Below are 56,476 nucleotides of genomic sequence, written 5' to 3'. Positions count from 1 at the left end.
GGCCGGTGCCGGTGCTGATGCTGACCGCGCGGGACGACGAGACGGACATGCTGGTCGGGCTCGGCGTCGGCGCCGACGACTACATGACCAAGCCGTTCTCGATGCGGGAGCTGGCGGCACGCGTGCACGTGCTGCTGCGCCGGGTGGAGCGCGCCGCGCTGGCCGCCGCCACGCCCCGCTCCGGCATCCTGCGCCTCGGCGAGCTGGAGATCGACCACGCGCAGCGCAGGGTGCGGGTGAAGTCCGAGGACGTCCACCTGACACCCACCGAGTTCGACCTGCTGGTGTGCCTGGCGAACACCCCGCGCGCGGTGCTCTCCCGGGAGCAGCTGCTGGCCGAGGTGTGGGACTGGGCGGACGCCTCCGGCACCCGCACGGTCGACAGCCACATCAAGGCGCTGCGGCGGAAGATCGGCGCCGAACGCATCCGTACCGTGCACGGTGTGGGCTACGCGCTGGAGACACCGACCCCGTGAGCGGCGACGGGCGCCGGACCGCACGGAGGAGCCCCGGGACCCTCGGCGAGGAGCCCTGGGGCGGTGTACGCCCGTTCTCGATCAAGACCAAGCTGGGCGCGCTGGTCGTCATCTCGGTGCTGATCACCACCGGTCTGTCGATCGTCGCGGTGCACACCAAGACCGAGCTGCGCTTCATCACGGTCTTCTCGATGATCGCCACCCTGCTGATCACGCAGTTCGTGGCGCACTCGCTCACCATGCCGCTGGACGAGATGAACGCGGTGGCCCGCTCCATCTCCCAGGGCGACTACACCCGCCGGGTGCGCGAGAACCGCCGGGACGAACTCGGCGACCTGGCCCAGACGATCAACGTCATGGCCGATGAGCTGGAGGCCCAGGACAACCAGCGCAAGGAGCTGGTCGCGAACGTCTCCCACGAGCTGCGCACGCCCATCGCCGGGCTGCGGGCGGTGCTGGAGAACATCGTGGACGGGGTCACCCAGGCCGACCCGGAGACCATGCGGACGGCCCTGAAGCAGACCGAGCGGCTCGGCCGCCTGGTGGAGACCCTGCTGGACCTGTCCCGGCTGGACAACGGCGTCGTCCCGCTGAAGCTGCGCCGGTTCGAGGTGTGGCCGTACCTCTCGGGCGTGCTGAAGGAGGCCAACATGGTGGCCTCCGCGCGCGCGGGCATGGCCACCGGTTCCGGCAGCCACACCCGCACGGACGTCCATCTGCACCTCGACGTCTCCCCGCCGGAGCTGACGGCGCACGCCGACCCCGAGCGCATCCACCAGGTCGTCGCCAACCTGATCGACAACGCGGTCAAGCACAGCCCGCCGCACGGCCGGGTGACCGTACGGGCGCGCCGGGGGCCGCAGCCGGAGTCGCTGGAGCTGGAGGTCCTGGACGAGGGCCCCGGCATCCCCCGGTCCGAGTGGCACCGGGTGTTCGAGCGGTTCAACCGGGGTGCCGTCACCCGGCCGCACGGCCCGGGCAGCGACGGCGGTACGGGGCTGGGGCTGGCGATCGCCCGCTGGGCGGTGGATCTCCACGGCGGCCGGATCGGTGTGGCCGAATCCGAGCGGGGCTGCAGGATCATCGTCACTCTCCCGGGCCTGACTTCCGTCTCAAGTTGACGTAAAGTCCGAACCGGAAGCGCAAGATCCACGACGGTCGCCGCCACTCCGCGCAGCTGGACACGTGTGATCAGAGACAGGCCCGCGCCACCCGTCCGACCAGGGTGCGCCGGGCCCGGGCCGACGCACCCTCGCACAGTGGAACCACGCTTGTTTCCCGCCATATCAAGCCCTGAAACAAGATTCTTGATGTGACTTACACGACGATGACCTTGCCCGGCCTGACCTTCCCGCCCAGGGAGGCGTAGCCTTTATTCCCGCTGTCCATCACCTTGTGAAGCGGAAGAGGGCGGTTGCCGCCGTGTCGCCACAGTCCCCCAGTAACTCGAGCATCTCCACCGACGACCAAGCCGGGAAGAACCCCGCTGCCGCGTTCGGTCCGAACGAGTGGCTCGTCGACGAGATCTATCAGCAGTACCTCCAGGACCCGAATTCGGTAGACCGCGCCTGGTGGGACTTCTTCGCCGATTACAAGCCGGGTGCTCCTGCCACCCCGGCTCCGGCAGGTACTGCGGCCACGGGGGCCGCAGAGACCACCACGGCCCCGAAGCCCCAGCCCGCGGCTCCGGCCCCGGCCCCCCAGGCCGCCCCCGCGGCTCCGGCCCCCGCCCCCGCGGCGAAGGCCCCGGCCCCCGCCCCGGCCAAGCCGGCGACGCCCGCACAGGCGCCCGCTCAGCCGAAGGCCAAGGCCGCCCCCGCCACGGAGGCACCCGACGGTCCCGAGTACGTGACGCTGCGTGGCCCGTCGGCCGCCGTCGCGAAGAACATGAACGCCTCGCTGGAGCTGCCGACCGCCACCTCGGTCCGCGCGGTCCCGGTGAAGCTGCTGTTCGACAACCGGATCGTCATCAACAACCACCTGAAGCGCGCCCGGGGCGGGAAGATCTCCTTCACGCACCTGATCGGCTTCGCGATGGTGCAGGCCATCAAGGCCATGCCGTCGATGAACTGGTCGTTCGGCGAGAAGGACGGCAAGCCGACCCTCGTCAAGCCGCCGCACGTCAACCTCGGCCTGGCCATCGACCTGGTCAAGCCGAACGGTGACCGCCAGCTCGTCGTGGCCGCCATCAAGAAGGCCGAGACGCTGAACTTCTTCGAGTTCTGGCAGGCCTACGAGGACATCGTCCGCCGCGCCCGCGAGGGCAAGCTGACGATGGACGACTTCACCGGTGTCACGGTCTCCCTGACCAACCCCGGCGGCCTCGGCACCGTCCACTCCGTGCCGCGTCTGATGCCCGGCCAGTCCGTGATCATGGGCGTCGGCTCCATGGACTACCCGGCGGAGTTCCAGGGCACCAGCCAGGACACCCTGAACAAGCTCGGCATCTCCAAGGTCATGACGCTCACGTCGACCTACGACCACCGGGTCATCCAGGGCGCCGCCTCCGGCGAGTTCCTGCGCACCGTCGCCAACCTGCTGCTCGGCGAGAACGGCTTCTACGACGACATCTTCGAGGCGCTGCGGATCCCGTACGAGCCGGTCCGCTGGCTGCGCGACATCGACGCCTCGCACGACGACGACGTCACCAAGGCCGCCCGCGTCTTCGAGCTGATCCACTCCTACCGGGTCCGCGGCCACGTCATGGCCGACACCGACCCGCTGGAGTACAAGCAGCGCAAGCACCCCGACCTGGACATCGTCGAGCACGGCCTCACCCTGTGGGACCTGGAGCGCGAGTTCGCCGTCGGCGGCTTCGCCGGCAAGTCGATGATGAAGCTGCGCGACATCCTCGGCGTGCTCCGCGACTCGTACTGCCGCACCACCGGCATCGAGTTCATGCACATCCAGGACCCCAAGCAGCGCAAGTGGATCCAGGACCGTGTCGAGCGCCCGCACGCCAAGATGGAGCGTGAGGAGCAGCTGCGGATCCTGCGCCGGCTGAACGCCGCGGAGGCCTTCGAGACGTTCCTGCAGACGAAGTACGTCGGCCAGAAGCGCTTCTCGCTGGAGGGCGGCGAGTCCGTCATCCCGCTGCTCGACGCGGTCATCGACTCCGCGGCCGAATCGCGGCTCGACGAGGTCGTCATCGGCATGGCCCACCGCGGCCGCCTGAACGTCCTCGCCAACATCGTCGGCAAGTCGTACGCGCAGATCTTCCGCGAGTTCGAGGGCAACCTCGACCCGAAGTCGATGCACGGCTCCGGCGACGTGAAGTACCACCTGGGCGCCGAAGGCACGTTCACCGGCCTGGACGGCGAGCAGATCAAGGTCTCCCTGGTGGCGAACCCCTCGCACCTGGAGGCGGTGGACCCGGTCCTGGAGGGCGTCGCCCGCGCCAAGCAGGACATCATCAACAAGGGCGGCACGGACTTCACGGTCCTGCCGGTGGCGATCCACGGCGACGCGGCCTTCGCGGGCCAGGGCGTGGTGGCCGAGACCCTGAACATGTCGCAGCTGCGCGGCTACCGCACCGGCGGCACGGTCCACATCGTCATCAACAACCAGGTCGGCTTCACCGCCGCGCCCGAGTCCTCGCGTTCCTCCATGTACGCGACGGACGTCGCGCGCATGATCGAGGCCCCGATCTTCCACGTGAACGGCGACGACCCCGAGGCCGTCGTGCGCGTCGCGCGGCTCGCCTTCGAGTTCCGCCAGGCGTTCAACAAGGACGTGGTGATCGACCTCATCTGCTACCGCCGCCGCGGTCACAACGAGTCGGACAACCCGGCCTTCACCCAGCCGCTGATGTACGACCTGATCGACAAGAAGCGCTCGGTGCGCAAGCTCTACACCGAGTCCCTCATCGGTCGCGGCGACATCACCCTGGAAGAGGCCGAGCAGGCCCTGCAGGACTACCAGGGCCAGCTCGAGAAGGTCTTCACCGAGGTCCGCGAGGCCACCTCGCAGCCGGCCGCCGGTGACGCCCAGGCCCCGCAGGACGGCTTCCCGGTCGCGGTCCCGACCGCGGTCTCCTCGGAGGTCGTCAAGCGGATCGCCGAGTCCCAGGTCAACATCCCCGACCACATCACCGTCCACCCGCGCCTCCAGCCGCAGCTGCAGCGCCGGGCGGCGATGGTCGAGGACGGCACGATCGACTGGGGCATGGGCGAGACCCTCGCCATCGGCTCCCTGCTGCTGGAGGGCACCCCGGTCCGCCTCGCGGGCCAGGACTCCCAGCGCGGCACCTTCGGCCAGCGGCACGCGGTGCTCATCGACCGGGAGACCGGCGAGGAGTACACCCCGCTGCAGTACCTCTCCGAGGACCAGGCCCGCCTGAACGTCTACAACTCGCTGCTCTCCGAGTACGCGGCGATGGGCTTCGAGTACGGCTACTCGCTGGCCCGCCCCGACGCGCTCGTGATGTGGGAGGCGCAGTTCGGCGACTTCGTCAACGGCGCGCAGACGGTCGTGGACGAGTTCATCTCGTCGGCGGAGCAGAAGTGGAGCCAGACCTCCGGCGTCGTCCTGCTCCTGCCGCACGGCTACGAGGGCCAGGGCCCGGACCACTCGTCCGCGCGTCCCGAGCGGTTCCTGCAGCTGTGCGCGCAGAACAACATGACGGTCGCCATGCCCACCTCGCCGTCGAACTACTTCCACCTCCTGCGGTGGCAGGTGCACAACCCGCACCACAAGCCGCTGGTCGTCTTCACCCCGAAGTCGATGCTGCGTCTGAAGGCCGCGGCCTCGAAGGCGGAGGAGTTCACGACGGGCGAGTTCCGCCCGGTCATCGGCGACAGCACGGTCGACCCGGCCGCGGTGCGCAAGGTCGTCTTCTGCGCCGGCAAGGTCTACTACGACCTGGAGGCCGAGCGGCAGAAGCGCGGTGCCACGGACACCGCGATCATCCGCATCGAGCGGCTGTACCCGCTGCCGGGTGCCGAGCTCCAGGCGGAGGTCAACAAGTACCCGAACGCCGAGAAGTACCTGTGGGCCCAGGAGGAGCCGGCGAACCAGGGTGCCTGGCCGTTCATCGCGCTCAACCTGATCGACCACCTGGACCTGGCGGTCGGCGCGGACATCCCGGCCGGCGAGCGCCTGCGCCGCATCTCGCGCCCGCACTCGTCGTCCCCGGCGGTGGGTTCCGCGAAGCGGCACCAGGCTGAGCAGGAGCAGCTGGTCCGCGAGGTCTTCGAGGCGTAGGGCCCCCGGCGGTCAGTCGAAGACACAGGGCCCGGTACCGAGTTCCGACTCGGTACCGGGCCTTTCGCCTGCTCATGGGGGGCGAGGGAGGACGGCGAGCGGCGCCCGCACTCCCGCCTCAGCCCAGGTACGCCTCGAAGTCCCAGTACGGCCGCACGCGTTGCCGGGCCGACAGCGTGTGCGGGTGCTGGGCGCCCAGGGTGCGGGTCAGGGCCAGCAAGGCGTCCTCCTCCAGCTTTCCGGCCTCCTCCTGTTCGTGCGCCGCCCTCAGATCCGCCGCCAGCGCGACCTGGCACGACAGGGTGAGCGGGTGCTCGTGGCCCAGGGTGTGGCGGGAGCGGCGCAGGGTGTCGCGGCTCAGGTCCACCGCGTCGTCGATCCGCCCGTTGAAGTTGCGCGCGCCGGCCGCGTTGAGGGCACAGCCCAGGACCCACGGATGGTCGGGGCCGAGCGTGGCGCCGAGGCCGGCGAGGGCGGACTCGAACACGGACAGGGCCTCGCCGCGCTCGCCGGCCGCCTGCATCACCAGCCCGGTGTTGGACAGCATCCCGGTGGCCACCGGGTGCGCGGGTCCGAGCAGGCTCCGGTAGCCGGCCTCCGCCTCGTCGATGAGGTCGCGGGCCTGGCTGAGATCGCCGTGTTCCCGCAGGTAGTTGCCGTAGTTGGTGAGGAACGCCAGCGTGCGGTAGTGCTCGCGGCCGTGCAGCTGGATCAGCTGGTCCAGCAGGCCGGCCATGCCCGGACCGACGTCCGCCGCGTGCCCGCCCTCACGGCGCCGGCACATGGCCAGCTGGGAGCGGGCTTCGAGGGTCTGCGGATGCTGCGGGCCGAGCACCTGCACGTGGAGCCGCACGACGGGTTCCTGACGGGCCAGCGCCTCCCGGTACCGGCCGAGCAGGCGCAGGCTGTGGGTGACCGCGTTGCCCGAGTGCAGGGTGTTGATGTGCCGGGCGCGCAGTACGTTCTCGCGCCGGGTCAGGGTCTCCAGGTCGAGGTCGAGCGCCTCGGCGTACCGGCCGAGCATGCGCAGGGTGACGCCGAGGTTGTGCCGGGCGACCAGGGTGGGCGGCTCGTCGGGGCCGAGGAGCCGTTCGTTGCCGTCGAGGACCTCGCGCTGGAGGTCGTAGGCCTCCTGGTAGCGGCCCAGGGAGCGCAGGCCGGAGGCGATGGCGCTCTTGCTGACCAGTTCGCCGATCTCGTTGCGCCGGGGCGCGGCCCGCAGCTGCCGCAGCACGCCCCGGTGCAGCTCGTACAGCTCGCGGAAGCGGCCGCTGTTGCGCAGCATGTTGCCCTCCTGGGTGGCCAGGTCGAGCATCGGCTGGTCGATGGGGTCCATGAAGCGGGACCAGTGCGCGCGCACCTGCTGGGCCAGCTCCAGGCCGTTGCTGTACTCGCCGCTGCGGGTGCAGTACCGCAGGCAGTTCAGCACCAGCTCCTGCACCCGCGGCTGCCGGCTCTCCAGCGCGCCGGAGGGTTCGAGGTGGGGCAGGAGTTCGGCGTAGCGCGGCCAGTTGCGGCTGTCGGCGGGGTTGCCGGGGTCGGCCTCGGCGAGCAGGGTGCGCACCGCCCGCCGGTGCAGTTCGTGGCTGCCGTCGCTGGTCAGCTTGGAGACGATGTCGTGGACCAGCCGGTGCATGTGCACCGACTCCTGGTGCGGGCCCATCTCGGCGGCGAGCGGGCCGCGGGTCTCGCGGGTGAGGACCGAGTAGTTCACCAGGGTGTCCAGGGCCCGGGTCCAGGCCGGCAGGTCGGTGGCCATCCAGCGCAGCTCCTCGGGCAGCTCGGCGCGCGGGTAGGCGCGGATGAGGCCGAGCGGGATGCGTCCGGGGGCGAAGGAGGTGCACAGGCCGAGGACCTCGACGGCCTGCGGCTGGGAGCGGCGCAGCCGGTTGAGCAGGATGGCCCAGGAGGTGAGGGAGGACTGCGGGAAGCCCTCGCCGGTGACGGGCTCGTCGACGGTGGACAGCCGGCGTTCGCGCACCATCCGAAGGTACTCGGCGGCCTCCATGCCGGACTCGCCGAGCCAGGAGGCGGCCTGCACCAGCGGCAGCGGCACGTCGCCGAACTCGGCGGCGACCTCGTCGGCCTCGTGCGCGGTGATGTGCGGCGCGCGGCGCATCAGGTAGGCGGTGGACTCGGGGCGCAGGAACGCGGGGATCTCCAGCACCTCGGTGTGCTCACTCCAGCCCCGGTTGCGGGAGGTGATCAGCACGTGCCCGGGGCCCTGCGGGAGCAGCGAGGTGACGCCGTCGATGTCGTCCCAGCCGTCGAAGACCAGCAGCCAGTTCGCGTACGGCTCCCCGCGCCGCAGCGCGTTGCGGACCGCGCGGATGCGTTCGCCGGGCTCGCCGCCGATGCGCAGGCCGAGTTCGACGGCGAGTTCGCCGAGGCGGTCGCGCTGGATGGTGCGGTCGTCGCTGTTGACCCACCACACCAGGTCGTAGTCGGTGCTGAAGCGGTGCGCGTACTCGGCGGCCAGCTGGGTCTTGCCGATGCCGGACATGCCGACGAGGGTGCAGGCGGAGGCGCCGCGTTCGGCGTCGGCGAGCCGCTGGTGGAGTTCGCCCAGCAGGTCGTCGCGGCCGGTGAAGCGCGGGTTGCGGCGCGGCACCTCGCCCCAGATCTCGCAGCGCTCGTCCGGGTAGCGGATCGGGCCGGGCAGCGCGCGGGGGCGGGCGAGCGGTTCCAGGCCGAGCCGGCGCAGCAGGCGTTCCTCGGCGGCCGCCTCGCTCAGGGCCCACAGGCTGGCCGGTTCGAGGACGGCCGTGGCGGGCAGCAGCGGCCGGTTGGTGAGGTTGACCGCGGCGAACCGGTCGGCGTGGGCGGCGACGAAGCCGCGCAGCGCGTCGTTCCACTCGCCCGGCGGGCGCGGGCCCAGCTCGAAGAACCAGTCGTTGAGGACCAGCAGCACCTGTCCGCTGGCCAGCAGCAGGTCGCCGAGGGAGTCCTCCAGCGGCACCTCGCGCGGCGGGTCCCAGCGCTGCAGGGTGGCCCGGTGTCCGTGCCGCTCCAGGCACTGCGCGATCCACGCCGCCCACGAGCGGTAGTACCCCGGGAAGACCACGAGCACGTGCTCGGGTGCCGTCGTACCGTTCCCGCCCGGCCGCCGCTGTTCCGCCATCGCCGCTCCCTGTTCCGCCGCGGCCGCCTTCTCTCGTGGGCGGCCGCACGCATAACGTAACGCAATACTCCCTCTACGGAGCGTCAGACCGGCGGGTGGGCGCCCACCTGGAGGCGTGCGTGGTGGCTGCCCATGCGCCGGACGAACTCCCTTCCGTACGGGGTCAGTTCATCGGAGTCGGCCAGTACGGACAAGGCCTCGGCGACCTGCTCCCGGCACACCTCGAACCGTTCGGCGGCGCGCCGCCGCCAGGACCGGGCGGGTCCGGTGCGGGCCCGCCACCACAGGTCCATGAGGGCCAGGTGGGCGTAGGCGCCCTGGAGCACGCCGGGGACGGGGCGGGGATCGCGCCGCCAGCCGACCCGGTGCAGGCTGCCGCCGGGCCGCCACAGCGGGACCAGTTCGTCCAGCACGGCCAGCTTCGTGTGGTGGGTCTCGTGCACCAGCAGCTCGGCCAGCTCCCGCCGGTCGGCCGGCAGCTGGGCCAGGACAGCGCCGGGCGCGGTCCGCACGGTGGCGCTGAGCACGGGTCCGGTGCCCTCGGGCGGCGCGAGCGGGACGACGGCGCGGACCAGCGCGAGGGTCTCGGCGGCCCGGGCCGGGTGCGTCGCGGCCAGCAGGGCCAGGGCGTCCCGCCAGCGGGCGGCCCACGCGGCGGGGTCGGCGTACGGGCGCTCGGCCGCGGGCAGCGCCGCCGGCCCGATGCCGCCCGCGGGCACCCGGTGGGGGTCGACGTCGTCGAGTACGGCGGTGCCGCCGGGCAGGGTGCGCAGCGCCGACCAGGCCGGGGCGGAGCCGGCGGTCCACGGGGTGCCGGGTCCGGCGGGCGCGGGGCCGGCGGTCCACCGGGTGCCCGGCCCGTCCGGGGCGGGGCCGGCGGTCCACCGGGTGCCGGGTCCGGCGGGGGCGGGGCCCGGGAGCAGCAGGGTGCGGCCGGCTCCGTCGGTGATCCGCAGCGTCCCGGCCCGGCCGGACAGGCCGACCGGACCCGGGGCGCAGCGCAGCAGCCCGATGCCGGGCAGCGCCAGGGTGCCGTCCGCCGGCGCCCGGGTGGTGGTGAACCGGCAGCCGGCGCGCAGCGCGGCGGCGACGGCCACCGCGCCCAGGCCGGCGAGGCCGTCCGCGAGGTCCGGGCCGTCGGGCGCGGCGAGCGCCGCGGCCAGCCAGGCGCCGGTCGTCGGATAATCGAGGACGGCGCGTACGGCCGTGGCGTCGGCCCGCTCGGCCCGCTCCAGCAGCGCCCAGTCGTCCTCGAAGCACCGCCGTACCGGCGCGGGCAGGGTGCCGCGGGCGCCGTCCACCCGGACCAGGAGGGACTTCAGCAGCAGCATCCGCCGGGTGTGCAGGGCGGCCCCCAGGGCGGCGGTGACCGCGGGCAGCGGGCGGGTGCGGGCCAGGGCGTCGAGGGTTCCGGGCGGGACCGGGCCGACGGGGCCGGCCGGCTCCACCGGCCCCACGGCTCCGGCGGTCATGCCACGGTGTCCTCGCCGTGCAAGGGCTGCCGCGCGGGACCGGCCGAAAACGCACGCCCGGGCCGGCCCGGCACCAGGTCGTCGTCCCCGGTGGTGTACCAGACCCGGCACAGCCCCTCCGGGTCGGCGAGCACCCCGGCGACGGCGGCGAGCACCGCCGGATCGTCCAGGGCGCGCAGTGTCCGCAGGTCGATGTCGGTGAGGTCGGGCGGCGACACGGCCCGCGAGACGTCCTCGCCGGGGCCGGCCACCCGTGTCCTGAACTCCCCCACCTCGGCTCCTCCCTGCCGTGCGCCCGCCCCGCACAGCGCAGTGGCTGCCGACTTCTTCCCGACAGGCCGGAAGCAGAAACCCCGGACGCTCAACTCCGGTCAAGTTCGGTCGCTTCGGACCAGTCCGGGGTCCACGGCCACCACGGCGGTGCGGTGTCCCGCCAGGCCGGCTCCGGCAGCGACCGCCGGTCCACCACCCCCGGGGGGACCGCCTCCGCCCGCCGGGCCAGCTCGACATCGGCCCAGTCGACCTCGCGCAGCGCGCCGACGAGCCGCTGCCACTGCTCCCGGGCCGCCCGGAACGCGCCACGGGCCGCGCCGGGCCGTCCCATCAGCGCCAGGACCGCCCCGCAGCCGTACCGGGCGCGGGCGGCGGTCACCGAACCGGGGTCGCCGCCGTGGGCGGCCGTCGCCTCCCGCTCGGCGTTCTCGTACGCCTGGAGCGCCTCCATCAGCACCGGGGCGCCCGCGTGGTACCAGCCCTCCAGCCGCACCCGGCCCAGCTGGAGCCAGACCTCGGCCCGTACGGCCGCGTCGGTCGCCGCGCGGACCGCCTGGCCCAGCAGGTGCCGGCTCTCGAACAGGTCGGGCAGGAAACCGAGGTGGCGGAAGCGTTGGGCGAGGGCGCTGCCGACCAGTCCCTGGAGCCGGCCGCGGTGGGCGGACCGGGCGGGCAGCGAGGTCAGCGCCTCGCGCAGCACGTACTCGGCCCGGTCCACCACTCCGGCGCCGTCCCCGGCGGAGGCCCGCCGCAGCAGCGACTCGCCCCAGGCGGTGAGCAGCCGGACGCGCAGGGACCCGTCGGCGGGCGCCAGCAGCGCGGCCCGCTCGTACGCCGCGTCGGCCTCCCCGGTCTCCCCGGCGGCGTCGTGGAACGCGGCCAGCGCGGCCAGGCACGGCAGCAGCAGCTCGGGGTCGTCCCCGGCGGCACGCAGCGCCTCGCCGAGCGCCCGCCGGGTCTGCGCGTCCTCGGCCCCGGCCCCGCGCAGCGCCCGCGCGAGATCGAGCAGCGCGGGCCCCCGTACGGCGTCGGACACCCGCTCCCGCTCCAGCACCGCGCAGCCCTCGCGCAGTTCGGGCACGGCGGCACCGGGCCGCCGCAGATCGAGCAGGATCCGCCCGCGCAGCAGCAGCCGGGACCGGTGGGCGGCCACTTCCCAGGGCACGGGCCGTGCCGCGGCGGCGCCGGAGCCGGTCACGCCACCGCGGCCGCCGGCCGGTCCGGCCGGGCCCCCGGGCACGCCGTCCGGCTCCCGGGCGTCGGCCGCCGACAGGGCGGTGTCCCCGCCGTCGGCGGGCACGCCGAGGCCCCCGCGCGGCCGTCGGACCATCCCGCCCGCACCGCCGCCCGGCGCTACGGCGCCCTCGTCGCCGGCCTCGCCCGGTTCCTCGGCGCCCTCCTCGGGCGCGGTCTGCCAGGCGCGGCCCAGGGCGGTGACGCGCGGCCAGGGCGGGGTGTCGGCGTCCAGGGTGCGCAGGGCCTTGGCCAGATGGTCCGTGTCGGCCGTCAGCTGCCACAACTCACGTCGGCAGGCGGCCAGTTCCAGCGCGGACTCGGCCCGCTCCCGGCCGTCGGCGGGGGCGGTCGCACAGGCGGTGGCGAGTTCGGCCTCGGCCTCCCGCAGCAGCCCGGCGCGCCGCCCCTCGGCGCGTGCGCCCGCCGTGCCGGCCTCGGCGCGCAGCACACGGCCGAGGACCAGGCGGGCACGGGCCGTGGAGTCGGGTACGGCGCCGGGGGCGGCCCCCGCCGTGGCGACGCGGGCCTGTTCCCGGGCCCGGCGCAGCAGCTCCGGGTCGGCCAGCTGGCGCCACCGGGCGAGCAGCCGTTCGGCCTCGGTCAGCGGGTCGGGGGTGACCAGGTCCGGCAGGTAGAAGCGCAGCACGCGCGCGGGGATGCGGGCGAACAGCTCGGCCTCCACGCTGCCGGTGCCGTCCCGCGCCGTACCGTCCTCGGCGGGCCGCCCCGTGCCGGCGGCCGGGTCGTGGTCGGCGAGCCGGGCCGCGGCCAGGGCGGCGAAGTTGCGGGTGCCCTTGCCGAAGTGCCGTTCCACATAGGCCGAGCAGTGTTTGAGGACGAGCCCGGCGGTGTCCTGGTCGAGGGAGGACAGCAGCAGGTCCTGCATCCGGGGCGAGTAGGCGAAGCACGGCTGGTCCCCGGTGCCGGGCAGTTGCCGCAGCAGTCCGCCGAGCAGCACCTCGGCCAGCTCCATGGGCCCCGTGTCGGGCAGCATGGCCCGCTGGACCAGCTGCATCACGGGCAGGGTGAGGGGCGCGGCGGCGAGGTAGACGGCCAGCCGCAGCGCGCCGGGCGAGGCGCCGGCGCGGAAGGCGCGCAGCAGGTCGTCGTCGCTGCGGGCCGGCGGTGCGAGGCCGGCGGCGGCCGGTGCGCCGGCGGGGTGGGCGTAGCCGGCCCAGGCGTGCTCGCGGGTCGGTCCGGTGCCGGCGAGCAGCCGGGCGAAGGCCTCGAACGCCTCCGGGGTGGGCTGGAGCACCGGCACGGGCCGGGCACCGGGCGGCGGCTCCTCCCACGGCTCGTCCTCGGGCACGAAGTCGAGGCGCCCGCCGGTCTCGCCGGTGCGGACCAGCAGCCCGGGCTCGGCGGGCAGCGCGGTACGGCCCCACAGCCGCGGCGGCAGCGGCTGGACCACGGCCAGCGGCGCGGTGCGCGGCCAGCGGTGCAGCAGGCGCTGCGCGGTGCCGTTCTGCCACAGGGGTCCCACGCAGTCGCTGATGACGAAGGTGAGCCGGCGCCCGCTGGGGTCGTGCAGCTCGTCGGCGGGGCGCAGCCGGGTGCGCCGGCCGGGACCGGCGGTCGTACCGACGAGCGGGGTGCCGGTGTCGTCGGCGTACAGGTGGTGGACCCGGACGGAGGCGAAGGCTCCGGACTGCTGGCAGGCCTGGCGGAGTTCCTCGACCATCTCGCCCCAGACGGCCATGGCGGGGCCGGTGTCCATGAGCAGCTGGACGTCGCAGCGCCGGCGGCGGCCGGGCCGGGTGACGGGGAGCAGGATGCCGCTGGCGGCGGCCCGGTCGGCGGTGGCGACCTCGTCGATGCGCTCGTCCTGGCCGCGTACGGAGGCGGTGCGGTAGCGGCCGAGGGCACGCAGCGCCTGCTGGAGGCCGAGCAGCCCGGGCAGGGCGCCCGCGGCCGGGGCGCGGACCGGGAAAGCGGCGGGGACGGCGCCGTCGGCCGGGGCGGGGCCGCCGCCGTCGCTCCCAGGACGCGGGGCGTACGCCGGGGTGTGCAGGGGGACGGCGGGGGCGGGCACGTCCCCGCGGGACGCCTGCGCGCCGGTGGGGCCGTCCGGCGCGCGGTCGTCCGTTGGGTGGCCGTCCGGCGTGTGCCGGCCCGGCGCCTGGCCGTCCGACGCCACGGCTTCCCGGCCCGGCACCCCTTCCTGGCCCGTGCCGGACGCGCCCGCGGGGTCCTGGTCCCCGTCCGGGGCCGCGCCGAGCCGCCGGGCCAGCCAGAGCGCGTCCGCCACGTCCTCGGCGGTCGGCTGGAGCCCGCCCTGGCGCAGCTTGCCGATCAGCTCGTCCAGGCGCATCCCCGGCATCCGCCCCTCACCTCGTACGGTCGAGCGGTTGCATCAGCATCTCGGCGATCCGCTCCCGGGTGAGGCCCTGTGCGTGCGGATCGTGCTGGGTGAGGAACAGGGCGTTGAGGAGCTGGTCGGCGGCGAGCACCTCGCCGGGCTCGCGCTCCAGGAACCGGCGGATCAGGTCCGCGCCGGCGGCGGCGCCGTCCGCGCCGAGGTGTGCCTCGACCATGGCGGTGAGCTGCTCCTCGCCGGGCGGGTCCAGCTCCAGCTGCACGCAGCGGCGCAGCAGCGGGGCGGGGAAGTCGCGTTCGCCGTTGGAGGTCAGCACGATCACCGGGAAGGCGGTGCAGGCGATGCGCCCGCCGTGCACGGCCACCCGGTCGCCGTCGTGCGTGAGCACCTCCACCACGGGCTCCCGGTCGGCCAGCCGCTCCAGCTCCGGGATCGCGAACTCGCCCTCCTCCAGGGTGTTCAGCAGGTCGTTGGGCAGGTCGAGATCGCTCTTGTCCAGCTCGTCGATGAGCAGGACGCGGGGCTCGTCGGCGGGCAGCAGCGCGGTGCCGAGCGGCCCGAGCCGGATGTAGGAGCCGATACCGGAGGCCGCGGCCCCCCGGTCGTCCCCCTGGTCGTCCCCGCGGGCGCGCTCCAGCTGGACGTCCTGGAGCCGGGCTATGGCGTCGTACCGGTACAGGCCGTCCTGGAGGGTGGTACGGCTGACGATGGGCCAGCGCAGCACCTTGCCGAGGCCGAGTTCGTGGGCGATCGCGTAGGCGAGGGTCGACTTGCCCGTCCCCGGGTTGCCGGTCACCAGCAGCGGCCGGCGCAGGTAGAGGGCCGCGTTGACCGCGTCGACCTCGGCGGGCCGCGGCGCGTAGTTCTCCACCAGACGGCGGCGCACCCCGAGCCGGCGGGCACTGCTCGGGTCCTCCGGGCCGCTCCCGGCGCCGTCCCGGGAGGCGGCGAAGTCGCGCCAGGGCGGCGGCGCCGGCAACCGCCGCATGCCGTCGTGCGGCTGACCCACACCGCGGTAGATCCGCCAGTCGTTCACCTTGGGCTCCTCCCGGCTCTGGTGATCATGCAGCGGGCCCGGCCGTCCGACGTACGAGGCTACCGCCCGCCGGCCGCGCCCGCCGGGGTTCGCGGGGCCCGGCGCCCCTTCCCGGCCTCCGGCGAACGTCCGTACGGCTCGGTCGAGTTGACGGAGTCGCCGGCGTGTCCACCGGGACGGCGGGGCACCGGCGGTCAGCCGCCGGGCGCGGCCAGCGGCGGCGGCCGCATGCTCTCCGTCCCGTACGGCGACCGGTCCGGCGGGTCGAACAGCACGGCGATCTTCCCGCACAGGCCGTGCGCCCGGGCGGTGTCCGGGTCGGCCAGGCGGATCCGCAGGTCACGGACGGGTCCGTGCAGCCCGTCCGCCCGCCCGGCGAGTCCCAGCAGCGCCGCGGCCTGCTGGTGGAAGTCCCCGCATTCGCCGTGATCATGCCGGTCGCGGCGCCACAGGACCACCGAGTGCCCGGAGCGCAGCGCGTCCTGCATCGCCGCGTAGCCCTCGCCGCTGCCGACGGGACCGCAGTAGACGGGGACGGACGTGTCGCTCATCGCCGACAGTGCGCCGTAGTACGGGTACTTGCCCCCGGACCCGGCCCCCGGCGGATGCCCCTCGGCGGCGGGCCGGCCGTGCAGCGTCCCGTGCGCCAGCGGCCCGCACCGGACCGCCTTCCAGCGCCGGCGCCACTCCGGGGAGGGCGGCAGGCCGTTGCGCCGGACCTCCCGGATGACGACGGTCCGCCGCATCCCGAGCGGCAGGGACCGCTCGTCCAGGAAGTCGTCGTCCTCGTCGTCCTCGTCGTCCTCGTCGTCCGCGTCGTCCGCGTCGTCCTCTCCGGCGAGGCGGGTGTCGGGCAGCAACTGCCAGTCGTCCACCGGGAGGTCGAACAGCCTGCGGGGCAGGAACACCTCGATCGCGGCGAGATGCTCCCCGTGGTCCCCCTGGCACAGCGCCTGCGCCAGCGGCTCCCGCAGCACCTGCGCCAACTCCTCGGCCCGCACGCCCAGATCGTCCCCGGCGACCGGGGTGACGTCCCGCCCGCCGTAGACCAGCTGCACGCTCCAGGGGTGCCGGCCGTAGGTGGCCGGGCCGACTCTGACGAGGACGTCGGTGCGGGTGTCGGGGAGTGGGACTTCCCCGGACACGGAGGGAGGAGCTTCACCGGATACGGGGAGAGGAGCTTCGTCGGGTACGGGCACAGGGGTGGCCACGGGAGGCGTCACGGTGGCGCCGGCGGCCTGGAGCGGCGCTCGGGCGGGCTCGGTGGGCAACGGCGTCCCCGCGACGCACTCGACGGGAGGGGGCACCTCGACGAGGCCGGCGGGGGCGGGTACGTCGACGGCGCCGTTCACCGCGGGCACGAGGGGCGGTGAGACCCCCGCCGTGCCCTCCAGCAGGGCGCGGATGGCCTCGCCGACGGCCCAGTGCCGGTGACCGGCGGCCTGTCCGGCGATCCAGTCGGCGAAGGCCCGCAGATGCCCCGCGTCCACGTCCGCGGCGGGCTCGCGGGCGGTCCGGCGGGCCACGCGGGCGGCGTAGAGCAGTACGGCGTCCAGGTCGACCAGCGTTCCGCCGCCGCCGGGATCCAGCGTGCGCAGGCCGTACAGCAGCGCGGCGCCCTCGCGCCAGGTCCGCACGTGCGGCAGCACCAGCGCCGGCAGGCGCTCGCCGCGCACCTGTGCCTTGACGTCCTCCACGAGATGGACGACCTCGCCGGCTCCGGCCGGTGGCGGCAGCTGGGCGAGATGGCCGTAGAGCCGGGTGCGCAGTTCGGCGGTGACCGCGGAGCCGGAGGGCGGGTGACCGGGCAGGGCGGCCTGGAAGGCGGTCCAGCCGGGGTACGGCGAGGAGGTGCCGAGGAGGCTCGCGTGATGGAGATCGTGGGCGCGCAGCACCTCGCGGACCGTGCGTCCCGCCTCGCGGGAGTCCAGCAGTTCGTAGAGCGCGGTGACCGGGACGGCGACGCCCTCCTCCCGCCGGCGGCCCTTGATCACGCCGATGACGGAGCCGTGCCGCAGGTCGAGCACCGGCCCGCCGGACAGCCCGCCGACCGGCAGGCTCCCGGCGAGCAGCAGGGCGCGTGCGTCGGATCCGGCCAGCTCGCCGGTGCCGTGCCGGACGCCCAGCTCGCCGGTCTGCACCGACCAGCCGTAGAGCCCGACGGGCGTGCGCGGGGTCGCTTCCCGGTCGCCGAGCCACAGGCAGCGCACGTCGTCGGCGCCGGTCACGCGGACGAGGGCGAGGTCGGGGAAGGGCCAGGGGTCACGCGCCGGCTGCGCGCCCGCGGGCCGGGGCGCGACGACGACGGCGGTCCCGGTGCCGGTGCGCGGCTCCGGGGCGCCGGCGGCGGTGCGCTCCTGCCAGGTCACGCTCAGGGCGCTGTCCCCTCGGCACACCGCGGCTCCCCCCTTTCCCACGACGTGGGCGCAGGTCAACAGCCAACCCGGGGCCACGAAGAACCCCGACCCCCAGTACGAGTCACGGTCCGTTGCATACCCGTCACCCGGCGCGCCGATGCGCGCGAGCGAGGGGCGCACCATCTCGTCGTAGGCGCTCATACGGCGCCGGGGGCAGCGGACCGCGGCGGTACGACACCGCCGCCGGGCTCCGCGGGATCCGTGCCGCCCGCCGCCGTGGCGGGCTCGGTCCAGGTCAGGGACACGGTGAGGGAGGACGTGCCGCCGCCCTCGGCGATGGCACTGACGATCTTGCCGGACTGCGCCGTCAGTTCGATTCCGAAGCTGACGGAGACCTCGACGGGGGCCGGTGTGTCCAGACCGGCGCGCAGGGAGCGCACGACGCCCCCGACCGTGCCGGCCAGTCCGCCCGCCATGTCGATGACCCGGTCGCCGAGTCCGGTGTCCCAGTAGCCGCCCTCGTCCAGCGCCTCCTCCTCGGCGGCACTGATCCTGGCCCAGACGACGGTCCCGTCGTCCAGACGCACCCGTTCGACTCCTCCAGCCATGACGCCCCCGTTCGCCGATGGGAGGAGAAGGCTAACTCCCGGGAAGGGGGAGAGGGAGGGGTCGATACGACAAGGCGACCATCCGCCCAGGACCTACTCGTCGTCCTCGTCGTCGAGCCGCGCGAGCCAGGTCGCCAGCCGCTCCACGGGCACCTCGAAGTCCGGGTTCAGGTCCACGAACGTCCGCAGCTGCTCGGCGAGCCACTCAAAGGTGACCTCTTCCTCGCCACGCCGCTTCTCCAACTCCTCGATACCGCGGTCGGTGAAGTACATAGGGCCACGTCTCCTGCATGAACAACAGCCTGCCAACAACTCCCCCCAGCGTATGCGCCCGCCACCGTGCCCCTGCCCACGGAGGGCAGCCACGCCGCCGGAGCCGCGGGCATTCGTGCCACCGGGACTTCCGGCCACCACCCCCGCGCACACCCCGCCCCACGCCGGCGCATCCCCGAACACCACCTCCCAGCGCCGCACGTCCGGAAGCAGCGCCCGCGCACGAAGCCCTCCCCGCCTCCTCCCCCTCCCCCTCCCCGAACGAGTGTCTTGACTTCACCCATCCGCGATATATCGTGTTTACAGCGGGACGCGATATGGCGTGTCCTCGAGCACCGTGACCGGCCGACCGAGGAGGCCCCATGTCCGAGTGGTCCGTCACCGAACCCCGGAAGCTGACCTTCGACAGCCCCGTCCAAGACCTCCACGTCCGCATCGTCAACGGCACGGTCAACGTGGTCGGCACGGACGACGGCCCCGCCCGCCTGGAGGTCTCGGACCTGGAGGGCCCACCCCTGGTGGTCACCCAACGCGACGGCACCCTCACCGTCGCCTACGAGGACCTCCCCTGGAAGGGCTTCCTCAAGTGGCTCGATCCCAACGGCTGGCGCCGCACCACCGTCGTCTCCCTGGCCGTCCCCACCGGCACCCGCGTGGAGGTGGGCGTCGTCGGCGCCACCGCGGTCCTCTCCGGCATCCGCGGCCCCGCCGCGGTGAAGGGCGTCACCGGCGACACCACCCTCGTCGGCCTCTCGGGCCCCGTCCGCGCGGACACCGTCTCGGGCAACGTGGAGGCCCAGGCGGTCACCGGCGACCTCCACTTCCACTCGATCTCGGGCGACCTCACCGTGGTCGAGGGCTCCGGCACCTCCGTACGCGCCGACTCCGTCAGCGGCTCCATGATCGTCGACCTCGACCCGGACGGCCCCACGGACATCGGCCTCACCAGCGTCTCCGGCGAGATCGCCATCCGCCTCCCGCACCCGGCGGACGCCGAGGTGGAGGCGAACACGGCGAGCGGCACGATCTCCAACGCCTTCGACGGACTGCGGGTACACGGCCGGTGGGGCGCCCACAAGATCACCGGACGCCTCGGCGCGGGCACCGGCAAGCTGCGCGCCACCACCGTCTCCGGCTCGATCGCCCTGCTGCGCCGCCCGCCCCGGGACGACGAGGAGAGCACCCCCGGGGAGACCGGGCACCCGAAGCCCCCGGCCCCCGGCGCACCCCACCCGCCCGGCCGCCCCTCGGCCGCCCCGGGAGACAATTCCGTCTCCGGCCGGAACCCCACCGCCTCCGACGCGACCGCTGCCACCGGCACCCCCGACGCCCCCGGTGCCGGCGGAGCCCCGGCCGACGGCACGACCGACACGAAGGTGCTCTGACATGCCTCCCGTCTTCGCCCACGGCCGCCTCCGCCTGTACCTGCTCAAGCTGCTCGACGAGGCCCCGCGTCACGGCTACGAGGTGATCCGGCTCCTGGAGGAGCGCTTCCAGGGGCTCTACGCCCCCTCGGCCGGCACGGTCTACCCCCGCCTGGCCAAGCTGGAGGCGGAGGGCCTGGTCCGGCACACCACCGAGGGCGGCCGCAAGGTGTACGCCATCACGGACGCCGGCCGCGCCGAACTGGCCGACCGCAGCGGCGAGCTGGCCGACCTGGAGCTGGAGATCCGGGAGTCGGTCGCGGAACTGGCCGCCGAGATAAGGGCCGACGTGCGCGGTGCGGCCGGCGACCTGCGCCGCGAGGTGCGCGCCGCCGCCTCCGAGGCCCGCCGGGGCACGAAGGACACCGGGGGCGAGCCCCCTCACGGGGAGTACGGCGAGCCGGACGACAAGGAGGCCTGGAAGGCCGCCAAGGAGGAGATGCGCCGGGTCAAGCAGGAGTGGAAGGAACAGGCACGGCGCGCGAAGGACGAGAGCCGCCGGGCCCGCGAGGAGGCCCAGCGGGCCCGCCGCCAGGCCCAGGAGGCGCAGGCTCGGGCGCGGGCGCAGGCGCAGGAGGAGATCCAGCGCATCGCCCGCCGCGTCCAGGACCGGGTCCAGGACCACTTCACCCGCGGCGACTGGCCGACCGGCCTCCGCGAGGGCCTGACGGAGCTGGCCAGGGAGTTCGGCGAGTTCGGCAAGGACTTCGGGAAGGATGCCGGGAACAACCTCGGCAAGGAGTCCGGCAGGGACCGGGACTTCGCCCGTCCCGCCGACGAGACCCCCGGCCCCGCCTCAGGCGTTCACTACACCTCGCCCCCGAAGGACTTCCCCGCCGGCTACGAGCCCTCCTGGGCCCACGAGGAGTCCACCGGCGACCCGGCCCGCGATCTGGACCGCCTCCTGGACCGCTTCCGCGACGGCATCCGCGACGCGGCCCGCGACCACGGCGTCACCCCCGCCCAGCTGAGCGAGGCCCGGCAGCACCTGTCCACAGCGGCCGCCCGCATCGCGGCCCTGCTCCACACCCCCGCCCGCTGACCCACCGCCCCCGCCGGCCCGGACCCCGCCCGCCCTCCAGCCGAGCGAGCCGACCGTCCGGACCAACCGCTCACCCCCGCCCACACCGGCTCCGCCCACACCGGCCCCGCCCGCTCACCGTCCTGCCGGGCGAGCCGCCTGGGCGGGTGGGCACACCCTCGTCACCGACTCGAACGTCACCCCGTGGTCGGCCAGCACCTCCCCCGCCACCCCCGGCACCACCGTCAACGCCAGCAGCAGGTGCTCGTCGCCGATACGCCGGTCGTGCCGGGCGAGGGCGACCCGCAGGGACCTCTCCAGCACCTCCTTGGCAGCCCGGCCGAAGGCAGGCCGGCGCCCCTGGAGCCGCCCTCGCCGCTCCAGGTCGCCGGACATCGCACCGGGCCCGTGCGCCTCCTCCACCCGTGCCACGATCTCCGACACATCGATCCCCAGCCCCGCCAGAGCCTCCGTGTCGGCCCGGGTCAGCCCGGCCCGCCGCCGCGCCTCGCGCACGGCCCGTCGTACCGGCTCCCGCTCCCCCGGCTCCGCGAGCCCGAGCGCGGCGAGCGCGAACGAGGCCCGGCTGCCCTCGCCGTCGAGGAGGGCCAGCAGCAGATGCTCGGCGTCGACCGTCCTCGCCCCACCGCTCCACGCCTTCTCGACCGCGCCCGTGACCACCGCCCGGGCGTCCTTGGTGAACCGCTCGAACATCAACGCCTCCCGTACTTCTTGTGCACGGCCTGCCTGCTGACACCCAGCTCCGCGGCGATCTCCTGCCACGACCAGCCCTGATGGCGCGCACTGCGCACCTGTACCGCCTCCAGCTGCTCCAGCAGCCGGCGCAGCGCGGCCACGGCCCGCAGTCCGACCCGCGGATCCCGGTCACCGGCGCGCTCGGCGAGATCGGTTGCCTCACTCATGATGTCAATCTAGGTTGACGCGCCGGATCCGTCAACCAAAGTTGACAGGCAGCGCAAGCGAAAGGCGGGCCCGTGTCCCGGACCCGCCTTTCGGCCCCACTCCCGGTCGAACTCCCGGCCCGGCTCCCGAGGAACCCGGGTCCGGATCGGGCAGGTCAGGAATGGGTGAGCACGATCTTCCCGAACTGCTCCCCGGACGCCAGCCGTTCGAAGCCCTCGCGGGCCCGGTCCAGCGGCAGTTCCTCGTCGATGACGGGCCGCACCCCGGTCGCGGCGCAGAAGGCCAGCAGGTCCTCCAGCTCGTCCTTGGTGCCCATGGTGGAGCCGACCACCTTCAGTTCGAGGAAGAAGATCCGGGTCAGCTCCGCGTGCGAGGGCCGGTCGCCGCTGGTGGCACCGGAGATGACGAGCGTTCCGCCCGGCCGCAGGGACTTCACCGAGTGGGACCAGGTGGCGGCGCCCACGGTCTCGATGACCGCGTCCACCCGCTGCGGCAGCCGCGCCCCGGGCTCCACGGCCTCCACCGCACCCAGCTCCAGGGCCCGCTTCCGCTTGGCCTCGTCCCGGCTGGTGGCGAAGACCCGGAGTCCGGCCGCCTTGCCGAGGATGATCGCGGCCGTCGCGACACCGCCGCCCGCGCCCTGCACGAGGACCGAGTCCCCGGGCCGTACACCGGCGTTGGTGAACAGCATCCGGTACGCGGTCAGCCAGGCGGTCGGCAGGCAGGCGGCCTCGGCGAAGGACAGTTCCTTCGGCTTGGGCAGGACGTTCCACGTCGGCACGGCGACCTGTTCGGCGAAGGTGCCCTGGTAGCGCTCGGTGAGGATGGAGCGCGGCTCGTCGGGGCCGACGCCGTGGCCGGTCTGGCCGATGACGGAGTGCAGGACGACCTCGTTGCCGTCCGCGTCGACCCCGGCGGCGTCGCAGCCGAGGATCATCGGCAGCCGGTCCTCCGGGAGGCCGACGCCCCGCAGGGACCAGAGGTCGTGGTGGTTGAGGGAAGCGGCCCGCACCGTGATGGTGCTCCAGCCGGGACGGGCCTCGGGAGCCGGACGCTCCCCCAACTCGAGGCCGGTGAGCGGCTGGTCGCGGTCGATTCGGGCGGCGTAGACAGCGAACATGGTGCCGACGATAGGTGCACGGTGCAGCCGGCGGAACCAGGGTCCCCTGTGACACATGCCCTCTTGCGCAACGGCACCCGTGCGGCGCAGCACCGCGCCGACGCGCCGGGGAGCGCCTCGCCCTCACCCGTTCGGAGGGCGGCCGGGCAGCAGAACGGCCCCGCCCACAGGGGCGGGGCCGTTCGGCGCGACGTCAGCGACGGGCGACGCCCTCGGCCCGGGCGGCGGCGGCAACCGCGGCGGTGACGGCCGGAGCGACCCGCTCGTCGAACGGCGACGGGATCACGTAGTCGGCGGCGAGGTCGTCGCCGACCACCGCGGCCAGCGCCTCCGCCGCGGCGATCTTCATGCCCTCCGTGATCCGCGTGGCCCTCACCTGGAGCGCGCCCGCGAAGATCCCGGGGAAGGCCAGCACGTTGTTGATCTGGTTCGGGAAGTCCGACCGTCCGGTGGCGACGACCGCCGCGTACTTGTGCGCGACGTCGGGGTGCACCTCCGGGTTCGGGTTGGCCATCGCGAACACGAAGGCGCCCTCGGCCATGGAGGCCACGGCCTCCTCCGGGACCGTACCGCCGGAGACGCCGATGAAGACGTCCGCGCCCGCGAGGGCGTCCTCCAGCGAGCCGGTGAGGCCGGCCTTGTTCGTGAAGCCGGCCAGTTCGCGCTTGACCGGGGTCAGGTCCTCCCGGTCGGCCGACACGACGCCCTTGCGGTCCGCGACCGCCACGTCCCCGATGCCGGCCTCGACCAGCATCTTGGCGATGGCGACACCGGCCGCGCCGGCGCCCGAGATGACGGCCCGCAGCTGCCCGATCTCGCGCCGGCTCAGCCGGGCCGCGTTCCGCAGCGCCGCGAGCGTCACGACGGCCGTGCCGTGCTGGTCGTCGTGGAAGACCGGGATGTCCAGCCGCTCCTGGAGCCGGCGCTCGATCTCGAAGCACCGGGGCGCCGAGATGTCCTCCAGGTTCACTCCGCCGAAGGAGGGAGCGAGCCGGACGACGGTCTCGACGATGTCGTCGACGTCGGTGCAGTCGAGCGCGATCGGCACCGCGTCGACACCGCCGAACTGCTTGAAGAGGATCGCCTTGCCCTCCATCACGGGGAGGGAGGCCTGGGGACCGATGTCCCCGAGTCCGAGCACGGCCGTACCGTCGGTGACGACGGCGACGACGCTCGACTTCCATGTGTAGTCGTTGACCAGCTCCGGCTGTTCCGCGATCGCGGTGCACACGCGAGCGACACCGGGCGTGTACGCGAGGGAAAGGTCGTCCTTGTCACGGACCGGCACGGTGGCCTGCACAGCCATTTTGCCGCCGCGGTGCAGGGCGAACACCGGATCGAAGGAATCGAGGGGCTCGGCCCCGCCGTCCTGGTCCGTCGTGCCGTCGCTGCGAGGATTGACGATCTCCGCTGCCACTTTGTTTTACCCCTTAGGTATGCATGGTTTGAGGGTCGACCACTCCTGGTGAGGGGTGGGCGGGCACCGCGTACGGCTCGATTGCGGATACGTACGAGCTCATACGCGACGGGCGCGCCGCACACGCGCCCTGAGCCCCGGATGAGGGGTGTAAAGAACCTTCTTACCGGACGGACGGTGCCCAGGACGAGTCCATTAGGTGCAAGGTCACATCCAGGAACCGGAAAGCGACACGCGGGTGACGCGCGGCCGACGGGCCGGAACGGCGCGAAAACGCCCAAGGACGACCGATGGGGCCCGGGGGGAAGAGTGACCACATAGTGAGACACGCCGAAGATTTTCCGGCTGGAACGCTGGATTCCCGTAGATGTTCGGCGGTGACGGACCAAGGATGTACCGACCTGATGCGGTTCGGGGGTCACCCGTTATCCGATTTTGACATAGCGACTCGCCTGAATGGCGTAGTCCGAATGGCAAGATGCCGTAAACCCACGAGGTCGCGACACCCGAAGGTGTGTGTTTCCGTCGACCCATCGGCAACTCTTCGCATCCGCCGGAGGAACCACGATGACCGCAAGCTCCACCCGTCGTACGACCGCTGCGCGCTCCCGTCTGGCCGCGGCCGGTGCGATCGCGGTCGCAGGGGCCCTGCTGCTCACCGGCTGCGGTGACCAGACCAAGGACAAGAACAACGACTCCGGCGGCGTGTCCACCAGCAGCGCGCCGCTCGCCGACAAGCTCCCGCAGGAGATCCGGAGCAAGGGCAAGATCCGGGTCGGTTCGGACATCGCCTACGCCCCCGTGGAGTACAAGGACTCCGCCGGCAAGGTCGTCGGCCTGGACCCGGACCTGGCGGAGGCGCTGGGCAAGCAGCTCGGGGTGACCTTCGAGTTCCAGAACGGCACCTTCGACGCCCTGCTCACCGGTCTGCGCTCGGACCGGTACGACATCGCGATGTCGGCGATGACGGACAACAAGAACCGTCAGGAGGGCGTCGACCCCGACACGGGCAAGAAGGTCGGCGAGGGCGTCGACTTCGTCGACTACCTGACCGCCGGTGTCTCGATCTACACCCGCAAGGGCGACACCAGGGGGATCACGACCTGGGACGACCTGTGCGGCAAGAAGCTCGCCGTGCAGCGCGGCACCACCTCGGAGGACCTGGCCAAGCAGCAGGCCAAGAAGTGTCCGAGCGGCAAGAAGCTCGCCATCGAGGCCTTCGACGACAACCAGCAGGCCCAGACCCGGCTGCGCTCGGGCGGCGCGGACGCCGTGTCCGCCGACTTCCCGGTGGCCGCGTACGCGGTGAAGACCTCCGGCGGCGGCAAGGACTTCGAGATCGTCGGCGACCAGGTCGAGGCGGCCCCGTACGGCATCGCGGTCTCCAAGACGGAGACGCAGCTGCGCGACGCCCTCCAGGCCGCGATGGACGCGATCATCAAGAACGGCGAGTACCAGAAGATCCTCGAGAAGTGGGGCGCCCAGGACGGCGCCGTCAAGCAGTCCGTGATCAACGGCGGCAAGTGACCCGCGGCAGCCAGCGGCCACCGAGAGGCAATACCCGTGACTGACATCGACAAGACGGCGGGGCCGAAGGACACGCCCCCGGCCGGCGCGGAGGCCATCAAGGCCATCCCGGTCCGGCACTACGGGCGGTACGTCTCCGCCGTCATCGCGATCGCGCTCTTCGTCGCGATCATCTACGCGTTCGGCCAGGGCAGGATCAACTGGCACGCGGTACCGGACTACTTCTTCGACGACCGGATCATGACCGGTGTGGGCAAGACCCTGCTGCTGACGGTGCTCTCGATGCTGATCGGCATCGTCGGCGGCATCGTGCTCGCGGTGATGCGGCTGTCGAAGAACCCGGTGACCTCGTCCATCTCCTGGTTCTACATCTGGTTCTTCCGCGGCACCCCGGTCCTGGTCCAGCTGTTCCTCTGGTTCAACCTGGGCCTGGTCTTCGAGTACATCAACCTGATGCCGTTCTACAAGGACTACTGGTCGAACTTCATGACGCCGCTGCTGACGGCGCTGCTCGGCCTGGGTCTGAACGAGGCGGCGTACATGGCCGAGATCTGCCGGGCGGGCCTGCTCGCGGTGGACGAGGGCCAGACCGAGGCCGCCCACGCGCTCGGCATGAGCCACGGCAAGACGCTGCGCCGGGTGGTCATCCCGCAGGCGATGCGGGTGATCGTGCCGCCGACGGGCAACGAAGTGATCAACATGCTGAAGACGACCTCGCTCGTGGCGGCCGTCCAGTACCCCGAGCTGTTCCGCTACGCCCAGGACATCGGCCAGAACTCCGGCGCCCCGGTGGAGATGTACTTCCTCGCCGCGGCCTGGTACCTGATCATGACCTCGGTGCTGAGCGTGGGCCAGTACTACATCGAGCGGTACTACGCGCGCGGCTCCAGCCGTCAGCTGCCGCCGACGCCGTGGCAGAAGGTGAAGACGAACATGCTCTCTCTGGGCCGTCCTAGTGGAGGCATGGCATGACCGACAAGCTGGACAAGACGCAGGACACCCCCCGGGGGAGCGGCGTCCCGATGGTCAAGGCGGAGGACGTCCACAAGTCCTTCGGCCACGTCGAGGTGCTCAAGGGCATCGACCTGGAGGTGAAGCCGGGCGAGGTGTTCTGCCTCATCGGCCCCTCCGGCTCCGGCAAGTCGACCTTCCTGCGGTGCATCAACCACCTGGAGAAGATCAACGCCGGACGGCTGTACGTCGACGGCGAACTGGTCGGCTACCGCCAGCAGGGCGAGAAGCTGTACGAGCTGCGCGACCGCGAGGTCGCCATGAAGCGCCGGGACATCGGCATGGTCTTCCAGCGCTTCAACCTGTTCCCGCACATGACGGCCGTGGAGAACGTCATGGAGGCGCCGGTGCAGGTCAAGGGCGTGAACCGGACGCAGGCCCGGGAGCACGCGATGCAGCTGCTGGAGCGCGTGGGCCTGGCCGACCGGGCCGGGCACTACCCCTCCCAGCTCTCCGGTGGCCAGCAGCAGCGCGTGGCGATCGCCCGGGCCCTGGCGATGGAGCCGAAGCTGATGCTGTTCGACGAGCCGACCTCGGCCCTGGACCCGGAGCTGGTCGGTGACGTGCTGGACGTCATGCGGGACCTCGCCGAGTCCGGCATGACCATGGTCGTCGTCACGCACGAGATGGGCTTCGCCCGCGAGGTGGGCGACAGCCTGGTGTTCATGGACGGCGGTGTGGTGGTGGAATCCGGCCACCCGCGGGACGTCCTGACGAACCCGCAGCACGAGCGGACGCAGTCCTTCCTGTCGAAGGTGCTCTGACCGAGCGCGCGCCGGCGCCACGACGACGAAGGGGCGGTACGGCTCTCCGTACCGCCCTTCGTCATGCCGCTTCCGTCATGCCGCGTCCGTCACGCCGCTGCGGTCATGCCGCTCCGGTCACGCCTCTCCCCTCGTGCCGCCAGGGCGGCAGCTGGGGCTCGGATTGCCGTTCTCCTCGCGCCTGCGGGGCTACTTGAGGGCGAGCAGCAGCGTGTCGGAGGGCGAGCACCACACCGGGCGGGCCTCGGCGAACCCCTTGTCGCGCAGGACGCGCGCGTGCCAGGCGGCCGGCGGCATGTCGCCCTCGGCGTGCTCGCCGTAGATCTCGAAGCGGCGGGCGGTCGGCTCGCCGAGGACCGGGTCCTGGGCGGCCAGCTGCCACCAGTCGGTCCAGTCGAGGGCGCCGTCGCGCTTGGCCTGATCCATGCGGGCGTGACGCTGGGCGCGCTCGGCCGCGTTGATCCGGGGCGTGGTGTCATCGATCATGTGGTCCGCGTTCATGAAGACACCACCGTCGCGGACCAGCTCCGCGACCTGACCGTAGAGGGTCGCGAGGGGTTCGCTGTGCAGCCAGTGGAGGGCCGTCGCGGTCAGTACGGCGTCGTACGAGTCGTACGGCAGCTTCGCCGGCCAGTCCGGGTCCTTGAGGTCGGCGGTGACGAGAACGACCCGGTCGTCGCCCTCGAAGGTGCCCTGGGCGATGGCGAGCAGCGCCGGGTCGAGGTCGACGCCGGTGCTGGTGGCCCCGGGGAAGCGGCTCAGCAGCCGGGCGGTGATGCTGCCGGTGCCGCAGGCCAGGTCGAGGACGCGCGGGGCCGTACCGACGAGCGCCTCGACCATGTCGAGCATGATCCGGAAGCGTTCCTCGCGGTCCGGCATGTACCACTCCTGCTGCCGGTCCCAGCTCTCCTGCCAGGCCGCCCAGTCGGTTCCGGCACTCGTGGTCATGGACGTCCGACTCCCCTCGATTCGAGTAATACCCTGGAAGCACGACCGGCTGTTACCCGACCGCAGACCCGACGATAATGCGCCCCCGTAAGGACTACAAGTGGAACTGGCCTATTACTCGGATTACGCCGTACGTCTCGTGAACAGCGAGGAACCGGCCCGGGGCAAGGACACCCTGACCACGGTCGAGGCCGTCCGCGACCTCTTCGGCGACAACGCGTCGGCGGCCCGCCGCGCCACCGACGCGGACGTCACGCGCTTCCGTTCCGTCCGGGCGCGGCTGCGCGGGGTCTTCGAGGCGGCGGACAAGGGCGACGAGACCCTGGCCGTGGACCTGCTGAACTCGCTCCTGCTGGAGTTCCCGGTCAGCCCGCAGATCTCCGGGCACGACTTCCGGGACGAGGACGGCCGCCCCCTGTGGCACATGCACCTGGCCGACCACCCGTCCAACGCCACCGCGGGCTACGCGGCGATCGCGGCGATGGGCCTGGCCTTCCACCTCACCGAGTACGGCGTCGACCGCCTCGGCCTGTGCGAGGCGGCCCCCTGCCGCAACGCCTACCTGGACACCTCCACCAACCGCTCCCGCCGCTACTGCTCGGACCGCTGTGCCACCCGCGCCAACGTCGCCGCCTACCGGGCCCGCAAGCGCCTGGAGGCCGACCGGTCGGGCAGCAGCGGCCTCGCCGCCGAGAGCGCCCAGCGCAGCAGCGTCAGCGGCGAGCGCTGACCGGCCCCGAGCGGCCGGAACCGCAGCCACGCCTTGCCCAGGATCAGCTCCTCGGGCACCACCCCGTAGTCCGTGCTGTCCCCGCCGGCGTACGGGTTGTCCCCGAGCACCCACCAGCCCCCCTCGCGCCGCTCCACGGCCCGCTTGACCACCAGCAGGTCCTGCTGGAACGGATGGCGCAGGACCACGACGTCACCGGGCCTGACCGCACCCCCGTACCGCACCAGCAGCTGGTCGCCGTGGTGCAGCGTGGGCACCATGGACGGCCCCGTCACCTCCGCGATCCCGAAGGGCGCCCCGGCCCTCCCCCGTTCGGTCTCCTGCGACAGCTCCGGCATCCCCGGCACCTCCCCGGTCCGTTCCTCCACCAGTCTCAGTCTCACCCTGGACTTTTGTCCTAAGCCCTAGGGGGCACCCGAGAAATCGCCTTCCTCAGGGAGTAATGTCGCACCTGAGAAGACGATCACGAGGAAGGAATGCTCCATGCTTTCCCGCCTGTTTGCCCCCAAGGTCAAGGTCAGCGCCCACTGCGACCTGCCCTGCGGCGTGTACGACCCGGCCCAGGCCCGCATCGAGGCGGAGTCGGTGAAGGCCGTCCAGGAGAAGATGGCCGGTAACGACGACCCCCACTTCCAGGCACGCGCCACCGTCATCAAGGAGCAGCGCGCGGAGCTGGCGAAGCACCACGTCTCCGTGCTCTGGAGCGACTACTTCAAGGCCCCGCACTTCGAGAAGTACCCGGAGCTGCACCAGCTGGTCAACGACGCCCTGAAGGCCCTGTCGGCCGCCAAGGCGTCCACCGACCCGGCGACGGGCCAGAAGGCCCTGGACTACATCGCCCAGATCGACAAGATCTTCTGGGAGACCAAGAAGGCCTGATCTTCCAGCCGCCTTCTGACCTGCAGGTCCTTTGACCGGCAGCGTCTCCTGCACCGCACCGCACCCGGTCCGCAGGCCGCCGAGCACGGCGTCCACGGCGGCCCGGGTGCGGTTTTTTCCTGTCCGGCCGCACCGGGCCGGCCGGCGCGTCAGCCCCCCGGCGGCAGCAGGGCCCTGAGCCGGGGGACCCTCTCGTCCCCGGGGTCGGCCGTGGTGAGCCAGGTGCGGGCGTGGGCCGCGTACGCCCGGGTCTGGGCGGGGCTCGGGTCGGGGCGGCTCAGGGCGGTCAGGAGGACGTCGCCGGCGTAGTAGTGGGTGTCTTGGGCGGCGAGCCAGTCCAGGGTGAGGGTGGCCGTCGTGGGGCCGGGGTGGCCGTCGGCCGGGTTCAGGTCGTGCCGGGCGAGGAGCGGTTGCAGGATGCGGCCGGCCTGGGAGGAGGTGATCCGGCCCGCCAGCCACGTCCGCGCCCGTGCCGCCGCCTGCGCGGCCCGGCCGGTGTCGAGGTCGGGCCGAGCCAGCAGGGCGCGCAGCAGGACCCGTCGCCGGTGCAGGGTGGGGTCGGCGGCGAGCAGCTCCAGGGCCCGGTCCACCAGCCGGTCGGCCTGGTCGCCGCGGATGTCCCGCCGCCACAGGGCGTACGGCAGCAGCGCCTGGGCCGCGCTCTCGTCCTCCAGGCGGGCCAGGACGTGGTCGGCGATGGCGGCGCCCTGCTCGGGGGGCAGCGGGCCCAGCTGGGCGAGCGACGCGAGGCGACGCTGGTCCAGTTCCTCCGGGCTCGCCGCCGCACGCAGCAGGGCGACTTCGGCGGCCAGGCGGCGCTGGTCGGCGTCGAGTCCGCGCTGGGCCAGCAGGGGCCAGACGACCAGCTTGGCCTCCCGGGTGTCGCGGTGGGTCTCCAGCCACCGCACCGCGAGCGCGACGAGCCGGCCCGCGCGGTCCGGATCCGGGTCCGGGTCCTTGCGGGCGAGCAGCGGGCCGAGGACGTACGCGGCATTGGCGGCGCCGCCGTGGTCACCGGCCGACCAGGCCAGGGCGAAGGCCGCGGCCCGGTCGTCCCCGTCCTCGCCCGCGTGCGGGAGGACGGCGCCGAGGACGAACCGCGCCACCTGCTCGGTGTGGCGCGGTTCGAGCCAGTCCAGGGCGACGCCGACGGCCTTCCTGGTCTGCTCCGCGGGGAGGTCTCTTTTGGTGAGCAGGGACTTGAGCACGAACGAGACGGCTTCGGACGCGGCGTCGTCCGTCGCGTGGCGGTCGAGCCAGTCCAGGGCGTACCGGGCGGCCTCCTCGGCCCGCTCCCCGCGGAGCACAATGTGGCTGAGCAGGGAGCTCAGGACGTAGGAGGCCTTCCTGGTGGTGTGGTGGTCCTCCAGCCAGTCGAGGGCGAACGCGCAGGCGAGCCGCGCGTGCTGGTACGGCTCCTCGCTGGGCAGGCCGAGCAGCGCCGAGAGCACCGGGCGGGCCTGCTCTCTCTCGCCGTGGACACCGAGCCAGGCGAGGGCCCATTCACTGACGTAGCCCCTCGTCCCCCGCGGGAGGGAGCGCTGGTCGAGCAGGGGCCAGACGACATAGGCGGCCCGCTCGGACGTGCCGTGGTCGTCCCGGTCCAGCCAGACGAGGGCGTGCTCCACCGCGCTGGTGGTCCAGGCGGTGTCCCAGGCGGGATGCCGGGTCTGCTCCCGGCCGCACAGCACCAGCAGCGGACCGAGCACGAAGGACGCGTCCGGGGCCGTGTCGTTGCTCCGCAGCCATCGCAGGGCGCAGTCCACCGCCCGGGCGGCGGCGTCGGCCGACAGGTCCGAGTGATCGAGCACCTGCCGCAGGACGAAGCTGGCGATCGGGTCCGTCCCACGGGCCCCGAGCCAGGTCAGCGCCCGTTCGATCGCGCGTGTGCGCCGTGGCGTGTCCACCTCCGTCCGTACGAGCAGGGACGGCAGGACGTACGACGCCATCCGCTCCTCCGGGTGGGCGGCGAGCCACTGGTGGGCCAGGTCGACGACGCGGAGGAGCCGGTCCCCGCCCAGGTGCGGCAGGTCCCGCAGGGTGAGGACGGTCCGCAGCACGTGGGCCGTGGCCGCCACGGGAAGGTACCGGCGGATGCCGGCCAGGCCCAGGTCGAGGACGCGTTCCCGCACGGCCGGGGCGAGGTCGTCCCGGTCGAGCAGCGCCGCGAAGACGGGCCGGTGGCGCGGCGCGACACCGTGGGTGGCGAGCCACTCGACCGCCTCGGCCACGGCCGCGGTGCGCACGGGGTCCGGCAGACCGTTCGCGCGGACCAGGGACTCGGCGACAGCGCGGGCGTCGGGCGCGTCGCGGTTGCGGCGCAGCCACGCCACGGCCGCGGTGGCCAGCGGCTCGGGGACGGCGTCGGCCGTGTTGCGGATCGCGGCGGCGAACAGGTTGCGTACGAGGTGCGGGGCCTCCCGTTCGGCGGCCCGCAGCCACGGCGCCACCAGCCGGTCCCACGCGGCGGCGGCACCGGACTGCCAGGGCGGACCGGTCAGCAGGGTCAGCAGGGTGGCGCCGGCCTCGACCCGTTCCGCGGCGGCGCTCAGCCGTTCGCCGAGGGTCGTGGCGTGCGCGTCGAGCCAGCCGTCGCAGACGGTCCGGACCTGGGCCCGCCGCCCCTCGTCGAGGTCGGTCACCCATCGGCGCAGGTGGCCCGCGGCCAGGTGCAGGGTGCGGGTGCTGACGAGGAAGGCCGAGAGCAGTTCCTGGACCGTCTCGGCCCGGAACCAGTCGTCCCGGAAGCAGGCCTGGCGCAGGTAGTCGTCGGTGACGACGTCGTGCATGACGTCGATCTCGCCGCTCTCGCCGTCGGGCAGAACCAGCCATCCCCGGTCCAGCAGGCCGTCGATCACTCCCTTGGCGCCCGTGGCGAGGGCGGGGCCGTCGTGGTGGTCCAGGAGGTACCGGACGGCGTCCTGCACGGCCTGGCGGTCCTGAGGGCAGGCCGCCGCCGCCACGGCCGAGGCGAGCCGCGTCGTCTCGGCCTCGCCGGGGAGGGTGGCGAGGTCCGCCTCCGCGCGCTGCCGGGTCCACACCGTCAGCGGGGCGTACTCGTGCCGCCCGGCGCCGTTCTGAAGCTGCTGCAGCGTGGCGCCCTCGCGCACGGCCGACTGGATCTCCTGGCCCCGCATCAGCACCACGGCCGGTACGGGCCGCCGCCCGCACAGCGCCGCGACGTTTCGTCTGCCGTACTGGTCCACCGCGCCGCCGGCGACTCTGTCCAGGATCCGCTCTGCGACGGCCTGCTGGTGGTCCGGGTCCTGGCACACCTCCTGCGGCGGGTCGAAGACGCGGTGCCACTCCGGATTCTGCCGCTCCACGGCGGGGAGCGCGCCCGGACGCACGGAGGCCACGCAGGCGACCCGCGTGCCCGGTGCCTCCCACTCCGCCAGGTACTCCAGGTCGTTGGCGAGGTGCGTCAGGTTCAGCTCCGCGTAGGTGTCGAGGTAGTCGAAGACGAACAGCACCTTCCTGCCGGGCACCCCGCGCACCACGTCGACGAGGTCCTCGGCCGTGACCGCGGCGCCCACGCCGGCGTGGAACACGGACCAGCCCTCCCCGTCGGCCCGGGCCGCGACCTCGAAGCAGGTGCGGGTCTTGCCGGTGCCCGCCTGGCCGACGAGCATGACACCGCGCACGGCCCGCGGGGTACCGCCCGACAGCCGGCTCCACAGCTGGTGCGGGTCGGCCGGGTGCCTCCCGCCCCGGGGCCGTACGAAGAGCAGCTGGTCGTCCGTCAGGTACTTCTTGCCGTGGACGCTGCGGGCGAGCACCTGGGCGTGCGGACGGACGCCGCGCGGGAGCCGCCGGGGACCTGCCGCCTGCGGCACCACGTCCGGCAGGTCGGCGTGGCGCAGGCTCTGGCGGAGCAGGGCCTCCAGGTCGCGGAGCAGGGCCTCGCCGCCCTCTGCCGCGCTGCCGTCCCCGCTGTCACGGCCGAGCAGTTCGGCCCACCGGCCGACGTGCCCGGCGTCCAGCCGCCCCGGCCCCTCCCAGGCGTGGTGCTGCCCGATGACACCGACGATCCGGCCACCGCTGAACACGGCGGCGCCGGACATGCCCTCCCAGGGCGACTGCGCGGAGCCGGGACCGGCCGGCGGGACCGGGACGTTCAGCTCCAGGGTCCCGCCGCGGCTGTTGGACAGCGGTGCGCAGGTCGTGTCGTGCAGGTGCGCGGCATCGCGGTACCTGCCGGCCGGGTCGTCGCGCATCTTGTAGAGCGGGTAGCCGACCGCGCTGCACGGCAGCGGCCGGTCGTGCTCGCCGACCCGGCCCAGCGGCGTGGGCGCCACCTCGATCCGCGCGCGGTCGGGCGCCACCAGGGTGAGCACGGCGATGTCGATGCCGTCGTGCCGCCACCTCACGTTGGCCGTGAACTCCCGCCCCTCGGGCCGGTCGGAGGGCAGCCGGACGCGTACCCGGGTCACGTCGCGCACGACGTGCGCCGCGGTCAGGACCGTGGCCGCCGCGACGAGGTAGCCCGAACCGCGGGAGGCGCTGCTCCGCTCACCGTCGCCCGGCCCGCCGTCCGGCGGCTCCACGATGATCTGGGCGACCCGTTCCTTCTGGAGCCCGACGCCGCCGGCCGCGCCGCCCGCCGAGACGCCCGTCAACGCTCACCGGGGAGCGCGGTGCCGGATATCAGCGTCCTGGTGGGAGTACCGTCCGCCGCGACGACCTTGGGGTGCAGGGTGAGCGTGATCCGCTGCGTCGTGGCCCCGGCGAGCCTGCCCTCGGTCTCCGCCGTGACGACCCAGAAGCGCACCTTGCCGCCCGCGCCCGCCTCGCGCTCCACGGCGACGGTCGTCTCTATCTCCACCGGCCCCAGCTCGAACCGGAGGGGATCGCCCTCGCCGTCCCTGATGGCGGCGTTCAACTCGTGCCGCAGCGTGCGGATCATGTCGGACAGGTCGATCATGCGTCCCCCTCGACGGCCCTGGACCCGGCGACAGCCCGTGACGGCCGGCCCTCTTCGAGGATACTGAGCATTCGGGCCGGAGGTGCCGAACTGTCGCACCCTGCCCGGTCCTTGCTCTCCGTCCGCCGCCCTCGCTGCCTCCCCGGGCGAGCGGGGCGGTCCGCGGCCCGGACATCCGGAGGCAACCGCTCCGTCGAACGCGGGGACCGTGGTGTGCGGTCCTGTGCGAGGCTGGGGGGATGACCGCACTGGAGGACCTGAGACGGCTGCGCCGGGTGCGCGACCGGATGGACCGTGAGTACGCCGAGCCGCTCGACATGACCGAGCTGGCCCGTGACGCGCTGATGTCGCCGGGGCACTTCCAGCGCAGCTTCCGCAAGGCGTTCGGGGAGACGCCGTACAGCCATCTGATGACCCGCCGGGTCGAGCGGGCCAAGACGCTGCTGCGCCGGGGCGATCTCACCGTGACCGAGGTGTGCCTCGCCGTCGGCTGCACCTCGCTCGGCTCCTTCAGCTCCCGGTTCACCGAGCTGGTCGGGGAGACGCCGAGCGCCTACCGCGCCCGCGACCACGAGGAGAGCGCCGCCATCCCGCCCTGCGTGGCCCGCCGGCTGACCCGGCCGCGCCGCCGCCCGTACTGAGGCGCGACGCGCCCGCCGGTCCTAGGGTGGGTCCATGGACGTGAAACTCGCGCAGTGTTTCCTCGCCGTGGACGACCACGACAAGGCCATCGCCTTCTACCGCGATGTACTGGGCCTGGAGGTGCGCAACGACGTGGGCTTCGAGGGGATGCGCTGGGTGACCATGGGCTCCCCCCTCCAGCCGGACGTGGAGATCGTCCTGGAGCCGCCGGACGCGAGCCCGGACGCCTCCCCCGCGGACAAGCAGGCGCTCAACGAACTCCTCGCCAAGGGCCTGCTGCGCGGGGTCATCTTCACCACGCCCGACTGCGACGCGCTCTACGAGCGGGTGCGGGAATCCGGCGCCGACGTCCTCCAGGAGCCGATGGACCAGCCGTACGGGGTCCGCGACTGCGCCTTCCGGGACCCGGCGGGCAACCAGCTCCGCTTCCTGGAGCGGCCGGCGGGCTGACATCACCTTCCTGGAGCGGCCGGCGGGCTGACATCCCTGCGGCCGCCGTGATGTGCCCAACTACACTCCCCGGATGAGGATCCGCTGGACCTACGCCTTCGCCGACCGCCCCGCCGCGCGTCTCGCCGACGCGTGCGCCTTCTGGACGGCCGCCACCGGCACCCGGCTGTCCGCGTTCCGCGGCGACGGCGGCGAGTTCGTGACGCTGCTGCCCGAGGGCGCGGACCCGGGCGTGAAGCTCCAGGGCGTCACCGGGGGCGAGGGCGGCGCCCACCTCGACCTGTGCACCGACGACGTACGGGAGTTGACCGCGCTCGCCCGGCACCTGGGCGCCGAACCGGTGGCCGACCACGGCGACTGGGCCGTACTGCGCTCCCCCGGCGGGCAGCTGTTCTGCTCCGTCCCCTGGCACGGGGAGGCGGTACGGCCGCCGGTGGTGTCCGGCAGCCGCCTGGACCAGGTGTGCCTCGACATCCCGCCGTCCCGGTACGACGCCGAGTCCGCGTTCTGGGCCCGGCTGACCGGGTGGGACCTGCGGGCGGGCTCCCGGCCGGAGTTCGCCGTGCTGCGACCGCCGGCGGGCCTGCCGCACCGGCTGCTGCTCCAGCGGCTGGACGAGGAGCGCCCGGCCTCGGCGCACCTGGACGTCGCCTGCGCGGACATCGCCGCGGTCCGCGCCCGGCACGAGGAACTGGGCGCCCTCGCCGTACGGGAGGGCGCGCACTGGACGGTGATGCGCGACCCGGCCGGCGGCACGTACTGCCTGACCGGCCGCGACCCGAAGACGGGCGGCCTGCCGGCCGGCGCCGGATAGGTCATCCCCGGGTCATCCCCAGCTCTCCACGTCCACCACGGCCTCGACCGGCACGGGCCCGTACACGTGCGGGAACTCCTCCCCGCCCGGCTCGGCGGACTCGTACTTCACCGGCACCCCGACCCGGGCCGGGTCCACGACCAGGACGACCAGCCGGTCCGGGCCGTCGTAACCGCCGTAGAGGAACTCGGCGATGCGCGGGAGCTGGTCGCGGGTGGAGAAGTGGATGAAGCCCTCCTCCTGGAGCGTGCGGCCCCGGGTGGACATCTCGTACACGCCGCGTTGGCGCGCCGCCTCCCACAGGGAGCGCTCGGTGATGTGGACGATGTACGGAAGCTTCGGCATGCGCCCACGCTACGGTGCTCCCGCCCCACCGTCCCACCGGTTTTCGGAGGGCTCCCGGGCGCCCGCCGCCGACGGATCCCCCGGCCGCCCGGACCCGGGCCGCCCGGACTCGGCGGACCGGCCCGACTCGGCCGACCGACCCGACTCCGCGGACCGGCCGGACTCGGCGGACCGGTCGGACTCGGCGGACGCCGGGCAGTCCGGGTTGCGGCACGGACCGGGGCCCCACACCGGCACCCAGGCCCCCAGGGTCTTGTGGCGCCTGACGACCGTCTCGACGGGCTGTCCGCAGACGCGGCAGACATGTTCCTCGCGGTCCATGCCCTCAGGGTAGGTCGGCGGGAACCTCAGCGCTTCCTGCCGTACGTCCGCACCAGCGCGCCGTTGTCGAAGGTGCGCAGGGACTCCAGGGTGAACTCCTTGAGGTCCAGACCGGTGCCGAACATCGGCATGCCCTTGCCGTAGACGAGGGGGTAGCTCTTGATGACGAGCTCGTCGATCTCCTCGAGCAGCGCTCCGGCGATCCGCGAGCCGCCGCACAGGAGGATGTCGAGCCCGCCGTCCTCCGCCTTCAGCGCGCGGACGCGGCCGGTCAGGTCGTCGGCGACGATCTCGACGTTCGGATGGGGCGAGGCGCCGAGGGTGCGGGAGGCGACGAGTTCGCGCAGGTGGCCGTAGGGGCTGGTGATGCCCTCCCGCAGGGCCACCTCATAGCTGGCCCGGCCCTGGACCACCGTGTCGAAACGCTTGTTCTCCAGGTCGTCGATGCCGAACGTCCTGCGGATGTGGGTGGGCAGGGCGTCCGGCAGCTCCGTCCTGAGGTAGGCCAGGAACTCCTCGTCCAGGAAGCGGTACATCGCGGAGCCGTCTCCGTGCTCGTCGCCGATGAATCCGTCGAGCGAGCAGGCGACGACGTACGAGAGCTTGCGCAAGCGGGTCTCTTTTCATTCGCTCCAGCTGTAGTGGTCCATTTGTAGTACTCCAACTGTCGTGGTGCAAGGGGTTTGCCGGGACAGGCCGGAGCCCCCGGTGACCGTGCGGGGTCAGGAGCCGCACGGGCCGGGGACTCCGGGGTCTTCTCGGCCGCCGGGACGGGCGGCCGTCAGCTGGTGCGCCGGGTCACGAACTCGGCGAGGGCCAGCAGACCGCCCGCCGCCTCGGGATCGGGAACCGCGCGGGCCAGTTCCTGCATGGCCCGGGCCATCCGGTCGGCCGCCTCGGCCTGCGCCCAGTCCCGGCCGCCGGCCCGCTCCACCGCGAGGGCGGTGCGCGCGATCTCCCCGGGCTCCGCCTCCTCCACGCGGTACGGCCTCGCGTACAGCGCGGCGAGTTCGGCCGCCGCCGGGGTGCCGGAGGTGAGCGCCGCCACCACCGGCAGGGACTTCTTGCGGGCGGCGAGATCCGCGCCGGCCGGCTTGCCCGTGTGCCGCGGGTCCCCCCATATCCCGATGACGTCGTCGATCAGCTGGAAGGCGAGCCCGGCCTGGCGGCCGAAGCCGTCCAGCGCGGCCACGTCCTCCTCGCGGGCGCCCGCGTACAGCGCGCCGAGCGCGCAGGCGCAGCCCAGCAGGGCACCGGTCTTGGCCTCGGCCATGGCGAGCACCTCGTCCAGGCCGACCGCGTCCGGGGCGCGCTGCTCCAGGTCGGAGTCGGCGTGCTGCCCCTCGCACAGCTCCACGACACAGGCCGCGAGCCGGGCCGCGGCCGGGACGGAGGCCGGGTGCGGGTCCTCGGCGAGCAGCCGCAGGGCCAGCGCCTGGAGGGCGTCCCCGGCGAGGATCGCGCCGGCGTCACCGAACACGGCCCAGGCCGTCGGCCGGTGCCGGCGGGTGGTGTCCCGGTCCATCACGTCGTCGTGCAGCAGTGTGAAGTTGTGGACCAGCTCGACCGCCGCCGCGGCACGGACCGCCGCCGTACGGGCCGCCGGTCCGCCGAGCGCCGCGGCGGCGGCCAGCACGAGTGCCGGCCTGATCGCCTTGCCCGCGTTGCCCGCCGCCGGGCTGCCGTCGGCGTGCTGCCAGCCGAAGTGGTACAGCCCGATCCGGCGCATGGCGCCGGGCAGCGACTCCACGGCCGCGCGCAGCTCCGGGTCGACCAGGGCCCGGGTGCGCTCCAGCAGTGCCGCCGCCTCCTGCGCGTCGGCCGGGCCGGCGCCTCCCCCGGCCCTCTTCCGCGCCTCCCCCGCCGTGCCGGGACGCGGCACAGCGGTGGAACGTCCTTCGGTCTCCGTCATGAACTCGGCCATGCCTCCCCCTCGCCAGGTCCGCGCAGGCCGGCGTCACCGGCCTTGCCGGACGCATACCCGAAGGGCCTACCCGCACCGGCGGGCGGGAACACGGCCGCGACGTGCGGAAACGTCACCTCCACCGGCCGATCTCGACGTTCTCCAGCACGCCGAGCGCGTCGGGCACCAGGACCGCGGCCGAGTAGTACGCCGTCACCAGGTACTTGATGATGGCCTGTTCGTTGATGCCCATGAACCGGACCGACAGGCTCGGCTCGATCTCGTCCGGGATGCCGGACTGCCTCAGGCCGATGACACCCTGCTCGGCCTCGCCGGTACGCATGGCGATGATGGAGGTCGTACGGGCCTCGCTGACCGGGATCTTGTTGCACGGGTAGATCGGCACCCCGCGCCAGGTGGGGATGCGGTTGCCGGCGATGTCGATGGTCTCCGGGACCAGCCCCCGCTTGTTCAGCTCGCGCCCGATCGCGGCGATCGCGCGCGGGTGGGCCAGCAGGAGCTTGGTGCCCCGGCGGCGGCTGAGCAGCTCGTCCAGGTCGTCCGGGCTGGGCACGCCGTCGTGCGGCTGGATCCGCTGGTCGTACTCGCAGTTGCTGAGCAGGCCGAACTCCGGGTTGTTGACCAGCTCGTGCTCCTGGCGCTCCTTCAGCGCCTCGACCGTCAGCCGCAGCTGCTGCTCGGTCTGGTTCATCGGCTGGTTGTAGAGGTCGGCCACGCGCGTGTGGATGCGCAGCACGGTCTGGGCGATGCTCAGTTCGTACTCGCGGGGCCGTGGCTCGTAGTCCACGAAGGTGTGCGGGATGTCGGGCTCGCCGGAGTGGCCGGCCGCCAGCTCGACCTCCTTCTCGCCGTACTTGTTGGTCCGCTGCTCCGGGATCGCGCGCAGGCGTTCGAGGTGCGCGCGCAGCGAGTCGGAGCGCTCCGCGACCTGTTCGAAGTCCTGGCGGCCGAGGATCAGCACCGTGGTCGGGGTGTCCGCGCGGACGGTGTACTCCCAGATCGCCTCCGGGTCGAGCAGCGACTGGTCGCCGAAGTAGGCGCCGTCGGCGAGGACGCCGAGCACGGCGTCGTCGCCGTAGGGTCCCGTGCCGATCTTCTCCACGCGGCCGTGCGCGAGCAGGTAGACCTCGTCCGTCCGGTTGCCGAAGTCGGCGATCACCTCGCCGGGCGCGAAGTCGCGCTGACGGCAGCGCCGGGCCAGCTCCGTCAGCACCTCCTCGTCCTCGTACGCCCGCAGGGCGGGCAGTTCGCCCAGTTCGTTGGGGATGACCTCGACCTGGTCGCCGGTCTTGACGAAGGTGATGCGACCGTCGCCGACGGCGTAGGTCAGCCTCCTGTTCACCCGGTAGGTGCCGCCCTGGAGGTCGACCCAGGGAAGCGTGCGCAGCAGCCAGCGGGAGCTGATCTCCTGCATCTGCGGAACGGACTTGGTGGTGGTGGCCAGGTTCCGCGCTGCCGCCGTCCCGAGGGACTGCTGCGGCCTGCCCTGATCCGTGCGGACCTCTTCGCCTACCGACATAAAGAAATGCCTCCCGTGTCGTGCCCGGTGCCGATGCGCACGAGCACCGGTCTCGCGTCCGAGCCTTCCAGCACGGAGCGTGGTGGCGCCATTACCCGAAAGAGCGGGAATGGATCATCGGATTAGCGGGCAGAAAGAGGGACCTCGCCCACCCCGGCCCCACCCCTTGCCGACCCGTCCGACCTCTACGGCGCGCCCCGGCTGTCCGGATCGGCTCGCACACCATACGAACGATGTGTACCGGGACGTCCGGTTTCGGTAGAAGCAGGCAGGACATCCGGCCGCGACCGTCGGCCGGGCGGGCACGGCACGAAGGAGTCGGGCATGGCCCCACCCATGTCGGCGAGCGGCTTTCTGGACGCGCTCAGGGCGGAGGGCGTCACGGTCGCCGAGGTCGGCGACTGGCAGCACCACAACCGCAACCACAAGGGCCCCTGGGGGCCCGTCCACGGCGTGATGATCCACCACACGGTGACCCGCGGCAGCGAGCGCACCGTGGAGCTGTGCCGCGACGGCTACGACGGCCTGCCCGGACCGCTGTGCCACGGCGTGATCACGAAGGACGGCACGGTGCACCTGGTCGGCTACGGCCGCGCCAACCACGCCGGGCTGGGTGACGACGAGGTCCTGCGCGCGGTGATCGCCGAGAAGGGGCTGCCGCCGGACAACGAGGCGAACACCGACGGCAACCGGCACTTCTACGGCTTCGAGTGCGAGAACCTCGGCGACGGGGAGGACCCGTGGCCGGAGGAACAGCTGGATGCCGTCGAGCGGGTCGCCGCGGCGCTGTGCCGGCACCACGGGTGGACGGAACGGTCCGTCATCGGCCACCTGGAGTGGCAGCCGGGGAAGATCGACCCGCGGGGCTTCTCGATGTCCTGGCTGAGGGAACGGGTCGCCGAGCGGCTGAAGGGGTAGCGGCGCGGGGGCGGGGGCGGGCGGACGACCGGCGACGCGCGGCGGGCGGCGGGCGGCGGGCGGCGGGCGACAATGAAGCCGTGACCAGCCCCGACCCGCTCACCCCCCTCACCCCCCGCCTCCCCTCCCCCCTGCACGAGATACGTGACGACCGTTTCGGCCGTCGCGGGCTCCGGCTGGTGCTCAAGCGGGACGATCTCATCCACCCGGAGCTGATCGGCAACAAGTGGCGCAAGCTGGTGCCGAACATCGCGGCGGCGCACGGCCGCGCGCTGGTCACCTTCGGCGGGGCCTATTCGAACCACCTGCGGGCCACCGCCGCCGCGGGCCGCCTGCTGGGCCTGTCCACCACCGGAGTGGTCCGGGGCCAGGAGCTGGCGGACCGCCCGCTCAACCCGTCCCTGGCCCGGTGCGCGGCCGACGGCATGCGGCTGCACTTCGTGGACCGGTCGACGTACCGCCGCAAGACCGAACCGGAGACCCTGTCCGCGATCCTGCGCGCGGCCGGCGCCGAGGACGCGTACGTCGTCCCCGAGGGCGGCAGCAACGCCGAGGCGGTGCGCGGCTGCCGTGACCTCGGCGCGGAGCTGCGCGGTCACGCCGAGGTCGTCGCGGTCGCCTGCGGCACCGGCGGCACCCTGGCCGGCCTCGCCGCCGGGCTGGCGGCGAGGCAGCGCGCGCTCGGCATACCGGTCCTGAGGGGCGGCTTCCTGGAGGACGGGATACGGGACCTGCAGGAACGTGCCTTCGGCGCCCGCAGCGGCACCTGGTCCCTGGACGACCGCTTCCACTGCGGCGGTTACGCCCGTACGACCCCGGCCCTGGAGGATTTCGCACGGGACTTCGAGCAGCGCCACGGACTGCCCGTGGAGCGTCTCTATGTCGCCAAGTTGCTGTACGGACTCGTCGCCCTGGCGGAGGAGGGCGCCTTCGCGCGCGGGACGACGATCGCCGCCGTCGTCACGGGACGGCCGTTCCCGGAGCCCCCGGCAGCCGCCCCGTAAGCGGCTCCACCGCGACCACCCCGTACCCCCCGCAGCCGGCCGGCGCGCACGCCCCGCCCCGCACAACCGCCCCACGCCCCGGACGGTCGCCCACAGCCCGGCAACGCCCCGGAGCGGAACGCTAGTGGGCCTCCCTGAAGGCCGCCGCCTCCTCCAGGTCCAGGCGTCTCAGCAGCGCGCGCAGCATCTCGTCGTCGATGTAGCGCAGGTCGCGGAGCTTGACGAAGACCTCGCGTTCGGCGCTGATCATCTCGCGGGAAAGCCGGCGGTAGGTGTCGTCCACGGACTCGCCGGTGACCGGGTTGACCTGGCCGAGCCGCTCCCAGACGGCGTTGCGACGACGCTCCAGGACCATGCGCAGCCGGTCGGCGAGCGGCGGCGGCAGGGTGTTGCGCTCGTCGGAGAGGAGGTCGTCCAGCCGGGCCTCCGCGGCCCGCGAGGCCTGCGCCTGGGCGTTGGCCTCGGCGAGCGTCTCGGCCTGCCGGTCGCGGCCGGGGAACCGCAGCAGCCGGATCAGCGGCGGCAGCGTCACGCCCTGGACGACGAGGGTGCCGATGACGGTGGTGAAGGTCAGGAAGAGGATCAGGTTGCGGGGGCCGTCGGGCATGGTCGGCGGGATCGCGAAGGCGATGGCCAGGGAGACGACACCGCGCATGCCGGCCCACGAGGTGACCATCGCGCCCCGCCAGGTGGGGTTCTCCTCGCGCTCCCTGATGCGCGCGGACAGCAGCCGGGGCAGGAAGGTGGCCGGGTAGACCCAGACGAACCGGGCCACCACCACGACCACGAAGACGGCGACCGCGTACCAGGCGGCGGAGGCGCCCTCGTACTCGCCGAGCCGCTTGAGGACGATCGGCAGCTGCAGACCGATGAGGGCGAAGACCGCGGACTCCAGTACGAAGGCGACCATCTTCCACACCGCCTCCTCCTGGAGCCGGGTGGCGAAGTCGACCTCCCACGCGCGGTGGCCGAGGTACAGGGCGACGACCACGACCGCGAGCACCCCGGAGGCGTGGGCGCCCTCGGCGACGCCGTAGGCGACGAACGGGATCAGCAGCGAGAGCGTGTTCTGCAGCAGGGGCTCGGTCAGGTGGGTGCGCAGCCAGTGCAGGGGCGCCATGAGGACGAGGCCGATGCCGACACCGCCGATCGCGGCGAGCGCGAACTCGCGGATGCCGCCGGCCCAGGTGGCCCCCGCGCCGACGGCCGCGCCGAGCGCGACCTTGTAGGCAGTGATCGCCGTGGCGTCGTTCAGCAGGGACTCGCCCTGCAGGATGGTGGTGATCCGGGAGGGCAGGCCGACCCGGCGCGCGACCGCCGTCGCCGCCACCGCGTCCGGCGGGGCCACCACCGCGCCCAGCACCAGCGCGGCGGTCAGCGGCAGACCGGGGACGAGCAGATGGGCGGCCCAGCCGACGACGACGGTCGCGAAGAGCACGTAGCCCACCGAGAGCAGCGCCACCGGCCGCAGCTGCGCCCGCAGGTCGAGGTAGGAGCTGTCGGTCGCCGAGGTGTACAGCAGCGGGGGCAGCAGCAGCGGCAGGACGATGTGCGGATCGAGGGTGTAGGACGGCACACCGGGGATGTACGAGACCACCAGGCCCGCCGCGACCAGCAGCAGGGGCGCCGGCACGGGGGTGCGCCGCGCCGCCGCGGCCACCGCGGCACTGCCCGCCACCAGCAACAGCAGCGGCATCACGTCCATGGTCTTCGCCCACCCTCGTCTTCGCGCGGCCACCCGCACGCCCGTCGTAATCTGGCAATCATGAAACAGTGCACGCACGCCGCCGCGCTGCCGCACCCGGAACCGGAGCCCCTCGACCCGACCTGTCCCGAGTGCCTGCGGGACGGCACCCACCCCGTACAGCTGCGGTTGTGCCTCACCTGCGGTCACGTCGGCTGCTGCGACTCCTCGCCGGGCCGGCACGCGACGGAGCACCACGAGAAGTCGGGTCACCCGGTGATGCGGACCTTCGAGCCCGGCGAGGACTGGCGGTGGTGCTTCGTCGACCACGTGCTCGTGTGACCCGTGCCCGTACGACCACGGGCTCGTGCGACCCGTGCTCCTGAGCTGGTGAGATGTGCTCGTGTGGGCGAGACCGTCCCGCCCGACCGCCTTCTCGTGTGACACTGCATGCGGCGGCTGCCGCACGACGGTTCGAGCGTCTGACCTCTGGGTACGTCAACCCGGCGCGCGCTCTTCCCATTTGGGCCCGCAAACCCTCTAGACACGGAGCGTATCCACAGCTTTACTGTGAGTGACGCCAGGGGGTTGGGGTCCCGGGGACAGCAACGTTCGGAGCGCGATAGCGTCACCGCTTGAACCACGTACGCGTTACCCCGGGGGGCGACCCTCGGCCCCGTAAAGCTTGTACCACCATGGAGGTGAGGGTGTCCCAGATCGCAGGCGAGCCCGCGGCGAACCAGGACTTCGTGGAAGTCCGGCTTCCGGCTGCGGGTGCCTACCTGTCGGTGCTGCGGACGGCCACGGCCGGTCTGGCGGCCCGCTTGGACTTCACCCTGGACGAGATCGAGGACCTGCGCATCGCCGTGGACGAGGCCTGCGCGATCCTGCTCCAGCAAGCCGTGCCCGGCTCGGTGCTCAGCTGTGTCTTCCGGCTCGTGGACGACTCGCTCGAGGTCACGGTGTCCGCGCCGACCACGGACGGCCACGCCCCGTCGCGGGACACCTTCGCCTGGACCGTGCTGTCGGCCCTCGCGGGCAAGGTCTCGTCCGCCGTGGACGAGGACAAGACGGTCTCGATCAGCCTCTACAAACAGCGCGGCGCCGGCCCCGGGCCGGCGTGAGGAACGGGGACGGGCCGGTGCGGGACGAAGAGCGCGGCACACGGGAGCTGCCGACCGGGGACGGGGGTGCCCCCTGGTCGACCAGCGCCGAGACCTCCGGGGCGGATCCCCGGGACGGTTCCCGGCGCATGGCGGACGGCATCGACGGCATCCCCGAGCAGGCCAGGCCGCACCCGGAGGACGACTCCGCGCGAGCCGGCGGTGACGATGCCGCGGACGGCACACCGCCCCCGGCACGCGACGGCGCCGGAACCGGGGTCCGAGCGGGGGCGAGGCCTCGGGGAAGGGCTACGGGCGGGACGATGAGCGAGCACGAGCGACACGCCGAGGACGACGCGCCGGGCACGGAGGCCGTACAGGCCGTGCAGCACGACGCCCAGGACCGCAGCGGGGCACGGGCGAAGTTCATCGAGCTGCGCACCCTGCGGGAGGGCAGCACGGAGTACGCGGAGCTGCGCAACCAGCTGGTCCGCATGCACCTGCCGCTCGTGGAGCACCTGGCGCGCCGCTTCCGCAACCGCGGCGAGCCGCTGGACGACCTCACGCAGGTCGCGACGATCGGTCTGATCAAGTCCGTCGACCGGTTCGATCCCGAGCGCGGTGTGGAGTTCTCCACGTACGCCACCCCGACCGTCGTCGGCGAGATCAAGCGGCACTTCCGCGACAAGGGCTGGGCGGTCCGGGTGCCGCGCCGGCTCCAGGAGCTGCGGCTCGCGCTGACCACCGCGACGGCCGAGCTGTCCCAGCTGCACGGCCGGTCCCCGACCGTGCACGAGCTGGCCGAGAAGCTCGCCATCTCCGAGGAGGAGGTCCTGGAGGGCCTGGAGTCCGCCAACGCGTACTCCACGCTGTCCCTGGACGTCCCCGACACGGACGACGAGTCGCCCGCGGTCGCCGACACCCTGGGCGCCGAGGACGAGGCGCTGGAGGGCGTGGAGTACCGCGAGTCCCTCAAGCCACTGCTGGAGGACCTGCCGCCGCGCGAGAAGCGGATCCTGCTGCTGCGCTTCTTCGGGAACATGACCCAGTCGCAGATCGCGCAGGAGGTCGGCATCTCCCAGATGCACGTCTCCCGGCTGCTGGCCCGCACACTGGCCCAGCTGCGGGAGAAGCTCCTCGTCGAGGAGTAGGACCGGACCGGCGGGTCCTACTCGGACCGGCCCGGTCCCCTGATCCCGAGGGCCCGGGTCGTCTCCCCGTTGACGAGGAGCACCAGCGCCGCCATGGCGACAGCCGTCACGACGATGCCCACCGGGATGGCGACACCGTCGGAGTGGAGCAGGTTGTAGGCCACCGGAAGGGCCAGGACCTGGGTGATCACCGCGGGCCCCCGGCTCCAGCCGCGTCGCAGCAGCAGACCGCGCGCGGCGAGCAGCGGCAGCAGCGCGAGGACGACCAGGGTGATCCCGAGGGTCACGGCCTGCTGCCGGTCGTCCGGTTCGCCGGCGAGTCCGAGGACGAGCACCCACAGGCCGCCGGCCATGAGGGCGGCGCCCTCCAGTCCGGCCAGCGCCGCCGCGTACGTCAGCCGGCGCGGGCGCGGCTCGGCGGCCGGGTCGGCTGCGGCGGCTTCGGCGGTGTCCGGGGCGGGGTTCTGCTGACTGCTCACCCCAGCAGGGTAGCCCTCCCCCTCCGGCGCCCGGCCGCGCCCCGCGCCCCCGAGTGTCCAGGCTCACGCCCTGGTCTCTTACCGGATCCCTACCTCGGTCTGGGCCGAGTACCCCCCAGTAGGTACGCTGCCTTGCATGCGTGCACTTCTCGTGGTCAATCCGGCGGCTACCACCACAAGCGCACGCAGACGTGACGTGCTGATCCACGCGCTGGCGAGCGAGATGAAGCTGGAGGCGGTCACCACCGAGTACCGCGGCCACGCCCGCGACCTCGGCCGGCAGGCGGCGGAGAGCGACGACATCGACCTGGTGGTGGCCCTCGGCGGCGACGGCACGGTGAACGAGGTCGTCAACGGCCTCCTGCACGCCGGCCCCGCCCCGGACCGCCTGCCCGGTCTGGCCGTCGTCCCCGGCGGTTCCACGAACGTCTTCGCCCGCGCCCTGGGCCTGCCCAACGATCCCGTCGAGGCCACCGGGGCACTGCTGGACGCGCTGCGCGAGGGCAGCGAGCGGGTCGTCGGCCTGGGGCTGACCTCCGGCCCGGCGGGCACCGAGGACGAGGCCGTGCCGGCCCGCTGGTTCACCTTCAACGCCGGGCTCGGGTTCGACGCCGGCGTGGTGGGCCGGGTCGAGCAGCAGCGTGAGCGCGGGAAGAAGTCGACGCACGCTCTCTACGTCCGCCAGGTGATCCGGCAGTTCCTCGGCGAGCCGAACCGCCGGCACGGCTCCATCACTCTGGAGCGGCCCGGCGCGGACCCGGTCGAGGACCTGGTCGTCGCCATAGTCTCGAACACGTCCCCGTGGACGTATCTCGGCAATCGCCCCATGTATACGTCACCTAAGGCCTCGTTCGACACCGGCATCGACGTGCTCGGTCTCAGCCGCCTGTCGACGGCCGCGGTTGCCCGGTATGGCACCCAGTTGCTCACTTCGTCCCCCGACCGGGGACCGCATGGCAAGCACGCCCTCTCCCTGCACGATCTGGACCAGTTCACCTTGCATTCGAAGGTGCCTCTGCCCCTGCAGATGGACGGTGACCACCTGGGGCTGCGCACGAGCGTGACGTTCACAGGCGTACGCCGTGCACTGCGTGTGATTGTGTGAGCGGAACGGGCGAAAGTCCTTTCACTCGAACGTTTAGGCCAGGATCCACCCCATGGAAGTACGGCTGTGACCTAGTCGACACCGAGGAATCAAAAAAAACTTTCCGGAAGGGGTTGTATCCGCCGCTGAGGTTTGCGAGTCTCTACGTGGCGATCGGGACGGCCCGCAACACCGGCCTCCACTGATCACCGGAACCCCTCTTCAAAACACAGGACCACGCCGGGTGAAGACTCGGCGGTCGGCCCTTCACTTGTTGAGGGATTCGTGAAAGCGTTCACATTCACAAGCAACTTGCACGTAATACCAAGGAGAGGTAGCAGCCATGGACTGGCGTCACAACGCCGTTTGCCGCGAGGAAGACCCCGAGCTCTTCTTCCCCATCGGCAACACCGGTCCTGCGCTGCTGCAGATCGAGGAAGCCAAGGCCGTCTGCCGTCGCTGCCCGGTGATCGAGCAGTGTCTGCAGTGGGCGCTTGAGTCCGGCCAGGACTCCGGCGTCTGGGGTGGTCTCAGCGAGGACGAGCGCCGCGCCATGAAGCGCCGCGCCGCTCGCAACCGGGCTCGTCAGGCCTCCGCCTGACACACCCACCCCTGCTGACAGCCTGAGCTTGGCGGCGCGCACAGCACGTGCGCATCTCCCGCCCCCGAGCCGCAGCGCGCAGTATCCCCCGATGCCGCTAGCGATTTAGCAGAGCAGCAACGAGCACGAGCCTCGGACCAATGGCGGTCCGGGGCTTTTTGCTGTGCTCGGGCACCCTGCCGCGAGTGCGCCGCCGAGCCCCTTCCCGGGAAGAGACGGAGCCCCTTCCCGGGAGAGGAAGGTGCCTACTTCTGCGCCCGCACCGGAATGTCGAGGATCACCCGGGTCCCCCGCCCCGGCGCCGGCAGCATGTCGAAGGATCCGCCCAACTCGCCCTCCACCAGCGTCCGTACGATCTGCAGGCCGAGGTTGCCCGAGCGGTGCGGGTCGAAGCCCTCGGGCAGGCCGACCCCGTCGTCCTGGACGGTGACCAGCAGCCGGGCCTCCCTGGTGGTGCCGCCCCGCACCGCCGAGACCTCGACCGTGCCGGTGTCGCCCTCGCGGAAGCCGTGCTCCAGGGCGTTCTGCAGGATCTCGGTGAGGACCATGGACAGCGGGGTGGCGACCTCGGCGTCGAGTATCCCGAACCGTCCGCTGCGCCGGCCGGCCACCTTGCCCGGCGAGATCTCGGCCACCATGGCGAGCACCCGGTCGGCGATGTCGTCGAACTCCACCCGCTCATCCAGGTTCTGAGACAACGTCTCATGGACGATGGCGATGGAGCCGACCCGGCGGACCGCCTCCTCCAGCGCCTCCCGGCCGCGCTCGGACTCGATGCGCCGGGCCTGGAGCCGGAGCAGCGCGGCGACCGTCTGGAGGTTGTTCTTCACCCGGTGGTGGATCTCCCGGATGGTGGCGTCCTTGGTGATCAACTCGCGTTCGCGGCGGCGCAGTTCGGTGACGTCGCGGAGCAGCACCAGCGAACCGATGCGCGTGCCCTTGGGCTTGAGCGGGATGGCCCGGAACTGGATGACGCCGTCGTGGGCCTCGATCTCGAACTCGCGCGGCGCCCAGCCGCTGGCCACCTTGGCCAGTGCCTCGTCCACGGGGCCCCGGGTCGGGGCGAGTTCGGCCGTGGTCTGTCCCAGGTGGTGGCCGACCAGGTCGGAGGCGAGGCCGAGCCGGTGGTAGGCGGACAGCGCGTTCGGGGAGGCGTACTGGACGATGCCGTCCGCGTCCAGCCGGATCAGGCCGTCGCCGACGCGCGGGGAGGCGTCCATGTCGACCTGCTGGTCGGGGAAGGGGAAGGAGCCGGCGGCGATCATCTGCGCCAGGTCGGAGGCGCTCTGGAGATAGGTCAGCTCCAGCCGGCTCGGGGTACGCACGGTGAGCAGGTTGGTGTTCCGGGCGATCACCCCGAGGACGCGGCCCTCACGGCGCACGGGGATGGACTCGACCCGTACGGGGACCTCCTCGCGCCACTCCGGGTCGCCCTCGCGCACGATCCGGCCCTCGTCCAGGGCGGCGTCCAGCATGGGCCGCCGGCCGCGCGGGACCAGGTGGCCGACCATGTCGTCCTGGTAGGAGGTCGGGCCGGTGTTGGGCCGCATCTGGGCGACCGAGACGTACCGGGTGCCGTCCCGGGTGGGGACCCACAGCACCAGGTCGGCGAAGGAGAGGTCGGAGAGCAGCTGCCACTCCGAGACCAGCAGGTGGAGCCACTCGAGATCGGAGTCGTCGAGGGCGGTGTGCTGGCGTACGAGTTCGTTCATGGAGGGCACGTCTGCGAGCGTACCCGGGCCTCGTGGATGGCCGAAAAAACACCCGCGGGCCGCGGCGCCTGGAAGGGACCCTCAACCCTCCCGGCACCGCAGCCCGGAGCATCATCGGCCGCGGGGTGTGCGGTCCCGGTCGGCCGAAGGTCGAGGAGCCGGAGCAGTCAGGGCAGAGAGCGCCGGTTCCTCTGTCCGCCTTCCTGTGCGGGGAAGACGGAGGCTTGTTCTTCTCGATTGTGGACTAGACCACGATGGCGTGTCCATGGTGCGGAGGCGTCCCGCCGCGAGGGCACCGGCACGCGATGCCACGCAGCCTAGCCCGCCCGGGTCGGTCGTGGGACCACATGGCCGTGGCAATTTCCGCGAGTGCATCCGCTCCCTCCCGGCGTGCGCCGTCGCCCGCCTCCCGGGCGGCCCCTTCCGGCGGCCCTCTCCCTGGCCCGCCTCAGCGCCCTCGAACGCCGATTCTGTTAGATTGGTCTAAACCACATAGAGACGCACAGAGCCCTCTCAGAAGGCAGGCCCAGCGTGGAAGTTGTCATCGTTCCGGACGCCGCGGCGGGCGGCGAGCTGATCGCCGAGGCCATGGCCCAGCTGCTGCGACGCAAGCCCGACGCCCTGCTCGGCGTGGCCACCGGCTCCACCCCGCTGCCCATCTACCAGGCGCTGACCGCCAGGGTCCGCGCCGGCTCCGTGGACGCCTCGCGGGCACGGATAGCGCAGCTCGACGAGTACGTGGGGCTGCCCGCGGACCACCCCGAGTCCTACCGCTCGGTGCTGCGCCGCGAGGTGCTGGAGCCGCTCGGCATCGGCATGGACGCGTTCATGGGGCCGGACGGCACGGCCCAGGACGTCCAGGCGGCGTGCGAGGCGTACGACCGCGCGCTCGCCGAGGCCGGCGGGGTGGACCTGCAGCTGCTCGGCATCGGGACCGACGGGCACATCGGTTTCAACGAGCCGTGCTCCTCGCTCGCCTCGCGCACCCGGATCAAGACGCTGACCGAGCAGACGCGGATCGACAACGCCCGCTTCTTCGGCGGCGACATCGAGCAGGTCCCGCACCACGTCATCACCCAGGGCATCGGCACGATCCTGGAGGCACGGCACCTGGTGCTGCTGGCCACCGGCGAGGGCAAGGCGGACGCGGTCGCCGCGACCGTCGAGGGTCCGGTCGCCGCCGTCTGCCCCGCCTCCGCGCTCCAGCTCCACCCGCACGCCACGGTGGTCGTGGACGAGGCCGCCGCGTCCAAGCTCAAGCTGGCCGACTACTTCCGCCACACCTACGCGAACAAGCCGGAGTGGCAGGGCATCTGATCACGGGGGACCGCCCCCGCGGAGCCGGTCCCCTCCCCCTCCTCCCCTTACGCCTCCCCTGCGCCTGCCCCCGCTCCGCCCTCGCGCTGGACTAGACCAACACCGGGTGCGACGGTATACAGAGGGGATCACGGAGCGTGCGGGTGGAGTGCTGACACGGCAACCCGTGCCACGATGTGAGCCGTGGCCGATGGGATGTCGGTCGCTTTCGGCACCGGAGCCGGGAAGGCAGAGCATGAGCACCGACGTCAGCAGTGCGGAGAACGAGGCCGGCACAACCCGTACCGCGCGCGTGCCCAAGTACTACCGCTTGAAGAAGCACCTGCTCGACATGACGGAGACCCAGGCCCCGGGCACACCGGTCCCGCCCGAGCGCACGCTGGCCGCCGAGTTCGACACCTCCCGCACCACGGTGCGCCAGGCCCTGCAGGAGCTGGTGGTGGAGGGCCGGCTGGAGCGCATCCAGGGCAAGGGCACGTTCGTGGCCAAGCCCAAGGTCTCCCAGGCCCTGCAGCTCACCTCCTACACCGAGGACATGCGGGCCCAGGGCCTGGAGCCGACCTCGCAGCTGCTGGACATCGGGTACGTCACCGCGGACGACCGGCTCGCCGAGCTGCTCGACATCACCGCCGGCGGACGCGTGCTGCGCATCGAGCGGCTGCGCATGGCCAACGGCGAGCCGATGGCGATCGAGACCACCCATCTGTCGGCCAAGCGTTTCCCGGCCCTCAGGCGCTCACTGGTGAAGTACACCTCCCTGTACACCGCGCTCGCCGAGGTCTACGACGTCCGCCTCGCCGAGGCCGAGGAGACCATCGAGACCTCCCTGGCCACCCCGCGCGAGGCGGGCCTGCTCGGCACCGACGTGGGCCTGCCGATGCTGATGCTCTCCCGCCACTCGCTGGACCGCGAGGGCAAGCCGGTGGAGTGGGTGCGCTCGGTGTACCGGGGGGACCGGTACAAGTTCGTGGCCCGGCTGAAGCGGCCCGCGGAGTAGCGGAGCGGGGGCGCCGGAAGGACCGCGGGTCCGGCACGTTCGCTGAATCGATATACCGATATGCGGACGAGGTCTTCCACTGTGACGACACCGTCACCTAGATTGCCTGCGCATTACAGGTGATCAGCGAGGGGACGGAGCCGTGGCATGTCCGAAACGCCTGAAGTGAGACCACCGGTGGTGACACCGGGCCGGGTGGTCATCGCCCTGTGTCTCGTCGCGCCCTTCGTGGCGATGCTGTGGGTCGGCTCGTACGCCAAGACGGATCCCGCGTTCATCGGGATCCCGTTCTTCTACTGGTACCAGATGCTCTGGGTGCTGATCTCCACCGCGCTCACCATGCTGGCGTACAAGCTCTGGCAGCGTGACCAGCGCGCCCGCAGGGGCGCGGACGGGGGTGCGGCGAAGTGAAGGACGGCGTCAACGGCGTCGCGCTCGGCGTCTTCATCTTCTTCTTCCTGGCCGTCACGGTCATGGGCTTCCTGGCCGCGCGCTGGCGCAGGGCCGAGGACGAGCACTCCCTGGACGAATGGGGTCTGGGCGGCCGGTCGTTCGGCACCTGGATCACCTGGTTCCTGCTCGGCGGTGACCTGTACACGGCGTACACCTTCGTCGCGGTACCGGCGGCGATCTACGCGGCGGGCGCGGCCGGCTTCTTCGCGGTGCCGTACACGATCCTGGTGTACCCGCTGATCTTCACCTTCCTGCCCCGCCTGTGGTCGGTCTCGCACCGGCACGGGTACGTCACGACCTCCGACTTCGTGCGCGGCCGGTTCGGCTCGAAGGGCCTGTCGCTGGCGGTGGCGGTGACCGGCATCCTCGCCACCATGCCGTACATCGCGCTCCAGCTCGTCGGCATCCAGGCGGTGCTGGACGTGATGGGCGTGGGCGGCGGCGAGAACACCAACTGGTTCGTGAAGGACCTGCCGCTGCTGATCGCCTTCGGTGTGCTGGCGGCCTACACCTACTCGTCCGGTCTGCGCGCCCCCGCGCTGATCGCGTTCGTCAAGGACGCCCTGATCTACATCGTCATCGCGGTGGCGATCATCTACATCCCGATCAAGCTGGGCGGCTTCGACGACATCTTCGCCAAGGCGGGCGAGGCGTTCAGCCAGGTGAATCCGGCCACCGGCAAGCCGCGCGGGGCGCTGGCGCCGGGGGACGCGAACCAGTGGACGTACGCCACGCTGGCCCTCGGTTCCGCGCTCGCGCTGTTCATGTACCCGCACTCGATCACCGCGACCCTGTCGTCCAGGAGCCGTGAGGTGATCCGCCGCAACACCACGATCCTGCCGCTGTACTCCCTGATGCTGGGTCTGCTGGCGCTGCTGGGCTTCATGGCGATCGCGGCCGGGGTGAAGGTCACCAACGGGCAGCTGGCCATCCCGCAGTTGTTCGAGGACATGTTCCCGGACTGGTTCGCGGGCGTCGCCTTCGCGGCGATCGGCATCGGCGCGCTCGTGCCGGCGGCCATCATGTCGATCGCGGCGGCGAACCTCTTCACCCGCAACATCTACCGGGACTTCATCAAGCCGGACGCCACGCCCCGGCAGGAGGCCCAGGTCTCCAAGATCGTCTCGCTGCTGGTGAAGGTCGGCGCCCTGGTCTTCGTCCTCACCATGGACAAGACCGTCGCCATCAACTTCCAGCTGCTGGGCGGCATCTGGATCCTGCAGACCTTCCCGGCCCTCGTCGGCGGCCTGTTCACCCGCTGGTTCCACCGCTGGGCCCTGCTGGCCGGCTGGGCGGCCGGCATGGTCTACGGCACGGCCGCCGCGTACGGCATCGCCTCGCCGACGCAGAAGCACTTCGGCGGCAACGCCAAGGAAATCCCCGGCATCGGCGAGATCGGCTACATCGGCCTCACGGCGTTCGTCCTGAACGTTCTGGTCACCGTGGTCCTGACCGTCGTCCTGAAGGCCCTGAAGGCCCCCGAGGGCGTCGACGAGACCCGGCCGGAGGACTACACGGCCGACGCCGGCGACCCCGGGGTCGAGGTGGAGCTGCCACCGGCGACCGCGGGCGCCGGCCACTGACGGACGCCCGCAGGGGCGCGGACCCACGGCACGGACAACCGGACACACCCGCAGCGGGCCGCCGATGGCACGACCATCGGCGGCCCGTCGGCGTGTACGCCCGCCCCCGCGCGCCGCGGGCGGTGTCACGCTCCACGCCCACGAGTTGACCCTCCGAGAGCAGAGCGGCACAACATCTGGGGGTGCCACGACAACCCGGCACTAGATGTATGCTCGTGCTCGCTGTCGCCGCAGGGGAATCCGGTGCGACTCCGGAACTGTCCCGCAACGGTGAACCTGCGTGCATCCGCGCGCCTGTTGAGTCCGACTGCCTGCCGACAGCGCACACCCGGCCGTCCGGTCCGGGTGGGTTTCCGAACGTCCGGGCCTCGTGGAGTGGGCCGGTGGACGCGACGCCGTGTGCGCTCGTGGCTGCCCCCTGCCCTCCGCCGGGCCCCCGTGCCGAGCGAGGGAGAGCCCCACGTGACCATCGCGCCAGCCGATCCGGCTTCAGTCAGCGAGCTGGAGACCGACGGTCCCGGTGCCGCGCTGCTGCGGACCCTGACCGAGCTGACCGCCGACCTGCCCGACGCCGATCCCGGCCGGGTGGCCGCCGCCGCGCTGCGGGGCCGGTCCTCGCGGGCCGACGAGGCGGAGCTGCGCGAGCTGGCCACGGAGGCCGCCGCCGGCCTGATCGCGGAGGACCCCGCCTACTCGAAGCTGGCCGCCCGGCTGCTGACCCTCACCATCCGGGACGAGGCCGCCTCCCAGGGCGTGACCTCCTTCACCGAGTCCGTCGCCGTCGGGCACCGCGAGGGCCTGATCGCCGACCGCACCGCCGAGTTCGCGCGGCTGCACGCCGAGCGGCTGGACGCGCTGGTCGACCGCGCGGCCGACGACCGGTTCGGCTACTTCGGCCTGCGCACCCTCTACAGCCGCTACCTGCTGCGCCACCCCCTCACCCGCAAGGTGATCGAGACGCCCCAGCACTTCATGCTGCGCGTGGCGAGCGGCCTCGCCGAGGACGACACGGCCCGCTCGGTGGACGAAGTCGCGGCGCTGTACGGCCTGATGAGCCGCCTGGACTACCTGCCCTCCTCCCCCACCCTGTTCAACTCCGGCACGCGGCACCCCCAGATGTCGTCCTGCTACCTGCTGGACTCCCCGCTGGACGAGCTGGACTCCATCTACGACCGCTACCACCAGGTGGCCCGGCTGTCGAAGCACGCCGGCGGCATCGGTCTGTCGTACTCCCGTATCCGCTCGCGGGGTTCGCTGATCCGGGGGACGAACGGGCACTCCAACGGCATCGTGCCGTTCCTGAAGACCCTGGACG

Annotated in this window: 49 protein-coding genes and 1 riboswitch (1 of these 50 cut by a window edge); of the genes, 25 read left to right on the top strand and 24 right to left on the bottom strand. The window is 72.8% G+C overall.

Annotation, left to right across the window (positions count from 1 at the left end):
* From IEZ20_RS35660 to IEZ20_RS35650, 3 genes are all read left to right on the top strand, one after another.
* Positions 1–476 carry the 3' portion of a response regulator transcription factor gene (locus IEZ20_RS35660; RefSeq protein ID WP_189306523.1) on the top strand. The gene continues 265 nt to the left of window position 1, outside the view, so the window shows 476 of its 741 coding nt (coding positions 266–741); its start codon lies beyond the left edge, outside the window; the stop codon is at positions 474–476.
* Positions 473–1,597 carry a HAMP domain-containing sensor histidine kinase gene (locus IEZ20_RS35655; protein WP_189306520.1) on the top strand — a complete coding sequence of 375 codons (1,125 nt, stop codon included), beginning with the start codon at positions 473–475 and terminating at the stop codon, positions 1,595–1,597. The genes IEZ20_RS35660 and IEZ20_RS35655 overlap by 4 nt, the downstream gene beginning before the upstream one ends.
* A gap of 301 nt (positions 1,598–1,898) precedes the next feature.
* Positions 1,899–5,678, top strand: a complete 3,780-nt coding sequence (locus tag IEZ20_RS35650) for a multifunctional oxoglutarate decarboxylase/oxoglutarate dehydrogenase thiamine pyrophosphate-binding subunit/dihydrolipoyllysine-residue succinyltransferase subunit (RefSeq protein ID WP_189306518.1) — start codon at positions 1,899–1,901, stop codon at positions 5,676–5,678.
* 118 nt (positions 5,679–5,796) lie between these two features.
* On the opposite strand, the gene fxsT is transcribed toward IEZ20_RS35650, so the two are convergent.
* The 8 genes from fxsT to IEZ20_RS35610 form a co-directional block, all read right to left on the bottom strand.
* Positions 5,797–8,799: an FxSxx-COOH system tetratricopeptide repeat protein gene (gene fxsT / locus IEZ20_RS35645; RefSeq protein WP_189306516.1), complete on the bottom strand. Its 3,003-nt coding sequence runs from the start codon at positions 8,797–8,799 to the stop codon at positions 5,797–5,799.
* 83 nt (positions 8,800–8,882) lie between these two features.
* Positions 8,883–10,271, bottom strand: a complete 1,389-nt coding sequence (locus IEZ20_RS35640) for an aKG-HExxH-type peptide beta-hydroxylase (RefSeq protein ID WP_189306514.1) — start codon at positions 10,269–10,271, stop codon at positions 8,883–8,885.
* Positions 10,268–10,543 carry a hypothetical protein gene (locus IEZ20_RS35635; protein WP_229896429.1) on the bottom strand — a complete coding sequence of 92 codons (276 nt, stop codon included), beginning with the start codon at positions 10,541–10,543 and terminating at the stop codon, positions 10,268–10,270. Before IEZ20_RS35635 ends, IEZ20_RS35640 begins: the two co-directional genes overlap by 4 nt.
* An 89-nt stretch (positions 10,544–10,632) precedes the next feature.
* Entirely contained in the window at positions 10,633–14,100 is a 3,468-nt protein-coding gene (locus IEZ20_RS35630; protein ID WP_189306512.1) for an SAV_2336 N-terminal domain-related protein, read from the bottom strand.
* Between the two features lie 7 nt (positions 14,101–14,107).
* Positions 14,108–15,133 (bottom strand): AAA family ATPase, encoded by a 1,026-nt coding sequence (locus IEZ20_RS35625; RefSeq protein ID WP_189306510.1) that lies wholly within the window; start codon positions 15,131–15,133, stop codon positions 14,108–14,110.
* Between the two features lie 194 nt (positions 15,134–15,327).
* On the bottom strand, positions 15,328–17,691 hold the full coding sequence (locus IEZ20_RS35620) for a VMAP-C domain-containing protein (RefSeq protein WP_229896428.1): 2,364 nt from the start codon (positions 17,689–17,691) through the stop codon (positions 15,328–15,330).
* Positions 17,688–18,098 (bottom strand): CU044_2847 family protein, encoded by a 411-nt coding sequence (locus IEZ20_RS35615; RefSeq protein WP_229896427.1) that lies wholly within the window; start codon positions 18,096–18,098, stop codon positions 17,688–17,690. The genes IEZ20_RS35620 and IEZ20_RS35615 overlap by 4 nt, the downstream gene beginning before the upstream one ends.
* Positions 18,099–18,191: 93 nt before the next feature.
* Positions 18,192–18,371, bottom strand: a complete 180-nt coding sequence (locus IEZ20_RS35610; RefSeq protein WP_003992906.1) for a DUF6104 family protein — start codon at positions 18,369–18,371, stop codon at positions 18,192–18,194.
* A gap of 362 nt (positions 18,372–18,733) precedes the next feature.
* Between IEZ20_RS35610 and IEZ20_RS35605 the strand changes: the two genes are divergently transcribed.
* Both IEZ20_RS35605 and IEZ20_RS35600 read left to right on the top strand, forming a co-directional pair.
* Positions 18,734–19,756 carry a DUF4097 family beta strand repeat-containing protein gene (locus tag IEZ20_RS35605; RefSeq protein ID WP_189306509.1) on the top strand — a complete coding sequence of 341 codons (1,023 nt, stop codon included), beginning with the start codon at positions 18,734–18,736 and terminating at the stop codon, positions 19,754–19,756.
* Position 19,757: 1 nt separating this feature from the next.
* On the top strand, positions 19,758–20,837 hold the full coding sequence (locus IEZ20_RS35600) for a PadR family transcriptional regulator (protein ID WP_189306507.1): 1,080 nt from the start codon (positions 19,758–19,760) through the stop codon (positions 20,835–20,837).
* Between the two features lie 114 nt (positions 20,838–20,951).
* On the opposite strand, the gene IEZ20_RS35595 is transcribed toward IEZ20_RS35600, so the two are convergent.
* The 4 genes from IEZ20_RS35595 to IEZ20_RS35580 all read right to left on the bottom strand — a co-directional run bounded on the left by IEZ20_RS35595 (position 20,952) and on the right by IEZ20_RS35580 (position 24,277).
* On the bottom strand, positions 20,952–21,530 hold the full coding sequence (locus IEZ20_RS35595) for a Clp protease N-terminal domain-containing protein (RefSeq protein ID WP_189306505.1): 579 nt from the start codon (positions 21,528–21,530) through the stop codon (positions 20,952–20,954).
* The gene (locus IEZ20_RS35590) at positions 21,530–21,739 is read right to left on the bottom strand and encodes a helix-turn-helix domain-containing protein (RefSeq protein ID WP_189306503.1); all 210 of its coding nucleotides are present in this window, start codon (positions 21,737–21,739) and stop codon (positions 21,530–21,532) included. Before IEZ20_RS35590 ends, IEZ20_RS35595 begins: the two co-directional genes overlap by 1 nt.
* A 155-nt stretch (positions 21,740–21,894) precedes the next feature.
* A complete protein-coding gene (locus tag IEZ20_RS35585) occupies positions 21,895–22,860 on the bottom strand; it encodes a zinc-binding dehydrogenase (RefSeq protein ID WP_189306501.1) in 966 nt (321 codons plus the stop codon).
* 193 nt (positions 22,861–23,053) lie between these two features.
* Positions 23,054–24,277, bottom strand: coding sequence for an NAD(P)-dependent malic enzyme (locus tag IEZ20_RS35580; protein ID WP_189306499.1), 1,224 nt, complete (start codon positions 24,275–24,277; stop codon positions 23,054–23,056).
* Positions 24,278–24,844: 567 nt separating this feature from the next.
* Here IEZ20_RS35580 and IEZ20_RS35575 point away from each other — a divergent pair.
* Genes IEZ20_RS35575 through IEZ20_RS35565 form a run of 3 tightly spaced genes read left to right on the top strand, consistent with a single transcriptional unit; the run spans position 24,845 to position 27,579 of the window.
* Complete coding sequence (locus IEZ20_RS35575; RefSeq protein WP_189306497.1) at positions 24,845–25,804, top strand: ABC transporter substrate-binding protein; 960 nt, start codon at positions 24,845–24,847, stop codon at positions 25,802–25,804.
* Positions 25,805–25,840: 36 nt separating this feature from the next.
* Positions 25,841–26,776, top strand: coding sequence for an amino acid ABC transporter permease (locus IEZ20_RS35570; RefSeq protein ID WP_189306495.1), 936 nt, complete (start codon positions 25,841–25,843; stop codon positions 26,774–26,776).
* Positions 26,777–26,826: 50 nt separating this feature from the next.
* Positions 26,827–27,579 carry an amino acid ABC transporter ATP-binding protein gene (locus tag IEZ20_RS35565; protein ID WP_189306625.1) on the top strand — a complete coding sequence of 251 codons (753 nt, stop codon included), beginning with the start codon at positions 26,827–26,829 and terminating at the stop codon, positions 27,577–27,579.
* Between the two features lie 189 nt (positions 27,580–27,768).
* Here IEZ20_RS35565 and IEZ20_RS35560 read toward each other — a convergent pair whose 3' ends face one another.
* The gene (locus tag IEZ20_RS35560) at positions 27,769–28,527 is read right to left on the bottom strand and encodes a class I SAM-dependent methyltransferase (RefSeq protein ID WP_189306493.1); all 759 of its coding nucleotides are present in this window, start codon (positions 28,525–28,527) and stop codon (positions 27,769–27,771) included.
* 100 nt (positions 28,528–28,627) lie between these two features.
* Between IEZ20_RS35560 and IEZ20_RS35555 the strand changes: the two genes are divergently transcribed.
* Positions 28,628–29,257, top strand: a complete 630-nt coding sequence (locus IEZ20_RS35555; protein WP_189306491.1) for a CGNR zinc finger domain-containing protein — start codon at positions 28,628–28,630, stop codon at positions 29,255–29,257.
* On the opposite strand, the gene sodX is transcribed toward IEZ20_RS35555, so the two are convergent.
* A complete protein-coding gene (gene sodX, locus IEZ20_RS35550) occupies positions 29,161–29,595 on the bottom strand; it encodes a nickel-type superoxide dismutase maturation protease (RefSeq protein WP_189306622.1) in 435 nt (144 codons plus the stop codon). The two genes, IEZ20_RS35555 and sodX, sit on opposite strands and share 97 nt — an antisense overlap.
* A 145-nt stretch (positions 29,596–29,740) precedes the next feature.
* Here sodX and sodN point away from each other — a divergent pair, with 145 nt between their 5' ends.
* Positions 29,741–30,136 (top strand): superoxide dismutase, Ni, encoded by a 396-nt coding sequence (gene sodN, locus IEZ20_RS35545; protein WP_030339082.1) that lies wholly within the window; start codon positions 29,741–29,743, stop codon positions 30,134–30,136.
* 149 nt (positions 30,137–30,285) lie between these two features.
* Here sodN and IEZ20_RS35540 read toward each other — a convergent pair whose 3' ends face one another.
* Both IEZ20_RS35540 and IEZ20_RS35535 read right to left on the bottom strand, forming a co-directional pair.
* Positions 30,286–34,755 carry a trypsin-like peptidase domain-containing protein gene (locus tag IEZ20_RS35540; RefSeq protein WP_189306489.1) on the bottom strand — a complete coding sequence of 1,490 codons (4,470 nt, stop codon included), beginning with the start codon at positions 34,753–34,755 and terminating at the stop codon, positions 30,286–30,288.
* Positions 34,752–35,060, bottom strand: a complete 309-nt coding sequence (locus IEZ20_RS35535) for a trypco2 family protein (RefSeq protein ID WP_189306487.1) — start codon at positions 35,058–35,060, stop codon at positions 34,752–34,754. The genes IEZ20_RS35540 and IEZ20_RS35535 overlap by 4 nt, the downstream gene beginning before the upstream one ends.
* A gap of 239 nt (positions 35,061–35,299) precedes the next feature.
* On the opposite strand from IEZ20_RS35535, the gene IEZ20_RS35530 reads away from it, so the two are divergent.
* From IEZ20_RS35530 to IEZ20_RS35520, 3 genes are all read left to right on the top strand, one after another.
* Complete coding sequence (locus tag IEZ20_RS35530) at positions 35,300–35,701, top strand: helix-turn-helix transcriptional regulator (RefSeq protein WP_189306485.1); 402 nt, start codon at positions 35,300–35,302, stop codon at positions 35,699–35,701.
* Between the two features lie 34 nt (positions 35,702–35,735).
* The gene (locus IEZ20_RS35525) at positions 35,736–36,152 is read left to right on the top strand and encodes a VOC family protein (protein ID WP_189306483.1); all 417 of its coding nucleotides are present in this window, start codon (positions 35,736–35,738) and stop codon (positions 36,150–36,152) included.
* A gap of 73 nt (positions 36,153–36,225) precedes the next feature.
* Positions 36,226–36,966 (top strand): VOC family protein, encoded by a 741-nt coding sequence (locus tag IEZ20_RS35520; protein ID WP_189306481.1) that lies wholly within the window; start codon positions 36,226–36,228, stop codon positions 36,964–36,966.
* Positions 36,967–36,978: 12 nt separating this feature from the next.
* On the opposite strand, the gene IEZ20_RS35515 is transcribed toward IEZ20_RS35520, so the two are convergent.
* The 5 genes from IEZ20_RS35515 to IEZ20_RS35500 all read right to left on the bottom strand — a co-directional run bounded on the left by IEZ20_RS35515 (position 36,979) and on the right by IEZ20_RS35500 (position 41,075).
* Positions 36,979–37,311: a DUF952 domain-containing protein gene (locus tag IEZ20_RS35515; protein ID WP_189306480.1), complete on the bottom strand. Its 333-nt coding sequence runs from the start codon at positions 37,309–37,311 to the stop codon at positions 36,979–36,981.
* 9 nt (positions 37,312–37,320) lie between these two features.
* Positions 37,321–37,632 (bottom strand): hypothetical protein, encoded by a 312-nt coding sequence (locus tag IEZ20_RS40170; RefSeq protein WP_229896426.1) that lies wholly within the window; start codon positions 37,630–37,632, stop codon positions 37,321–37,323.
* Positions 37,633–37,658: 26 nt separating this feature from the next.
* Positions 37,659–38,243 carry a dihydrofolate reductase family protein gene (locus tag IEZ20_RS35510; RefSeq protein WP_189306478.1) on the bottom strand — a complete coding sequence of 195 codons (585 nt, stop codon included), beginning with the start codon at positions 38,241–38,243 and terminating at the stop codon, positions 37,659–37,661.
* A gap of 170 nt (positions 38,244–38,413) precedes the next feature.
* Entirely contained in the window at positions 38,414–39,556 is a 1,143-nt protein-coding gene (locus tag IEZ20_RS35505) for a family 2 encapsulin nanocompartment cargo protein polyprenyl transferase (protein ID WP_189306476.1), read from the bottom strand.
* 112 nt (positions 39,557–39,668) lie between these two features.
* Complete coding sequence (locus IEZ20_RS35500) at positions 39,669–41,075, bottom strand: family 2B encapsulin nanocompartment shell protein (RefSeq protein ID WP_189306473.1); 1,407 nt, start codon at positions 41,073–41,075, stop codon at positions 39,669–39,671.
* Positions 41,076–41,399: 324 nt separating this feature from the next.
* On the opposite strand from IEZ20_RS35500, the gene IEZ20_RS35495 reads away from it, so the two are divergent.
* The gene (locus IEZ20_RS35495; protein WP_189306471.1) at positions 41,400–41,993 is read left to right on the top strand and encodes an N-acetylmuramoyl-L-alanine amidase; all 594 of its coding nucleotides are present in this window, start codon (positions 41,400–41,402) and stop codon (positions 41,991–41,993) included.
* Between the two features lie 80 nt (positions 41,994–42,073).
* Entirely contained in the window at positions 42,074–42,997 is a 924-nt protein-coding gene (locus IEZ20_RS35490; protein ID WP_189306469.1) for a 1-aminocyclopropane-1-carboxylate deaminase/D-cysteine desulfhydrase, read from the top strand.
* Between the two features lie 121 nt (positions 42,998–43,118).
* On the opposite strand, the gene IEZ20_RS35485 is transcribed toward IEZ20_RS35490, so the two are convergent.
* Positions 43,119–44,702 carry a Na+/H+ antiporter gene (locus IEZ20_RS35485; protein ID WP_189306467.1) on the bottom strand — a complete coding sequence of 528 codons (1,584 nt, stop codon included), beginning with the start codon at positions 44,700–44,702 and terminating at the stop codon, positions 43,119–43,121.
* A 60-nt stretch (positions 44,703–44,762) separates the two neighbouring features.
* Between IEZ20_RS35485 and IEZ20_RS35480 the strand changes: the two genes are divergently transcribed.
* From IEZ20_RS35480 to IEZ20_RS35470, 3 genes are all read left to right on the top strand, one after another.
* Entirely contained in the window at positions 44,763–45,023 is a 261-nt protein-coding gene (locus IEZ20_RS35480) for a UBP-type zinc finger domain-containing protein (protein WP_189306465.1), read from the top strand.
* 365 nt (positions 45,024–45,388) lie between these two features.
* Positions 45,389–45,805: an ATP-binding protein gene (locus IEZ20_RS35475; protein WP_009190566.1), complete on the top strand. Its 417-nt coding sequence runs from the start codon at positions 45,389–45,391 to the stop codon at positions 45,803–45,805.
* Positions 45,806–45,822: 17 nt separating this feature from the next.
* Positions 45,823–46,935: an RNA polymerase sigma factor SigF gene (locus IEZ20_RS35470; protein WP_230919389.1), complete on the top strand. Its 1,113-nt coding sequence runs from the start codon at positions 45,823–45,825 to the stop codon at positions 46,933–46,935.
* 17 nt (positions 46,936–46,952) lie between these two features.
* On the opposite strand, the gene IEZ20_RS35465 is transcribed toward IEZ20_RS35470, so the two are convergent.
* Complete coding sequence (locus IEZ20_RS35465; protein ID WP_189306461.1) at positions 46,953–47,414, bottom strand: hypothetical protein; 462 nt, start codon at positions 47,412–47,414, stop codon at positions 46,953–46,955.
* A gap of 136 nt (positions 47,415–47,550) precedes the next feature.
* Here IEZ20_RS35465 and IEZ20_RS35460 point away from each other — a divergent pair, with 136 nt between their 5' ends.
* On the top strand, positions 47,551–48,519 hold the full coding sequence (locus IEZ20_RS35460) for a diacylglycerol/lipid kinase family protein (protein ID WP_189306459.1): 969 nt from the start codon (positions 47,551–47,553) through the stop codon (positions 48,517–48,519).
* Positions 48,520–48,841: 322 nt separating this feature from the next.
* Positions 48,842–49,099 (top strand): WhiB family transcriptional regulator, encoded by a 258-nt coding sequence (locus IEZ20_RS35455; RefSeq protein ID WP_003992873.1) that lies wholly within the window; start codon positions 48,842–48,844, stop codon positions 49,097–49,099.
* A 245-nt stretch (positions 49,100–49,344) separates the two neighbouring features.
* Here IEZ20_RS35455 and IEZ20_RS35450 read toward each other — a convergent pair whose 3' ends face one another.
* Positions 49,345–50,811, bottom strand: a complete 1,467-nt coding sequence (locus IEZ20_RS35450; RefSeq protein ID WP_189306620.1) for a PAS domain-containing sensor histidine kinase — start codon at positions 50,809–50,811, stop codon at positions 49,345–49,347.
* A 531-nt stretch (positions 50,812–51,342) separates the two neighbouring features.
* On the opposite strand from IEZ20_RS35450, the gene nagB reads away from it, so the two are divergent.
* The 5 genes from nagB to IEZ20_RS35425 form a co-directional block, all read left to right on the top strand.
* Positions 51,343–52,128 carry a glucosamine-6-phosphate deaminase gene (nagB, locus tag IEZ20_RS35445; RefSeq protein WP_189306457.1) on the top strand — a complete coding sequence of 262 codons (786 nt, stop codon included), beginning with the start codon at positions 51,343–51,345 and terminating at the stop codon, positions 52,126–52,128.
* A 235-nt stretch (positions 52,129–52,363) separates the two neighbouring features.
* Positions 52,364–53,125: a GntR family transcriptional regulator gene (locus tag IEZ20_RS35440; protein ID WP_189306455.1), complete on the top strand. Its 762-nt coding sequence runs from the start codon at positions 52,364–52,366 to the stop codon at positions 53,123–53,125.
* A 147-nt stretch (positions 53,126–53,272) separates the two neighbouring features.
* Positions 53,273–53,536: a DUF3311 domain-containing protein gene (locus IEZ20_RS35435; RefSeq protein ID WP_189306453.1), complete on the top strand. Its 264-nt coding sequence runs from the start codon at positions 53,273–53,275 to the stop codon at positions 53,534–53,536.
* Positions 53,533–55,161, top strand: a complete 1,629-nt coding sequence (gene mctP, locus IEZ20_RS35430; protein WP_189306451.1) for a monocarboxylate uptake permease MctP — start codon at positions 53,533–53,535, stop codon at positions 55,159–55,161. Before IEZ20_RS35435 ends, mctP begins: the two co-directional genes overlap by 4 nt.
* Before the next feature lie 196 nt (positions 55,162–55,357).
* Positions 55,358–55,459, top strand: a riboswitch (cobalamin riboswitch).
* A gap of 164 nt (positions 55,460–55,623) precedes the next feature.
* On the top strand, positions 55,624–56,476 hold an 853-nt coding region (locus tag IEZ20_RS35425; protein WP_308434721.1), incomplete at its 3' end, for a ribonucleotide reductase N-terminal alpha domain-containing protein.

Origin of the sequence: Streptomyces cinerochromogenes, from assembly GCF_014648635.1 — a bacterium.
Classification (GTDB): Bacteria; Actinomycetota; Actinomycetes; order Streptomycetales; family Streptomycetaceae; genus Streptomyces; species Streptomyces cinerochromogenes.
This window is presented reverse-complemented; position numbering and strand designations above follow the sequence as displayed.

Bases quoted from the DNA above. Each gene is read 5' to 3' on its own strand.
- IEZ20_RS35560 (WP_189306493.1), bottom strand. From the start codon at position 28,527: ATGACCACGAGTGCCGGAACCGACTGGGCGGCCTGGCAGGAGAGCTGG.
- IEZ20_RS35440 (WP_189306455.1), top strand. From the start codon at position 52,364: ATGAGCACCGACGTCAGCAGTGCGGAGAACGAGGCCGGCACAACCCGT.
- sodX (WP_189306622.1), bottom strand. From the start codon at position 29,595: ATGCCGGAGCTGTCGCAGGAGACCGAACGGGGGAGGGCCGGGGCGCCC.
- IEZ20_RS35575 (WP_189306497.1), top strand. From the start codon at position 24,845: ATGACCGCAAGCTCCACCCGTCGTACGACCGCTGCGCGCTCCCGTCTG.
- IEZ20_RS35525 (WP_189306483.1), top strand. From the start codon at position 35,736: ATGGACGTGAAACTCGCGCAGTGTTTCCTCGCCGTGGACGACCACGAC.
- IEZ20_RS35615 (WP_229896427.1), bottom strand. From the start codon at position 18,098: ATGGCTGGAGGAGTCGAACGGGTGCGTCTGGACGACGGGACCGTCGTC.
- IEZ20_RS35640 (WP_189306514.1), bottom strand. From the start codon at position 10,271: ATGACCGCCGGAGCCGTGGGGCCGGTGGAGCCGGCCGGCCCCGTCGGC.
- IEZ20_RS35495 (WP_189306471.1), top strand. From the start codon at position 41,400: ATGGCCCCACCCATGTCGGCGAGCGGCTTTCTGGACGCGCTCAGGGCG.
- IEZ20_RS35535 (WP_189306487.1), bottom strand. From the start codon at position 35,060: ATGATCGACCTGTCCGACATGATCCGCACGCTGCGGCACGAGTTGAAC.
- IEZ20_RS35610 (WP_003992906.1), bottom strand. From the start codon at position 18,371: ATGTACTTCACCGACCGCGGTATCGAGGAGTTGGAGAAGCGGCGTGGC.
- IEZ20_RS35505 (WP_189306476.1), bottom strand. From the start codon at position 39,556: ATGGCCGAGTTCATGACGGAGACCGAAGGACGTTCCACCGCTGTGCCG.
- IEZ20_RS35455 (WP_003992873.1), top strand. From the start codon at position 48,842: ATGGACTGGCGTCACAACGCCGTTTGCCGCGAGGAAGACCCCGAGCTC.
- IEZ20_RS35530 (WP_189306485.1), top strand. From the start codon at position 35,300: ATGACCGCACTGGAGGACCTGAGACGGCTGCGCCGGGTGCGCGACCGG.
- IEZ20_RS35515 (WP_189306480.1), bottom strand. From the start codon at position 37,311: ATGCCGAAGCTTCCGTACATCGTCCACATCACCGAGCGCTCCCTGTGG.
- IEZ20_RS35565 (WP_189306625.1), top strand. From the start codon at position 26,827: ATGGTCAAGGCGGAGGACGTCCACAAGTCCTTCGGCCACGTCGAGGTG.
- IEZ20_RS35605 (WP_189306509.1), top strand. From the start codon at position 18,734: ATGTCCGAGTGGTCCGTCACCGAACCCCGGAAGCTGACCTTCGACAGC.
- IEZ20_RS35590 (WP_189306503.1), bottom strand. From the start codon at position 21,739: ATGAGTGAGGCAACCGATCTCGCCGAGCGCGCCGGTGACCGGGATCCG.
- IEZ20_RS35600 (WP_189306507.1), top strand. From the start codon at position 19,758: ATGCCTCCCGTCTTCGCCCACGGCCGCCTCCGCCTGTACCTGCTCAAG.
- IEZ20_RS35485 (WP_189306467.1), bottom strand. From the start codon at position 44,702: ATGGACGTGATGCCGCTGCTGTTGCTGGTGGCGGGCAGTGCCGCGGTG.
- IEZ20_RS35450 (WP_189306620.1), bottom strand. From the start codon at position 50,811: ATGAACGAACTCGTACGCCAGCACACCGCCCTCGACGACTCCGATCTC.
- IEZ20_RS35595 (WP_189306505.1), bottom strand. From the start codon at position 21,530: ATGTTCGAGCGGTTCACCAAGGACGCCCGGGCGGTGGTCACGGGCGCG.
- IEZ20_RS35500 (WP_189306473.1), bottom strand. From the start codon at position 41,075: ATGTCGGTAGGCGAAGAGGTCCGCACGGATCAGGGCAGGCCGCAGCAG.
- IEZ20_RS35620 (WP_229896428.1), bottom strand. From the start codon at position 17,691: ATGAGCGCCTACGACGAGATGGTGCGCCCCTCGCTCGCGCGCATCGGC.
- sodN (WP_030339082.1), top strand. From the start codon at position 29,741: ATGCTTTCCCGCCTGTTTGCCCCCAAGGTCAAGGTCAGCGCCCACTGC.
- IEZ20_RS35460 (WP_189306459.1), top strand. From the start codon at position 47,551: ATGCGTGCACTTCTCGTGGTCAATCCGGCGGCTACCACCACAAGCGCA.
- IEZ20_RS35630 (WP_189306512.1), bottom strand. From the start codon at position 14,100: ATGCCGGGGATGCGCCTGGACGAGCTGATCGGCAAGCTGCGCCAGGGC.
- IEZ20_RS35480 (WP_189306465.1), top strand. From the start codon at position 44,763: ATGAAACAGTGCACGCACGCCGCCGCGCTGCCGCACCCGGAACCGGAG.
- IEZ20_RS35520 (WP_189306481.1), top strand. From the start codon at position 36,226: ATGAGGATCCGCTGGACCTACGCCTTCGCCGACCGCCCCGCCGCGCGT.
- IEZ20_RS35435 (WP_189306453.1), top strand. From the start codon at position 53,273: ATGTCCGAAACGCCTGAAGTGAGACCACCGGTGGTGACACCGGGCCGG.
- fxsT (WP_189306516.1), bottom strand. From the start codon at position 8,799: ATGGCGGAACAGCGGCGGCCGGGCGGGAACGGTACGACGGCACCCGAG.
- IEZ20_RS35585 (WP_189306501.1), bottom strand. From the start codon at position 22,860: ATGTTCGCTGTCTACGCCGCCCGAATCGACCGCGACCAGCCGCTCACC.
- IEZ20_RS40170 (WP_229896426.1), bottom strand. From the start codon at position 37,632: ATGGACCGCGAGGAACATGTCTGCCGCGTCTGCGGACAGCCCGTCGAG.